This window comes from Pseudoalteromonas sp. APC 3358, assembly GCF_030408075.1.
Classification (GTDB): Bacteria; Pseudomonadota; Gammaproteobacteria; order Enterobacterales; family Alteromonadaceae; genus Pseudoalteromonas; species Pseudoalteromonas arctica.
This window is the reverse complement of sequence record NZ_JASDCE010000011.1, coordinates 57672-115342: the sequence shown is the minus strand read 5'-3', so window position 1 is coordinate 115342 and position 57671 is coordinate 57672. Positions and strand designations below refer to the sequence as shown.

51 protein-coding genes (2 of these 51 cut by a window edge) are annotated in these 57671 nt (G+C 38.5%); 38 read left to right on the top strand and 13 right to left on the bottom strand.

The genetic code is table 11. The features are described 5' to 3' along the window. Positions 1 to 674, top strand: partial view of a methyl-accepting chemotaxis protein gene (locus QL995_RS16435; protein WP_007582034.1) — the final stretch only. It extends 1207 nt beyond the left edge of the window; the window shows 674 of its 1881 coding nt (coding positions 1208–1881); its start codon lies off the left edge, out of view; the stop codon is at positions 672 to 674. 86 nt (positions 675 to 760) lie between these two features. Here QL995_RS16435 and QL995_RS16430 read toward each other — a convergent pair whose 3' ends face one another. The 5 genes from QL995_RS16430 to priA form a co-directional block, all read right to left on the bottom strand. Continuing rightward, positions 761 to 1135 (bottom strand): gamma-butyrobetaine hydroxylase-like domain-containing protein, encoded by a 375-nt coding sequence (locus tag QL995_RS16430; RefSeq protein WP_010553804.1) that lies wholly within the window; start codon positions 1133 to 1135, stop codon positions 761 to 763. 62 nt (positions 1136 to 1197) lie between these two features. After that, positions 1198 to 2526 carry an HslU--HslV peptidase ATPase subunit gene (gene hslU, locus QL995_RS16425; protein WP_007582032.1) on the bottom strand — a complete coding sequence of 443 codons (1329 nt, stop codon included), beginning with the start codon at positions 2524 to 2526 and terminating at the stop codon, positions 1198 to 1200. Between the two features lie 11 nt (positions 2527 to 2537). After that, a complete protein-coding gene (gene hslV, locus QL995_RS16420) occupies positions 2538 to 3056 on the bottom strand; it encodes an ATP-dependent protease subunit HslV (protein ID WP_002958366.1) in 519 nt (172 codons plus the stop codon). 79 nt (positions 3057 to 3135) lie between these two features. Continuing rightward, positions 3136 to 3663 carry an SPOR domain-containing protein gene (locus tag QL995_RS16415; RefSeq protein ID WP_007582031.1) on the bottom strand — a complete coding sequence of 176 codons (528 nt, stop codon included), beginning with the start codon at positions 3661 to 3663 and terminating at the stop codon, positions 3136 to 3138. Between the two features lie 20 nt (positions 3664 to 3683). Further along, positions 3684 to 5870: a primosomal protein N' gene (priA, locus tag QL995_RS16410; RefSeq protein ID WP_024594431.1), complete on the bottom strand. Its 2187-nt coding sequence runs from the start codon at positions 5868 to 5870 to the stop codon at positions 3684 to 3686. 230 nt (positions 5871 to 6100) lie between these two features. On the opposite strand from priA, the gene rpmE reads away from it, so the two are divergent. Both rpmE and QL995_RS16400 read left to right on the top strand, forming a co-directional pair. After that, positions 6101 to 6316 (top strand): 50S ribosomal protein L31, encoded by a 216-nt coding sequence (gene rpmE / locus QL995_RS16405; RefSeq protein WP_007582029.1) that lies wholly within the window; start codon positions 6101 to 6103, stop codon positions 6314 to 6316. Between the two features lie 688 nt (positions 6317 to 7004). Next, complete coding sequence (locus QL995_RS16400; protein ID WP_007582028.1) at positions 7005 to 8246, top strand: malic enzyme-like NAD(P)-binding protein; 1242 nt, start codon at positions 7005 to 7007, stop codon at positions 8244 to 8246. Positions 8247 to 8328: 82 nt separating this feature from the next. Here QL995_RS16400 and metJ read toward each other — a convergent pair whose 3' ends face one another. Beyond that, complete coding sequence (gene metJ, locus QL995_RS16395; protein ID WP_007586263.1) at positions 8329 to 8649, bottom strand: met regulon transcriptional regulator MetJ; 321 nt, start codon at positions 8647 to 8649, stop codon at positions 8329 to 8331. A gap of 289 nt (positions 8650 to 8938) precedes the next feature. Between metJ and metB the strand changes: the two genes are divergently transcribed. Both metB and metL read left to right on the top strand, forming a co-directional pair. Continuing rightward, the gene (gene metB, locus QL995_RS16390) at positions 8939 to 10186 is read left to right on the top strand and encodes a cystathionine gamma-synthase (protein ID WP_121954134.1); all 1248 of its coding nucleotides are present in this window, start codon (positions 8939 to 8941) and stop codon (positions 10184 to 10186) included. Positions 10187 to 10191: 5 nt separating this feature from the next. Further along, positions 10192 to 12537 carry a bifunctional aspartate kinase/homoserine dehydrogenase II gene (metL, locus tag QL995_RS16385; RefSeq protein WP_290294628.1) on the top strand — a complete coding sequence of 782 codons (2346 nt, stop codon included), beginning with the start codon at positions 10192 to 10194 and terminating at the stop codon, positions 12535 to 12537. 64 nt (positions 12538 to 12601) lie between these two features. On the opposite strand, the gene QL995_RS16380 is transcribed toward metL, so the two are convergent. Further along, entirely contained in the window at positions 12602 to 15094 is a 2493-nt protein-coding gene (locus tag QL995_RS16380; RefSeq protein WP_290294626.1) for a PBP1A family penicillin-binding protein, read from the bottom strand. Positions 15095 to 15224: 130 nt separating this feature from the next. Here QL995_RS16380 and QL995_RS16375 point away from each other — a divergent pair, with 130 nt between their 5' ends. The 9 genes from QL995_RS16375 (at position 15225) to QL995_RS16335 (ending at position 24143) form a co-directional block, all read left to right on the top strand. Next, positions 15225 to 16304: a pilus assembly protein PilM gene (locus QL995_RS16375; RefSeq protein WP_024589891.1), complete on the top strand. Its 1080-nt coding sequence runs from the start codon at positions 15225 to 15227 to the stop codon at positions 16302 to 16304. Beyond that, positions 16292 to 16864, top strand: coding sequence for a PilN domain-containing protein (locus QL995_RS16370; RefSeq protein WP_007586268.1), 573 nt, complete (start codon positions 16292 to 16294; stop codon positions 16862 to 16864). Before QL995_RS16375 ends, QL995_RS16370 begins: the two co-directional genes overlap by 13 nt. Further along, positions 16854 to 17459, top strand: coding sequence for a type 4a pilus biogenesis protein PilO (locus QL995_RS16365; RefSeq protein WP_007586270.1), 606 nt, complete (start codon positions 16854 to 16856; stop codon positions 17457 to 17459). Before QL995_RS16370 ends, QL995_RS16365 begins: the two co-directional genes overlap by 11 nt. Further along, the gene (locus QL995_RS16360; protein ID WP_007586272.1) at positions 17456 to 17995 is read left to right on the top strand and encodes a pilus assembly protein PilP; all 540 of its coding nucleotides are present in this window, start codon (positions 17456 to 17458) and stop codon (positions 17993 to 17995) included. The genes QL995_RS16365 and QL995_RS16360 overlap by 4 nt, the downstream gene beginning before the upstream one ends. Continuing rightward, positions 17982 to 20087, top strand: coding sequence for a type IV pilus secretin PilQ family protein (locus QL995_RS16355; protein ID WP_007586274.1), 2106 nt, complete (start codon positions 17982 to 17984; stop codon positions 20085 to 20087). The genes QL995_RS16360 and QL995_RS16355 overlap by 14 nt, the downstream gene beginning before the upstream one ends. Before the next feature lie 184 nt (positions 20088 to 20271). After that, the gene (aroK, locus tag QL995_RS16350) at positions 20272 to 20790 is read left to right on the top strand and encodes a shikimate kinase AroK (protein WP_004589350.1); all 519 of its coding nucleotides are present in this window, start codon (positions 20272 to 20274) and stop codon (positions 20788 to 20790) included. A 27-nt stretch (positions 20791 to 20817) separates the two neighbouring features. After that, the gene (aroB, locus tag QL995_RS16345) at positions 20818 to 21888 is read left to right on the top strand and encodes a 3-dehydroquinate synthase (protein WP_290294623.1); all 1071 of its coding nucleotides are present in this window, start codon (positions 20818 to 20820) and stop codon (positions 21886 to 21888) included. Next, complete coding sequence (locus tag QL995_RS16340; RefSeq protein ID WP_290294622.1) at positions 21889 to 23232, top strand: AAA family ATPase; 1344 nt, start codon at positions 21889 to 21891, stop codon at positions 23230 to 23232. A 53-nt stretch (positions 23233 to 23285) separates the two neighbouring features. Then, positions 23286 to 24143 (top strand): Dam family site-specific DNA-(adenine-N6)-methyltransferase, encoded by an 858-nt coding sequence (locus QL995_RS16335; RefSeq protein ID WP_007586285.1) that lies wholly within the window; start codon positions 23286 to 23288, stop codon positions 24141 to 24143. Here QL995_RS16335 and QL995_RS16330 read toward each other — a convergent pair. Together QL995_RS16330 and QL995_RS16325 are read right to left on the bottom strand one after the other, a co-directional pair. Then, positions 24100 to 24285, bottom strand: a complete 186-nt coding sequence (locus tag QL995_RS16330; RefSeq protein ID WP_007586286.1) for a DUF2970 domain-containing protein — start codon at positions 24283 to 24285, stop codon at positions 24100 to 24102. The genes QL995_RS16335 and QL995_RS16330 overlap by 44 nt on opposite strands. Positions 24286 to 24288: 3 nt before the next feature. Next, entirely contained in the window at positions 24289 to 24591 is a 303-nt protein-coding gene (locus tag QL995_RS16325; RefSeq protein WP_007586287.1) for a hypothetical protein, read from the bottom strand. A 161-nt stretch (positions 24592 to 24752) separates the two neighbouring features. On the opposite strand from QL995_RS16325, the gene rpe reads away from it, so the two are divergent. From rpe to trpS, 3 genes are read left to right on the top strand one after another with little or no spacing between them, the layout of a single operon-like run. Next, entirely contained in the window at positions 24753 to 25436 is a 684-nt protein-coding gene (gene rpe / locus QL995_RS16320; protein ID WP_007586288.1) for a ribulose-phosphate 3-epimerase, read from the top strand. Next, entirely contained in the window at positions 25436 to 26101 is a 666-nt protein-coding gene (locus tag QL995_RS16315; RefSeq protein ID WP_007586289.1) for a phosphoglycolate phosphatase, read from the top strand. The genes rpe and QL995_RS16315 overlap by 1 nt, the downstream gene beginning before the upstream one ends. A 32-nt stretch (positions 26102 to 26133) precedes the next feature. After that, a complete protein-coding gene (gene trpS, locus QL995_RS16310) occupies positions 26134 to 27138 on the top strand; it encodes a tryptophan--tRNA ligase (RefSeq protein ID WP_024589884.1) in 1005 nt (334 codons plus the stop codon). 115 nt (positions 27139 to 27253) lie between these two features. Here the strand turns inward: trpS and QL995_RS16305 are convergent, their stop codons facing one another. Beyond that, positions 27254 to 28174: a TraB/GumN family protein gene (locus tag QL995_RS16305; RefSeq protein ID WP_007586291.1), complete on the bottom strand. Its 921-nt coding sequence runs from the start codon at positions 28172 to 28174 to the stop codon at positions 27254 to 27256. A 36-nt stretch (positions 28175 to 28210) separates the two neighbouring features. After that, a complete protein-coding gene (locus QL995_RS16300) occupies positions 28211 to 28576 on the bottom strand; it encodes a hypothetical protein (protein ID WP_197236581.1) in 366 nt (121 codons plus the stop codon). Positions 28577 to 28857: 281 nt separating this feature from the next. Between QL995_RS16300 and QL995_RS16295 the strand changes: the two genes are divergently transcribed. Further along, entirely contained in the window at positions 28858 to 31002 is a 2145-nt protein-coding gene (locus QL995_RS16295) for a winged helix family transcriptional regulator (protein WP_197236580.1), read from the top strand. 433 nt (positions 31003 to 31435) lie between these two features. Here the strand turns inward: QL995_RS16295 and uvrA are convergent, their stop codons facing one another. Then, complete coding sequence (gene uvrA / locus QL995_RS16290) at positions 31436 to 34261, bottom strand: excinuclease ABC subunit UvrA (RefSeq protein ID WP_024589880.1); 2826 nt, start codon at positions 34259 to 34261, stop codon at positions 31436 to 31438. A gap of 162 nt (positions 34262 to 34423) precedes the next feature. Here uvrA and QL995_RS16285 point away from each other — a divergent pair, with 162 nt between their 5' ends. The 4 genes from QL995_RS16285 (at position 34424) to QL995_RS16270 (ending at position 41639) form a co-directional block, all read left to right on the top strand. Beyond that, positions 34424 to 35791, top strand: a complete 1368-nt coding sequence (locus tag QL995_RS16285) for an MFS transporter (protein ID WP_290294621.1) — start codon at positions 34424 to 34426, stop codon at positions 35789 to 35791. 20 nt (positions 35792 to 35811) lie between these two features. Next, positions 35812 to 36534 (top strand): single-stranded DNA-binding protein, encoded by a 723-nt coding sequence (ssb, locus tag QL995_RS16280; RefSeq protein WP_007586300.1) that lies wholly within the window; start codon positions 35812 to 35814, stop codon positions 36532 to 36534. A 242-nt stretch (positions 36535 to 36776) separates the two neighbouring features. Further along, the gene (locus QL995_RS16275) at positions 36777 to 39506 is read left to right on the top strand and encodes a response regulator (RefSeq protein WP_290294620.1); all 2730 of its coding nucleotides are present in this window, start codon (positions 36777 to 36779) and stop codon (positions 39504 to 39506) included. Between the two features lie 450 nt (positions 39507 to 39956). Beyond that, positions 39957 to 41639 carry an EAL domain-containing protein gene (locus tag QL995_RS16270; RefSeq protein WP_290294619.1) on the top strand — a complete coding sequence of 561 codons (1683 nt, stop codon included), beginning with the start codon at positions 39957 to 39959 and terminating at the stop codon, positions 41637 to 41639. Here the strand turns inward: QL995_RS16270 and QL995_RS16265 are convergent. Continuing rightward, complete coding sequence (locus tag QL995_RS16265) at positions 41636 to 42544, bottom strand: pyridoxal-phosphate dependent enzyme (RefSeq protein ID WP_290294618.1); 909 nt, start codon at positions 42542 to 42544, stop codon at positions 41636 to 41638. The two genes, QL995_RS16270 and QL995_RS16265, sit on opposite strands and share 4 nt — an antisense overlap. Positions 42545 to 42620: 76 nt before the next feature. On the opposite strand from QL995_RS16265, the gene QL995_RS16260 reads away from it, so the two are divergent. The 16 genes in view from QL995_RS16260 to QL995_RS16185 are tightly spaced (at most 32 nt apart) and all read left to right on the top strand, a layout consistent with a single transcriptional unit that may run on beyond the window. Then, entirely contained in the window at positions 42621 to 43544 is a 924-nt protein-coding gene (locus QL995_RS16260; RefSeq protein WP_007586312.1) for a hypothetical protein, read from the top strand. Next, positions 43541 to 44140, top strand: a complete 600-nt coding sequence (locus QL995_RS16255; protein ID WP_225305713.1) for a PilN domain-containing protein — start codon at positions 43541 to 43543, stop codon at positions 44138 to 44140. Before QL995_RS16260 ends, QL995_RS16255 begins: the two co-directional genes overlap by 4 nt. Next, positions 44137 to 44832 (top strand): hypothetical protein, encoded by a 696-nt coding sequence (locus QL995_RS16250; RefSeq protein ID WP_010553778.1) that lies wholly within the window; start codon positions 44137 to 44139, stop codon positions 44830 to 44832. The genes QL995_RS16255 and QL995_RS16250 overlap by 4 nt, the downstream gene beginning before the upstream one ends. Then, positions 44810 to 45133, top strand: coding sequence for a hypothetical protein (locus tag QL995_RS16245; protein ID WP_007586318.1), 324 nt, complete (start codon positions 44810 to 44812; stop codon positions 45131 to 45133). The genes QL995_RS16250 and QL995_RS16245 overlap by 23 nt, the downstream gene beginning before the upstream one ends. Then, positions 45117 to 46766, top strand: coding sequence for a pilus (MSHA type) biogenesis protein MshL (mshL, locus tag QL995_RS16240; RefSeq protein ID WP_290294617.1), 1650 nt, complete (start codon positions 45117 to 45119; stop codon positions 46764 to 46766). The genes QL995_RS16245 and mshL overlap by 17 nt, the downstream gene beginning before the upstream one ends. 2 nt (positions 46767 to 46768) lie before the next feature. After that, entirely contained in the window at positions 46769 to 47671 is a 903-nt protein-coding gene (locus QL995_RS16235; RefSeq protein ID WP_007586321.1) for an AAA family ATPase, read from the top strand. Next, positions 47668 to 48810 carry a tetratricopeptide repeat protein gene (locus QL995_RS16230; RefSeq protein ID WP_169061027.1) on the top strand — a complete coding sequence of 381 codons (1143 nt, stop codon included), beginning with the start codon at positions 47668 to 47670 and terminating at the stop codon, positions 48808 to 48810. The genes QL995_RS16235 and QL995_RS16230 overlap by 4 nt, the downstream gene beginning before the upstream one ends. Beyond that, a complete protein-coding gene (locus QL995_RS16225) occupies positions 48807 to 50534 on the top strand; it encodes a GspE/PulE family protein (RefSeq protein WP_024594461.1) in 1728 nt (575 codons plus the stop codon). Before QL995_RS16230 ends, QL995_RS16225 begins: the two co-directional genes overlap by 4 nt. Then, entirely contained in the window at positions 50521 to 51741 is a 1221-nt protein-coding gene (locus QL995_RS16220) for a type II secretion system F family protein (protein WP_290294616.1), read from the top strand. Before QL995_RS16225 ends, QL995_RS16220 begins: the two co-directional genes overlap by 14 nt. A 1-nt stretch (position 51742) precedes the next feature. Continuing rightward, positions 51743 to 52327: a prepilin-type N-terminal cleavage/methylation domain-containing protein gene (locus QL995_RS16215; RefSeq protein ID WP_290294615.1), complete on the top strand. Its 585-nt coding sequence runs from the start codon at positions 51743 to 51745 to the stop codon at positions 52325 to 52327. 22 nt (positions 52328 to 52349) lie between these two features. Next, a complete protein-coding gene (locus QL995_RS16210; protein WP_290294614.1) occupies positions 52350 to 52877 on the top strand; it encodes a prepilin-type N-terminal cleavage/methylation domain-containing protein in 528 nt (175 codons plus the stop codon). Positions 52878 to 52909: 32 nt separating this feature from the next. Then, positions 52910 to 53377 (top strand): type II secretion system protein, encoded by a 468-nt coding sequence (locus tag QL995_RS16205; protein WP_231614074.1) that lies wholly within the window; start codon positions 52910 to 52912, stop codon positions 53375 to 53377. Continuing rightward, positions 53364 to 53915, top strand: a complete 552-nt coding sequence (locus QL995_RS16200) for a type II secretion system protein (protein ID WP_290294613.1) — start codon at positions 53364 to 53366, stop codon at positions 53913 to 53915. Before QL995_RS16205 ends, QL995_RS16200 begins: the two co-directional genes overlap by 14 nt. Next, complete coding sequence (locus QL995_RS16195; RefSeq protein WP_290294612.1) at positions 53915 to 54754, top strand: type II secretion system protein; 840 nt, start codon at positions 53915 to 53917, stop codon at positions 54752 to 54754. Before QL995_RS16200 ends, QL995_RS16195 begins: the two co-directional genes overlap by 1 nt. Further along, complete coding sequence (locus QL995_RS16190) at positions 54744 to 55235, top strand: agglutinin biogenesis protein MshP (protein WP_290294611.1); 492 nt, start codon at positions 54744 to 54746, stop codon at positions 55233 to 55235. Before QL995_RS16195 ends, QL995_RS16190 begins: the two co-directional genes overlap by 11 nt. After that, positions 55232 to 57671: the 5' portion of an H-type lectin domain-containing protein gene (locus QL995_RS16185; protein WP_290294610.1), read on the top strand. The gene runs 1301 nt beyond the window's last position; the window shows 2440 of its 3741 coding nt (coding positions 1–2440); the start codon lies at positions 55232 to 55234; the stop codon falls past the right edge of the window. Before QL995_RS16190 ends, QL995_RS16185 begins: the two co-directional genes overlap by 4 nt.

Sequence of the window (57671 nt, the reverse complement as noted above, 5' to 3'; positions counted from 1 at the left end):
ACACTGAAGCGGCTGCTAAAAAAGCAGAGTCAACAAACTTAAGTGCTCAACAAGGGCGCAGTGAAGTTGACTCTACCGTTAAGCACATTAGAGCCCTATCTGATTCGTTAGGGAATGCATCAAATGTAGTATCGCAACTTGAAAAAGATGGCGAAACAATTGGTTCAGTGCTTGATGTAATTCGGGGGATTGCAGATCAAACAAATTTACTCGCACTTAATGCGGCAATAGAAGCGGCACGTGCTGGTGAGTATGGTCGTGGTTTTGCTGTTGTTGCAGATGAGGTTCGTTCATTAGCGAAGCGTACTCAAGAGTCCACGAGTGAGATTGAAGGTATTATAAGTACCTTACAGCAGCGTACTCAAGAAGTGGTGAGTATTATGCACAAATGTCGTTCTCAAGGCGATGAAAGTGCCTCGCAAGCAATTAAAGCAGGTGAGTTATTAGGCGCAATTACTGAAGATGTACAAACAATAATGGAAATGAGCTCTCAAATAGCGGTTGCTATTGACGAGCAAAGCCAAGTGGCATCAGAGGTTAATAAAAATGTAGTAAGAATTCGCGACATTGCGCAAGATGCAACTGAACATGCTGCTAAAAACGCCCAAACTAGCGAAGAAGTATCTGAGCAAGCTAGAGTGTTATTTAGCGCTATTGATAAGTTTAAAGTGTAACTAACCTGAACTCTGGATAGTAAATATCTTAACCAGGGTTTAGGTTAACTAATCTAAAAATACCCACCTAAAGTTACCAATAAGGTTTAAGGAATAAACTTTATTGGTACACTGTTTTTGTTTTGTTCGTGCTCGGCTACGCGTGCCGAATATTCATCGCTCAACGTTTGTTGCTGCGCTTGTAGTTTTTCAAAGTAACTCCAACTGAACAGTCCACTATTGTGACCATCATCGAAATCTAAACGCAGTGCATAATGCCCGACAGGTACTATGTTTTTTATACCTACAGATTGTTTATTAAGTACTAGCTTCATTGGACCAGAGCCATGGCCTTGCACTTCAGCAGAGGGAGAGTGAACGCGTAAAAATTCACAGCTAAAGACTGCTTGGCTATCGTCGTCAAAATAAACATCTAAATTTTTACTCACGCTGTGGTAATGCACTTTTGTAACGTGTTTCATTTTATATATCCCATTAAAAAGCCCCCAATCTGGAGGCTTTTAGTATAACGTTTATATTCGTTTTATAGAATGAAGCGGCTTAAGTCTTCATCTTCAACAAGTGCGCCTAGATGTTTTTCAACGTAAGCAGCGTCAATAACAAGTGATGAACCTGCTTTTTCAGAAGCATCGTATGAAATTTCTTCCATCAATCTTTCCATCACAGTATGCAAGCGACGAGCACCGATGTTTTCGGTTTTTTCGTTAACTTGCCACGCAGCCTTAGCAATACGCTCAATAGCATCATCACTAAACTCAATCGTTACTTGCTCAGTTTTAAGGAGCTCTCGTTGTTGCTCAGTAAGCGATGCATGTGGCTCTGTCAGGATACGTTTAAAGTCATCTGCAGTTAGTGGCTCAAGTTCTACTCGAATCGGTAAGCGACCTTGTAGCTCAGGTATCATGTCTGATGGTTTAGACATTTGGAACGCACCTGAGGCAATAAACAACATATGGTCAGTTTTAACCATACCGTGTTTTGTGTTTACTGTTGAGCCTTCAATTAGCGGTAGTAAGTCGCGCTGAACACCTTCTCGGCTCACATCAGGGCCTGAAGAATCACCACGTTTACAAATTTTGTCTATTTCATCAATAAACACAATACCGTTTTGCTCTACTGCAAAAATAGCTTGTTCTTTTAGCTCTTCAGGGTTTACTAATTTAGCGGCTTCTTCTTCCGTTAATAGTTTGAAGGCCTCTTTAATTTTCAACTTACGTTTAGTGCGTTTATCGCCGCCCATGTTTTGAAACATGCTTTGTAACTGGTTGGTCATATCTTCCATACCAGGAGGCGCCATAATTTCTACGTTTGATTGAGCTTGCGCTAGTTCAATCTCGATTTCTTTATCATCTAATTGACCTTCACGTAATTTTTTACGAAATGTTTGGCGAGTAGATGAAGTATCGTCGCGTTGGCTTTCGCCATATTGATCTTTAACCGGTGGTAAAAGTGCATCTAAAATACGCTCTTCTGCTGCTTCTTCGGCGCGATGTTTAAACTTTTTAGTTTGCTGTTCGCGAGTCATTTTAATTGAAACATCAACGAGGTCACGTATGATCGTATCTACTTCTTTACCAACATAACCAACTTCAGTAAATTTAGTCGCTTCTACTTTAATGAATGGTGCGTTAGCAAGTTTTGCTAAACGACGGGCAATTTCTGTTTTACCTACACCTGTTGGACCAATCATTAATATATTTTTTGGTGTTACTTCACTGCGTAAATCTTCATTTAATTGCATGCGGCGCCAGCGATTACGAAGCGCAATAGCGACCGCTTTTTTAGCTTTAGCCTGACCTATAATGTGCTGATCTAGCTCGTGAACAATTTCTCTTGGGGTCATATCAGACATAATAGTTCCTATTATAATTCTTCGATTGTTTGGAAGTTATTAGTAAATACGCAGATGTTGCCTGCAATAGTTAAGCTTTTCTCTACTATTTCACGAGCGCTTAAATCTGTATTTTCTAAAAGGGCGGTTGCAGCTGATTGCGCAAAGTTACCACCACTACCAATTGCAATTAAATCGTTTTCTGGCTGAACTACATCGCCATTACCGGTAATAATTAAAGAGGCTGTTTCGTCTGCTACGGCGAGCAGCGCTTCGAGTTTTCGAAGGGCACGGTCGCTTCGCCAATCTTTAGCCATTTCTACTGCGGCTTTAGTTAGGTTACCTTGATGCATTTCTAATTTGCTTTCAAAACGTTCGAAAAGAGTGAAGGCATCAGCAGTACCGCCGGCAAAACCAGCGATTACTTTGCCATTATAAAGACGTCGAACTTTGCGGGCGTTGCCCTTCATTACGGTGTTACCAAGTGAAACTTGGCCATCGCCGCCAATTACAACTTTGTCGCCGCGGCGAACACTTACAATAGTAGTCATGTTATTCCTCATCATCGAGCTGCAGAGGCAACTCGTAAAAAACGATTATGATGAGGTTATATGGGTGAATGGTTTATTTTCAAGTCCAGCCCCAAATTCCGCAGCCGACTATTTTTACACGTTTAAGTTTGTTTTTATCGCTTTCGGCTTGGCGTTTGGTTTTATAAGGGCCTAAACGTACTTTATACCAAGTACCATTGCTGCCTTCAGCCTGTTTTATCTCAGAAATGAGCCCTGCAAATGCAATTTTAGCTTTTAACGATTCAGCTTGTGCATGAGTCCTGAACGAACCGCATTGCATAACATAAGGACCTTTTTGCTCAAGTTCTTTTACTTCAACTTGAATCTCGTGGTTTCTAATTTCTTTAATAAATTCCGGTGTACGTGGAATAACAACTTCTACTTTTGCGGGTGCAGTTGGGTTAGCTTGTTTTTCGACAAGTTTTGGATCGGCATTACTTTTTATAAACCATAGTGTGTAGGCAAAACCACCTACAAGTAAGATGGCTATAACGGCTAAAAGAATAGGAAATGGTTTTTTAGCGGGTGCGTTTTTTTTACTGTTTCTGCCTGCAGGCTTTTTATTAATATAATCGTGCTGTGCCATGGTGTTATTTTGGCCTTAACCTAAATCATGTCTATAGGGTCTACGTCTAAGCTCCAGCGTACTTTTTGTGCAAGTTTACTGGTACTTAAATAATCAACCATTTGCGCAAGGTACTGATGTAATATGCGACGATCTTGCGCTTGAATATGCAATTGAAAACGATACATACCTGCGACTCTTTCAAGTGGGGCAGGGATCGGACCGAGCAATTGTATACCAGATACCCCATTCACAGGAACCAAATCCGTCAAAAAATCGACGACTAGTTTAATACTATGTCCTTGTGCACGCACAATGGCCATATTTGTAATGGGCGGTAAGTCAGCATCATCGCGCTCACTAAGAGCAAAACGGGCAAAGTCTTGGTAACCATTATTAACTAAGTCTTGCAAAAGAGGGTGTTCTGGAAAGTGTGTTTGTAATAACACTTGACCAGGTTCTCCTGAACGTCCAGCACGCCCCGCTACTTGGGTGACTAATTGCGCTAAATGCTCTGTCGCTCTGAAGTCGCATGAGTATAAGCCGCTATCTACATCTAAAATTATAACAAGGCTCACATCTGCAAAGTGATGGCCTTTGGCAAGCATTTGTGTGCCCACTAAAATGCGTGCGCCCCCTAGGTTTATTTCATCAAGTGCTTTTTCAAGGCTACCTTTACGGCGAGTTGAATCGCGGTCTATACGAGTAACAGGTGTATCAGGGAATTCGGTCGATAAAAACTCTTCAATTTGCTCTGTGCCTTTACCGTTAGGAAATATTTGCGTACTTCCACAGTCAGGGCATTGGTGAGGGACAGGGTACTGGTCGCCACAGTGATGACAGATCATTTGCCCAATCGCTTTATGAAATGTAGCGCTGGTACTGCATCGTTTACACTCGCTCAACCAACCGCACTCATGGCAAATAAGGGTGGGTGAGAAACCTCGGCGATTTAAAAATACCATAACCTGTTTACCGCGATTTAAGTGCTGACGCATAGTAGCAAGGCTTGCATGTGCAATACCTGCTTGGTCGGGCTGACCTTTCATATCGAGTAACTTAAACTGGTTGTCAGTCGCTGTTTGTGCACGCTCGGTTAAACTTAATAGCTGGTATTTGTTATTAATTGCTTTGTGTAGTGTTTCAAGCGCGGGTGTGGCGCTGCCTAATATAAGCGGGATTTTATGCTGAAAAGCTCTGTAAGCGGCTAAATCACGAGCATGGTAACGAAGGGTATCTTGTTGTTTAAATGACGAGTCGTGTTCTTCATCAACAACAATCATACCGAGTTTTAAAAATGGTAGAAAAATACTCGAACGCGTGCCAATAACTATCGCGCAACTGCCTTTTTCGCAAAAACGCCATGTTTGTAAACGTTCGTTGTCAGTAAGTGCTGAGTGCCAAAGCATAATGGGTGTATCAGGAAAGCGGCGGCGGAAACGGTTTACGGTTTGTGGTGTTAGGCCGATTTCGGGCACGAGTACGAGGGCTTGCTCGCCACGTTTGAGTACTTCTTCTAGGCACTGTAAATACACTTCGGTTTTACCGCTGCCCGTTACGCCTTCTAATAAGAAGCTGCTAAAGCCAGTACTTTGATTTATAGCTGTGCAAGCAACCGCTTGTTCTTTATTTAGTACTGGTTTACTACCGACGGTTGGAGCAACACTTTGCCATTGGTTATCGTGCTCAATAGTTTGTGTTATGAGTTCTTTATCTATTAAGCTATCTATTGTTTTTTTACTAAAGCCCAGTGCTTTTAACTCAGTTAATGATGACTTACCTGATTGCGATAACTGCTTTAATAGGTTGAGCTGTGTTTTAGCTTTTAACGACGGTACTTTTGCACCTTTTTCTGTCAGGGCAACCATATTAATACTGGTTTTATCAGGCGATTCACCTTGGCGAAGTGCACCAGGTAGCGCTATATGAATAGTTTCGCCTAATGGGTAGCAATAATAGCGGGCAGTAAAGCTAAGGAGTTCTAAATGCTGGGCACTTAAAATAGGGGCGTCGTCTATTACCTCTATAATATTTTTAATTTTATTTAAAGGGACGTCGGTACTGCTTTTAATACCCAAAACAACCGCTACTTTTTTTTGATTACCAAAAGGTACCAAAACCCGCATGCCAGGTAGTAAAGGAGTTGATAAGCCACTGAGCTGTTCTTCTATTTTATAATCAAAGGTGCGTGGAAGTGGGACTTTAATAGCAACTTCAACAAAACTCATAACAACTCAACCCGTAAAATTAATGCTGTAATGTACTAAAAATAACGCTAAAAACCTACTAGCAATAGCGCTTGAGACAGAGATTGTTCACTTTTTTGGCAAAAATATAAATAAATACTTGTGTGGGGGGAGGTTGTTGGATAAAATCCGCCACCAACAAATTTGTTTTAACGACGTATGGTGCCAAACTCCGGGTTTGGAGAGCGATGCGGCCTTAACTAGAGGTTCCTATGAAAGAAGGTATTCACCCTAAGTACGAAGTAATTTCTGCAACATGTTCATGTGGAAATAAATTCGAAACTAGCTCAACTCTTTGTAAAGACATTCACTTAGACGTATGTTCTGCGTGTCACCCGTTTTACACTGGTAAGCAAAAAGTTTTAGACACTGGCGGACGTGTTGATCGCTTCAACAAGCGCTTCGGTGCACTTGCCAGCAAGAAGTAATTATTGCTGTTTAGTTAAAAAAAGCACCTTAGGGTGCTTTTTTTGTGCCTAAAATTTGTTATTTATTATCTTAAACTAACCTACATAAATCTTTGAGCAATTTAACGAATTAAATTGCACTATAACATCGTTAAAAATTTTTTATTTAGAACAACTAGATACAAAAATTTTTGCCTAGTTCTAGCGTAATTTTCTTAACGTTAAATAGACCCCATATATAAGCAGATTGGTATTATTTCGTTGATTTTAACTATCCCCTCCTTTTGCATAACTATTTCCTATTCTTATTCTGAGTATGCATAATCCTTTACAGACAAATCGATAGATATTCTCTATATTTTAAATAGTACAATTTTTAACTAGGTTGATAAAAGCATCTAACGTGGGCTTATCTGTTTTTAAAGTAGGGTAGTAGGCTGTTATTCTAAGTTTATGCTGATACTTTAAGTATACATTTTATAAGATTTTGATAGGCATAAAAGCACCTTAAAACTTACTTTTTAGGTGAATTTTTATTTATTAAATGTTGATATAATCCTGCAAAGTTACTGAAAAACCTCTTAAAATTATAGGATATAGCATATAACAGGATAGACCTGATATTGCTTGGAATTTAAAAATAATAAGGGTATCGTACCCCAAGACTCCATCTCTCACTTTAACTTAAATTGCAGGATACCATCGCGTTATGTCTGACTTTCGTGAACAAGCACTACATTACCACTCACATCCCGTACCAGGTAAAATTAGCATTGAGCTTACAAAACCAGCTGAAACGGCTCATGATCTTGCACTTGCGTATAGCCCAGGTGTTGCCGAACCTGTACGTGAAATAGCTGCAGATCCTGCAAATGCTTATAAATATACTGGTAAAGGTAACATGGTTGCGGTTATTACTAATGGTACTGCAATTCTAGGCCTTGGTAATTTAGGTCCTTTAGCGTCTAAGCCTGTAATGGAAGGTAAAGCGTTATTGTTTAAACGTTTTGCAGGGCTTGATTCTATCGATATTGAAGTTAAGCACAAAACAACAGAAGACTTTATTAATACGGTTGCCAACATTGCCGACACATTCGGTGGTATTAACCTTGAAGATATTAAAGCACCAGAGTGTTTTGAAATAGAAAAAGCATTAATAGAGCGTTGTAGTATTCCTGTTTTTCATGACGATCAACACGGTACTGCCATTGTAACGGCTGCTGGTATGTTAAATGCGCTAGAAGTACAAGGTAAGTCAATTGAAGATGCAATTATTGTATGTTTAGGTGCAGGCGCTGCCGCTGTTGCGTGTATGGAGCTGTTAATTAAGTGTGGTGCACTGCGTGAACACATTTATATGCTTGACCGCAAAGGTGTTATTCATACCCGCCGCGATGACTTAAATGAATATAAACAGCTTTTTGCTAACAATACCGATAAGCGTACATTGCAAGATGTAATTGCAGATGCGGATGTATTTGTGGGTGTTTCTGGCCCTAACTTATTAGCGGCTGAAGATTTAAAGCTAATGGCTGCAAAACCAGTTGTGTTTGCATGTTCAAACCCAGATCCTGAGATTGATCCTGCACTTGCGCACGGCGCACGCAACGATTTAATCATGGCAACAGGGCGCTCTGATTACCCTAACCAAGTTAATAATGTTTTATGTTTCCCGTTTATTTTCCGTGGTGCGCTTGATGTACGTGCAAGCGCTATTAACGATGAAATGAAAATTGCTGCAGTAGATGCTATTCGAAGTATTGCCAAAGAGCCAGTACCTGCAGAAGTTTTAAAAGCCGCTGGAGTAGATAAACTAGAATTTGGTGCGCAGTATATTATTCCAAAACCAATGGATCCACGTTTACTGCCGCGTATAGCAAGAGCTGTTGCACTTGCTGCTATTGAGTCAGGTGTTGCACAAATTGAGCTACCTGAAAACTATATGCAGTAAATCTATACAGTAGAGCTATGCAATAAAATTTAGACATAAAAAAACCTCAGTAATTACTGAGGTTTTTTTGTCTTTGTAATATTTATTCTTCGTTTAAAACGGGTACTTCTAGACCCATTTCTTGCATTATTTTTTTAACTTCTTCTGGTACTTTTTCGGCGTTATCTTTACGTAAGTCATCGTCATTTGGTAAAGGTTGGCCAGTAAAAGCATGCAAAAATGCCTCACATAGCAATTCACTATTTGTAGCATGGCGAAGGTTATTGATTTGACGACGTGTACGTTCGTCAGTTAATACCTTTAATACATTTAGCGGGATCGAAACGGTGATCTTTTTAACTTGCTCTGATTTTTTACCGTGTTCTGCGTATGGGTGAATATACTCACCATTCCATTTAGCCATAAGATGTATCGTTGCCTCAGATTATTAATTTCTCACACGGTATAAAAAGCGTGTAAATATGCGTGAAATTCTATCGATTTAAAAAAGATAGTCAAATAATAGATACCGATCTATCTTAATAAGCCTATTGTAGGTGTAAAGATAAGCACACTTTTGTGAGCTAAAATGTGTTATTCGCAGAGGCCCCTTCTACTTTTAGCCATCTAGAGCTTTAAAATACTTTGACTTATCAAAACGGATAACTTACTCTTTTAGACGTCTAAACATCCAAATTAATCAGGTGACGAATATGAGCGAAAAAAACAAAGCGACCATTGCTGTACGTAACGGCGTTGATGCTGATAAACATCATGGTGCGGTGGTACCGCCAATTTATTTATCGACTACTTATTCGTTTGCCGACTTTGATACTAAGCGTGAGTATGATTATGGTCGTAGCGGTAATCCTAATCGTGATATTTTAGCTGAGACGCTTGCTAAGCTTGAAGGTGGCGCTCGTGGCATAATTACAGCTACAGGCATGGCTGCCGTGCATTTAGCTACTCAGCTACTTAATAGTGACGATACGTTAGTAATTCCACATGATTGTTATGGTGGCAGCTATCGTTTATTTACATCTTTACAAAAACGCGGACTACTAAAGCTCGAAATATTAGATTTAACAAAAGAAGAAAGTCTTCAACAAATTTTAGTAATTAAACCTAAGCTTATTTGGATAGAAACCCCAAGTAACCCAGTACTTCGTTTAACAGATATTAAAGCGGTTACCGATGTGGCTAAGCAATGCGGTGCATTGGTGGCTGCAGATAACACGTTTTTGTCACCTGCTTTACAAAATCCTCTTAAGTTTGGTGTAGATATTGTGGTGCATTCAACCACTAAATACATTAACGGACACTCAGATGTAGTAGGCGGCGCTGTTATTGCCGCAACACAAGAGTTAGGCGATGAGCTTGCTTGGTGGGCTAATAACATTGGTATTACGGGTGCGCCTTTTGATAGCTATTTAACGCTTCGTGGTTTACGTACTTTAAATGTGCGCCTAAGGCAGCATCAAGAAAATGCACTGGCAATAGCTAAGTATCTTGAAAGCTCTGAATATGTAAGCCAAGTTTACTACCCAGGTCTTGAGTCACATCCTCAACATGAGCTGGCTAAAGCACAGCAACTTGGTTTTGGTGGCATGGTGAGTTTTGATATTAAAGGCGATATAAACGACGCTGCGGCATTTTTAACTAGCCTTAAAACGTTTAGTTTAGCTGAGTCACTAGGTGGCGTAGAGAGCTTAATTTGTCACCCTGCAACTATGACGCACGCAGGTATGGAGGCAACAGCACGTTTAGAAGCGGGTGTGGGCGATACGCTTATTCGTATTTCGGTAGGTATTGAAGATATACACGATTTAGTCGCTGATTTTGAACGAGTGTTTGAACTTGTAAAACCAGGGCAAAATAAAAATGTTGGCCGTGTAGGCAAAGGAGCAGGCACTCCTGGTGGTAACGTTAAATTAAGTGCAGCCCGTCCGGCGCTTTGGTGATTAATATGGTCAATTGTGTACATAAATTTGGTGGTTCAAGCTTAAGCTCAAGTGAGCGCTATCAAAGCGTAGCTAAAATAATTATTGGGCATACTCAGACGGGCGACTGTGTTGTGGTATCGGCTGCGGGTAAGACAACCGATACGCTAGTATTACTTTGGCAAAGCTATCAAAAACAAGATACTCAAGCAGTCGCTGATATTTTACTGCAGTTAAATAACCATCAAAGTGATTTAATAGAGCAGCTATTAGAAGCCGATTTAAAACGAAGTGCACTTAAAACACTAAGTATCGAACTTAGCTATATTGCAGAACTTGCTCAAGCTGAGCAGCTAAAAGAGGCTGCATTGCTTGCACATGGCGAACTGTGGTCAGCACGTTTACTCGCTACTTATTTACAGCAGCTAAATATTGAGGCATGCGCTCAAGATGCACGTACTCTTTTTACCTTAAATGATGGCGAATTAATGCATGCGCAAAATGCGCAGCAATGTGGGCAGTTAATTTTGCCTAATAAAATAAATGTTGTTACTGGGTTTATTGCCGCAGATATCAAAGGCGAGACAGTAACGCTTGGCCGAAATGGCAGTGACTACAGTGCAACACTACTTGCAAATTATTGCAATGCTAAGCAAGTATGTATTTGGACTGATACACAGGGAGTGTATAGCACTGATCCTCGCAAGGTAAAAAAAGCGATTAAATACGGCAAAATTTGCCGTGGGCAAGCTAATTTATTAGCTCGTTTGGGTAACCCTGTATTACATGCAAAAACACTATCGCCACTTAAAAACACAGATATTAAGCTAGCTGTTCGCAGTAGTTTTGACGTACAAGCAAGTCCAACAGATATAGTCAAAGAAGGTTCAGCGAAGAAAAAGCGTTTTATAACCACGTTGCAAAATGTTGACCTATTAATGGTTGAAGGATTAAGTGAAGGTGAAGTTGCAAGTGTTAGTCAGCTTATTCAGCATAGCCTTCATCACTTTAACCATAATGGTGAAGTGTATTTAGTAGTACCTGCAGCACAAACTTATCTGGTTATTAATTATTTTGCGGGTAGGGCAAATATTAGCGAGTCAAATTTAAACGGTTGTGCAATTGTAGCGCCTGAGCAAGACGTTAATACATTAAGCTTACAAGCATTAGATTTATTAAAACTCCACAGCATAAAACCTCGTTTTGTCCATCAAGATACTGGCTATGCTTTATTGCTTACCGATCAATTTATAGATAGTGATATACAAAGTGACTTACACGATAAGCTAATTAATAAAGGCCAAGAAATCGCAATTATAGTTGCGGGGCTTGGTAACGTTGGCGACGTTTTCATTAAACAGTTATCGGCACAATTTGAGCGTTTATCGGATGACTTTAGTATTAAATTAGTCGGTCTAATTCGCTCTAAAAAAATGCTGTTTAATGCAAGTGGTATTAATACACAGCAATGGAAAACTCAATGGCAGCATGAGGCAAATAGCTATCAATCTGCAGATTTACTGAATGCTATAAATGAGCTCGATTACGAGCATAAAATTGTAATTGATATTACCGCAAGTGAACAATTTAGCTTGTTATATCCAGACTTTGTAGATAGAAACTGTCATTTAATTAGTGCTAATAAATACGCTGGAACAGCACCGACTACTTGGTATAAAGCACTTCGTAGTAATATTACAGAACGTAATTTACATTGGCGATATAACACCAGTGTAGGCGCTGGCTTACCTATTAACTTTGCTTTGGCTGATTTGCAAAATAGTGGCGATAAAATAACACGTATAGAAGGTGTTTTCTCAGGCACGCTTTCGTGGTTATGCAGTAAATATGATGGAACAAGGCCATTTTCTGAGTTGCTACTGGAAGCTCAGAAAATGGGATTCACAGAGCCAGACCCTCGCGAAGATTTATCTGGGCGAGATATGCAGCGTAAGCTACTTATTTTAGCTCGAGAGCTAGGTGTTGAGCTTGAACTTGACGATATTAGCTTATCGGCATTGATGCCAGATGAACTTGCGCTGGGAAGTTGGGATGACTTTTTAAATAAAAAAGCACAGCTAGACGCGTTCATCGAAGAGCATGCAGTGACAGCAAAGTCTAAAAATTTAGTACTTAGATATACGGGCTTGTTAGAAATCACACAAGGTGAAGTAATTGCTAAAGTGGGAATCGCGTATGTGCCTAATGGCGATGCGTTAGCAAACCTTACACCAGGCGATAATATTTTTGTAATTAATAGCAAATGGTATAGCGATAACGCATTAGTGATTCAGGGGCCAGGAGCGGGTAGGGAAGTGACCGCTGCGGGTGTACACTCTGATTTATATTGGCTTGTTCAAAACTTAAAATAAACATTTGGTTTAAACAAAAACGGCAGCTTAAATAAGCTGCCGTTTTTGTATTACATACATATTATTAAAATAGCTCTTCTTCTGTTTTAGTGTCTTCTTCAAATATATCGTTAGGCTGAGATAGCACATACTTTGTAGGTGCGGTGCCTTTTTCAAAATATTCAAATCGACTTGTGTAGTCATTTTTATGGCTAAGTAAGCCTGTAGCTAAATCAATACGAATAGAAACAAGTCCCTCAGGCGGCTCAATTGGGGCTTCAGGCTTGCCTTCAAGTGCCGCTTTCATAAATTCAACCCATGCTGGCTGCGCGGTTTTAGCGCCAGATTCCGCACCTGATATTTGGCTGCTATCTAGGTTGTTATTGTACGTAGAGCGACCAAGAGCATTGCCCGGGTTATCAAAGCCAACCCAAACTGAGGTCATCACATTACTATTAAAACCGCTAAACCAAGTATCTACTGAGTCATTAGTTGTGCCTGTTTTACCCGAAATATCGCGACGATCTAGCGCTTGTGCTCGCCAACCGGTTCCACTCCAACCTGTTTTATGAGCCCAGCTACCACCCCCCCAAATTGCACTATTCATAGCATCAGCAATTAAAAATGCATTTTGCTTAGAAATAATTCTCGGCGCACATTTTTTCATTTGCTCCATTTCATCATCACTATTATGCATTGAGAGTGCATTATGTGTTGGCAAAGGCTCTTCGTCACAGGCAAGAGCAGGGTTTGCTTTAAACAATACATTGCCGTAAGCGTCTTGAATTTCTGAGATAAAGTAAGGTTCAATTAAATGACCGCCATTGGCAAATGTACTCATGCCTCTTGCAAGTTCAAGAGGAGTAATGGAAGCACTACCAAGGGCTAATGATTCACTGCGATTAATGTCAGCGTCTTTAAAACCAAATTTTAGTAAGTGATCAGCTGTACGTTGCAATCCAACACCACGTAGTAAGCGCACCGAAATAACGTTTTTAGACTGTGCTAAAGCACGGCGAATTCGAATAGGACCGTTGTAAACAGCAGGGCTGTTTTTAGGACGCCATGCTACGCCTTGGCTCTTATCCCATTGGTTTATAGGTGCATCATTTAATATAGACGCAAGCGTGTAACCTTTTTCAAGTGCTGCCGAATATATAAAAGGTTTTATATTAGAACCCACTTGACGCTTAGCTTGTATCGCTCGGTTGTATTGACTTTGCTCAAAGCTGTAACCCCCTACAATAGCTTTTATTCTACCGTCTTGTGGATCGAGGGATACAATAGCGCTTGATGCTTCTGGTATTTGGCTTAATAAGTAGCTGTTATCTTCGTTTTGACGTACCCATATTTGCATACCTGGCGTTAAAATATCAGTAGCTGCTTTTGGAGCAAAGCTTTGGCGGTAGCGAGTAATATACTTACGCGCCCATTTTAAACTATCCCAACTGAGAGTTGTTTGCTCACCGTTTTTAAGTAGTACTGTAGCTGTTTTATTATTAACACTGAGTACTGCTGCAACTTTTAAAGTGCCTAACTCATTTACGCTCTGTAATTTATTGAGTATTTGTTGCTCAGTTAAAGCTGGTTGTGTTTCAGGATTCCATAAAACATCAGTTGGACCTCTAAAACCATGACGCATATCGTAACTGTGTAAGTTATTTACAAGTGCGTTTTGCGCTGCTTTTTGAACCTTTGACTCTACTGAGGTAAAAATTTTAAAACCAGAGTTGTAGGCTTTATCTACCCCATAGCGCGAAACCATTTCAGCGCGCACCATTTCAGAGATATACGGTGCGTATAAGTTTATTTCTGCACCGTGAAAATAAGCTGTAATAGGTTGGCTAGTTGCTTCGTTATATTGCTCTTGTGTTATATAGTCTTCGGTCAGTAAACGGCCTAAAACTACATTTCGGCGCGCTTTTGCACGCGTTGGGTTACGAATTGGGTTTAAAGCTGAAGGTGCTTTAGGTAAACCTGCAATCATCGCCATTTGCGCAAGTGTTAAATCTTTTAGCTCTTTACCGTAATAAACTTGCGCTGCTGCACCAATACCGAAAGCACGATTACCTAATTCTATTTTATTAAGGTAAAGCTCTAAAATTTCGTCTTTTGTTAACACTCCTTCAATATGCAGCGCTATAAATATTTCTTTAACTTTACGGATATACGCTTTTTCGCGTGTTAAAAAGAAATTACGAGCAAGCTGCATAGTAATAGTACTTGCGCCTTGCTTTTTCTCGCCAGTAGATATAAGAACAACAGCCGAACGTACTATACCAATAGGGTCTATGCCTATATGATCGTAAAATCGATTATCTTCTGTCGCTAAAAATGCATTAATGAGTGTTTGAGGAATTTCATCAATAGTCACTGGAATACGACGTTTTTCACCAAATTGATTGATTAAAAGCCCATCTTTAGTGAATACTTGCATAGGAGTTTGTAATTGCACGTCTTTTAAAACTTGCACACTGGGGATATCAGGTTTAACGTAGTAATAAAGACTGATCAAAGTAATCAGACCAATTAACACACAAATGATAAAAAATTGTAAAGTTCGTTTTAATAAAATCACTTATATTTCCCTAAATGGACTCCCAATTGCGAGTTTTGACTGCTAGTATATATTGATTAAAAAATGAATAATATTTTTTCATATAAAAATTATAACTTGTTTATTATTAAAACAAAGGCCAAGTTGAAACATGCTAAGTCAACTATTTCAAAAACCGTCCCAAATGATGGTAGGAATTGATATTGGATCACACTCTATTAAGGCTGTGCTTTTACGTGAAATTGAAACTGGATTTCGACTCGAAGCACTTGCAATTGAGCCGATGCCAAAAGGCGCAATGAGTGAGCGCACAATTCAAGATATTGAAGCGATTGGTAACGTAATTACAAAATTAAGAAAAAAATTACCAAAGTCGTTAAAATCTGCAGCAGTGGCTGTTTCTGGCCAAACAGTCATTACAAAAGTGATCTTCATGGATGTATCGTTAACTGATGCTGAACTTGAGTCGCAAATTGAAATTGAAGCCGATAGTTTAATTCCATATCCTCTTGATGAAGTGAGCCTCGACTTTGAGAAGCTTTCGACGAATGAGGCCGATCCTAGTAAAATGAATGTTTTGCTTTCAGCTGCTCGTACTGAGAGTGTAGAAGCGCGAGTTGGCGCTTTAGAAGCTGCAAATTTAGAAGCTAAAATAGTTGATGTAGAAAGCTATGCATTAAGTCGTGCAATGGATGTGTATTACCAACAATTACCTAGCGACGCATTTAATAAATGTGTGGCTGTGGTTGATATTGGTGCGGTTTTAATGCTCGTGAGCGTTGTTCAAGCTGGGGAAACAATTTATACACGTGACCAAGTTTTTGGTGGCGACCAATATACAAATAGTATTGTTGCTTATTATAATAAAGGATTTGATGAAGCTGAAATTGGTAAAACATCAGGTGATTTACCGCCAAACTACACATTTGAAGTATTAGCCCCCTTTCAAACTTCGTTACTTCAACAAGTGCGACGCGCGGTGCAAATGTTTTTAACAACCAGTGGCAAAGAGCAAATCGACTATATTGTATTAACAGGTGGTACATCGATGATTAAAGGTATTGACCGATTACTCATTGAAGAACTAGGTATTCACTCTGTCGTTGCTGAGCCTTTTGAAAATATGGAAATTTCTCCAAAAGTAGATCGTAATGTAATGCAGCGTCACAAAACGCAGTTTGCAATTGCGACAGGGTTGGCATTAAGGAGCTTTTCAACATGCCACATATAAATCTACTTCCTTGGCGTGAATCGCAGCGCGAAGAATCGAAAAAGAAATTTGTAACTATACTTATTGGTGTCGTTATACTTTGTTTTGCGAGTATGTACTTATTAAGCTCTTTTTATAGTGCATTAAAAGACGGTCAAAACTTAAAGAATAACTATTTAAGCTCAGAAATTAGCATGCTAGATAAAAAAATAAGTGAAATTAGAAGTTTAGATAAAAGAAAAGAAAACTTACAACAGCGTATGAGGCTCATTGAAGAATTACAAAGCAGCCGTAATTTGGGTACGCAAATAATGGATGAAGTTGCCAAAATAGTACCGGGTGGGGTTTATTTAACAAAACTCGAGCGCAGAGGCAGCCAAATACATGTATTGGGACGTAGTGAATCTAATAACCGTTTATCAACAATGCTGCGCCAAGTACAAAGCTCATATTTACTAGAGAATCCTTCAATGCAAGGCATTGTTGCAGGCGATCAATCTTCGCGTTTACTTAGTGATTTTAATATGGAATTTTATGTAAAACCATTTGATAAAATTGGTGAGGTTAGCGATGAGCCTTGATTTTAAAGCACTGAGTGAAATTGATTGGAATGAAATAGAGCTCGATAACATTGGCGATTGGCCTATTGCAGTTAAAGCAATTTGCTGTACGTTTGTTGCCGGACTTGTATTGTTTTTTAGTTATAGCCTATTAGTTTCTGATGAAATTGATAGTTACCACAGTGCAGTTGCGAAAGAGGTCGAGTTACGCACAACTTATCGCACTAAATACGCAGTCGCGAGTAAGCTTGAGATCTACCGTCAACAAATGATTGAAATGGAAGATAAGTTTTCACAATTATTAAAACGTTTACCTACCTCTAACGAAACCCCTGGTTTACTTGATGATTTGTCGTATGTTGGCACAACAAGTGGTCTGACTTTTTTAAAAATAGGTTGGTTACCAGAAGTCGAGAAAGAATTTTATACTGAATTACCGATTAAAATAGAAGTGATAGGGACCTACCATGAATTTGGTGAGTTTGTGGGTAAAGTAGCTCAGTTACCACGAATTGTAAGCTTACATGACTTTTCTATTTTATCATCGGGCGATAAACAGTTAACATTTAGTGTTGTTGCAAAAACATATCGCTATGAAGAAGGGGTTAAAAAATGAAGCTCCTTCGCGTAGTACCTGTAGTAATGGTGTTTGTTTTGAGTGGTTGTAATGATGATACGTCTGAGCAAAAAGAATTTATTGATCAAGTAAAAGCAAGCACAACACCAAAGGTTGAATCAATTCCTGAGCTGACAAAGTTTGAAATATTTGAGTACAGTGCTGGTCAGCTACGTAGCCCGTTTGTAGCGCCTCAGCCTGAGATAATCCAAAATAAATTAACGCAAGTAAAAAACTGTTTGCACCCAGATCAAGAGCGTCGCCGCGAACCGTTAGAAAAATACCCGCTAGATAACTTAGCAATGAAAGGCACAATTGGTTCTAGTGGACAAATATGGGCATTAATAACAGCAGCTGACGCTACTTTGCATCGTGTAACGGTAGGGAATTACCTTGGTAGTTATGATGGCAAAGTAAAAACAGTAAGTAACGACTATATAGAGTTAGTGGAATTAATCCCTGATGGGTCTGGCTGTTGGAAAGAGCGCTTGACTAAATTAGAAATGTTAGAGGCGGCAACAGATGGCGCAAATTAATAATAAAAAAGGTAAAAATAGCATGCATAAGGATGTACTTTGGCTTCATCGTATTTCACAAACATTACTGGCTGCTGTTGCTTTAGTCACTGTAAATTCAGCCGTTGCAGGGCCGTTACTTTATGATGTTCGTTATAATCCATTACTTAAAGGCGAAACTGAGTTACAGCTTGTTTTTGATGAAGAGTTAACGCTTGAGCCAAAAGTTCAGGTGTTTAATAGCCCAGCCCGAATCGAAATGTTTTTTGATACCGCAGAGTTAGAGGTTGGTTTAAATGATGTTGAAGTTAATCAAGCTGGAATTAGCAGTGTTACTAATGTTTTAACTAACAGTGGTTTAAAGGTAACGGTAAACTTAGATAGATTAAAAATTTATGAAACTGAAGTTCATAACAACTTAGTATCAATACGCGTGTCTGATAATCCTCTTACAGAATCTGAAAATGAAGATGTAGCGATGGACTCAGGTGATGTAAGTGGAAATTACATCAACCGTATCCAATCAATTGACTTTAGACGTGGTGAAAAGGGCGAAGCGAAAGTACTCGTATTTTTACAAGACACTCAAGCTGCAATTGAAGTCCATGAAAGTGGCGGTAAAATTTACGCTGACTTTCATCACACCGATATTCTAGATGACCTACTTTATGAATTAGATGTATTAGATTTTGGTACTGTTGTAAGTAATATCGAGACTTTTAAAGAAGACGGATTAAGTCGTGTCGTTATTGAGCCAAACGCTCAGTTTACATTTACGTACCAGCAAATAGATAATATTTTAACGCTGACGGTAGAAAAAGATGAAACGCAAAACGCCTATTTAGATGGTGGCGTTGAGTATCAAGGTCGCCCTATGACCTTAAATTTTCAAGATATCTCTGTGCGAGCAGCACTACAGATTATTGCGGGTTATAACGATTTTAACTTAGTAACCAGTGATTCAGTGACAGGTAATATAACACTGCGCTTAGATGGCGTACCGTGGGATCAAGCGCTTGACGTAGTATTGCGTATTAAAGGGCTAGACAAACGCATGGATGGTTCTATTTTAATGGTAGCGCCTGCAGAGGAGCTTGCGGCACGTGAAGCTAAAGATTTAAAAGCTAAACAGCAAGTTGAAGACTTAGAACCACTCTATAGTGAATACATTCGATTAAACTATGCTAAAGCCGAAAATTTTGCTGACTTATTAAAAACAGATAGGAACAGTATTATAACTGCCCGCGGTAGTGTATCGGTTGATCAGCGTACAAATACTTTATTGGTAAAAGATACTGTAAAGAGTATAGAAAACATTCGCCGGATGATAGAAACACTCGATATTCCGGTACAGCAGGTTGTAATCGAATCTCGAATGGTAACTGTGCGCGATAACGTTACTGAAGACTTAGGCGTACGCTGGGGCTTTAGTGATCAAGGCAGTAGTGTTGGTATTTCTGGCTCCCTTGAAGGCGCTGAAGGTATTTATAATGCGACATCAACTTCAAATGCGCCAAGTATTTCAGATCGATTAAATGTAAATTTACCAATTTCTAATCCTGCGGCCAGTATTGGTTTGCACATAGCAAAATTGGCTAACGGTACATTAATTGATTTAGAGCTAAGTGCTCTTGAAGAAGAGAATAAAGGCGAAATTATTGCTAGCCCGCGTATCATAGCGGCTAATCAGCAAAAAGCGCGAATAGAGCAAGGTACTGAAATCCCTTACACTGAGTCAGCTTCAAGTGGTGCTACTACTGTAAGCTTTAAAAAAGCGGTACTAAGCTTAGAAGTGACACCTCATATCACACCTGATAATAAAGTAATTCTAGACTTAATTATTACTCAAGATACTCGTGGTGATACTGTACAAACGGGAACAGGTGAAGCAGTGTCTATTGATACCCAAGAGATTCAAACTCAAGTGTTAGTTGAGAATGGACAAACCGTAGTACTCGGTGGTATTTTCCAGCAGCAGATCATTAATACTACGAGTAAAGTGCCAATTTTAGGTGACATTCCTTACGTAGGAAGACTATTTAAAACCACAAGTGAGTTTAATGAAAAGCGTGAATTACTTATTTTTGTGACACCAAAAATACAAATTGATTAAAATACAGTGGTTTTATGTTAACCAATGGGTGATTATTTAGATTAATTGCTCGTTATATGGCTTTTTATGCTAATTGACTTGAAATACCCCCGCAATTACTGAGATAATCCCCTCCTTAATTTTGGGGCCAGGTCGTTAGGCGGGGTTTTATTTCAAATTTTAGAGTTTGTTTGTACTAAAAGATATGGCTGAGAAACGTAATATATTTCTAGTTGGCCCCATGGGGGCTGGCAAAAGCACGATTGGTCGTCACATCGCTGACCAATTACACCTTGAATTTGTTGATTCTGATCAAGAAATCGAACGCCGCACAGGTGCAGATATTGCATGGGTATTCGATCTTGAAGGTGAAGAAGGCTTTAGACTTCGAGAAGAGTCTGTTATTGGCGATTTAACCGAGATGCAAGGTATTGTACTTGCTACCGGTGGTGGTTCAGTAATGAGCAAAGAAGTTCGAAACAAGCTTTCGGCTCGAGGTATCGTTGTATACCTAGAGACACCTATAGAGAAGCAAGTTGCACGCACGCAACGCGACAAGCGTCGCCCATTACTGCAAACTGAAGAAGCACCTCGTAACGTACTAGAGCGCTTAGCAGAAGAACGCGAGCCACTATACAAAGAAGTTGCTGATTTTGTTGTACGTACCGATGAGCAAAGCGCTAAAGTTGTTGCTAACCAAATCATCGAGAAATTAGATTTTTAAAAACCAATAATAAAGGAATAGCCAAGCATGCTTAAATTAACTGTTAATTTGGACGAGCGAAGTTATCCTATTTATATTGGGCAATCTGCACTTCAAGATAATGGCCGCCTGGTTCACCACATTGGTGATTGTCGGCCTATCATCATTACTAATGACACAATAGCGCCTTTATATTTGCAAAGGTTACTTGATTCATTAGCTGATCTAAATCCGCTATCTTTTATTATTCCTGACGGTGAGCAATATAAATCACTGGAATGGTTTGAAAAAATATCAGCATTTTTACTACAAAATAACTGTGGCCGAGATACGTGTTTAATTGCGTTAGGTGGCGGTGTTGTAGGTGACCTAACTGGTTTTGTAGCGGCTTGTTATCAGCGCGGCGTACCGTTTATTCAAATACCAACGACAGTGCTTTCACAGGTTGATGCATCGGTAGGTGGAAAAACGGCAGTAAATCATCCGTTAGGTAAAAATATGATAGGGGCATTTTATCAGCCTCAAGCGGTTTTTATTGATACGCAAACATTACACACTCTACCTGCACGAGAGTTTGCAGCAGGTATGGCTGAGGTAATTAAGTATGGTCTGATTTACGATACCGAATTATTTGCCTATTTAGAGCGAAATGTGACTAATTTACAGCAACTAGATGAAGCATGCTTACAGCATATCATTTTTAGATGTTGTGAAATAAAAGCGCTTATAGTTGCTCAAGATGAAAAAGAACATGGCTTACGGGCTTTGTTAAACTTAGGCCATACATTTGCCCATGCAATTGAGGCACAGATGGGTTATGGCGTTTGGTTACACGGCGAAGCTGTTGCAACAGGAATGGTATTAGCAGCTAAACTTGCCAAGACACGCCAAGATTTAAGCGCAGATGAAGTTGATCGAATTATTAAGCTGCTTGAGCTATATAATTTACCAACAGAAATTCCAAAGCAAATGACTAGCGAGCAGTTTTTAACGCATATGCGTAAAGACAAAAAGAATAAAAAAGGCACTATCCGCTTTATTCTACCTACCCAATTTGGCCAGTGTGCATTAGTTGATAATGTATCTGATGATCAAGTTAGAGACTTAATCGAGCAGTAAATGCAGTCACAAATTTTACCAAGCCGTGCGGCTTTGGTGGATAGAATCGCACTGCAATTTGAGTACGGGCAAAATTTAATTGTTTTACTTGGCACTTCTGGGCTAGGTAAAAGTTATATGCTCGAAACCTTCATTACAGATAAATACAACGACTTTAATAAAGCCTTCGTGCAAGTAAGTGCGCAAATGACTGATGCTCAGCTAATGAGTGAGTTATTAGAGCAAAGCTTTAACTCTCCCCTGATTGATCATAACTTAAGTTTACCTGAAAACTATTACCAATTACTGCAGCAGCAACCATGCGGGCCATGTTTATGGGTACTTGATGGCGGTAGGCAATTATCTGATGAGATGTTAATTGAGCTTGAGTTACTTTCTAAAAACAGCCCAAATACGCTATATATTATAATAGCTTCACAGTCTAAACTGGCTTTAAATAACGCTGTTGAAATTTATCTGGAGCCGCTAACGCTTCGAGAAAGCAAGATGTTATTGCAGTGGTACTTTACAGACTTACCCTATGATGAAGACCCTGTATTTAGTACTTTTTTAGCTGAGGCTCACGGTAATCCCAGCTTATTGCTTGCTTGGCAACCTAGTGAGCACATAGCCGATATTATTGTTAAAGACAAAGTGTCTTGGCGATTACACTTATTGATTTTGATGTTGCTGATTATGCTTTTAATTATTGGTCTGCTTTATAAGTCGGATATGACGCAGTGGTGGCAACAGTATTATCAGCAAGAAGAAACACAAGTAGTAAATACAGCAATATCTATAGAGCAAGTAAGTGAGCCGGCTATAAAGAAAAATGACTCAATAATTAACTTAAATGAACTTGAAGTAGTTGAGCCAGATATTAAGGCAGAGCGTGTACACATTAATGATGTGCCTGCCATAATGCAAAGCCTTACCGAACCTGGCAACACAGTTAACGTATCAGACAATGATGTTGATGATAGTACTAATAATAAAAGCAGTGTATCAAGTGACGTTAAATCTGAAGCTCTAAAAGTAAATACAGCAGAGCAAACTCAGATCAGCCAAGATAATATATGGTACATGCAGCAAATAGATACAAATAGTGTTATTCAATTATTAGCCGTAACTCAGCAGGAAGTTAGCGATAATTTTATTGCTCAATTCAATCTACAGCAGCAAACTCATACTTACCAAACAAAGCGAAATAATAAAATATGGTGGGTTGTTACATTTGGCAGTTTTGAAAGTATAAACGAAGCAAAATCAGCAATGGATACTTTATCTGCTGAGGTTAGAAAAAATAAACCTTTCTATAAAAAAATTAGTAAAATAAAGCAAGAAATAGCACTCGTTGATCAGTAAAACACACTGCTTTAGTGTAAAATCGCGCAACACCAGATTGAAGTAAAGAGCCAATGCAGCAAAAGAGTAGAGCCTTCCTTAAATGGGCCGGCGGAAAATACAGCCTAGTTGAAAATATTAATGCGCGATTAAACCAAGCTAGCAAGCATGCTGATACGTTGGTTGAACCTTTTGTTGGTGCAGGCTCTGTGTTTTTAAATAGTGACTTTAAACACTATATTCTCAACGATATAAATGCAGACTTAATTAACTTATACAAAGAGCTAAAAAGCTCTCCAGATGAGCTGATTAGTGACGCTAAAAAGTTATTTGTAGATTTGAATAATCACGCAGATGCTTATTACGAATATCGTGTGCAGTTTAATCAAAGTCGTGATGTATATGAACGTTCAATATTGTTTTTATACATGAACCGCCATGGTTACAACGGACTCTGTAGGTATAATTTAAAAGGTATTTTTAATGTGCCTTTTGGTAAATATAAAAAGCCTTACTTTCCTGAAAAAGAAATGTATTTTTTTGCTGAAAAAGCACAAAAAGCAACCTTTACCTGTTTAGATTACGATGATGTTTTTAAGTTAGTGCCTAACAATGCAGTTATTTATTGCGACCCACCTTATGTACCATTAAGTAAAACCGCTTCTTTTACGTCTTACGCTAAAGGGGGGTTTAATTTAGATGATCAGGCTAATTTGGCTAATCTGGCTGAGAAGGCTGCCTTTGAAAATGATACACCAGTGCTTATCTCTAATCACGATACCGTATGGACTCGAAAAATTTATAGCCAAGCATCACTTGACCAAATTCAAGTAAAGCGCACTATTAGCCCCAAAGGTGGCTCTAGAAATAAAGTTGACGAGTTGATGGCTATGTATTTAGCACCCAAGCAACCACAGCGTAAATTGCGATAACAAAAGCAATAAATAGTACAACCGCAATTAGGATGATAGAGACAGGAGAGTGTTGTTTAAAATCGACTTGGCGTTTATTTTCAGATTGAACACCAAAAAATGCTGCTAGCACACTTTGCAACGCACTAAAAAATTGCAGCATTATTTAAAATAAAGGTTTTAAAGATGGAGTGTTTTTAGAATCATCAGAGCTAGTAAGTAGCTCTAGTAAATCGAGGTAATGAAACTGAGCACTACGGCTATCGCCAGTTAACCACGAAAACCACGATGACTCTTCTTCAGCTTTAATACACGTGATTGTAGTTAATGTGTTTTGAGCACTTACCACTTGTGTATTATGACAATTACCCACTGAGCTTAATTCTTGCTCAGAGCTTGAATCAAAGCTAAACGCCCCGATAAGCAGTAATGCCGACGCAATTAATATCCCAGTTTTAAAAGCACGCATGATGAAATCCAATAATTTGTTACTTTTTTAATCATAGCAAATATTGATTAAATATCAAACTTAAAGTTACCTGAAATAGGGGCTATTACGCCATATTACTTGGGTAACATCTTCAATTAAGTTACATTAACGCAATACACTATTTATTGATGGAGTTAATCATGTTTAACCCAGAGCAAAAATATTTAATAGCCCCTTCTATTTTGTCTGCTGATTTTGCAAAACTAGGCGAAGATGTTGATAAAGTACTCGAAGCGGGCGCTGACGTGGTTCACTTTGATGTAATGGATAATCACTATGTACCTAATCTCACAATTGGTCCTATGGTGTGTAAAGCACTCAGAGATTACGGCATTACAGCACCTATCGACGTACATTTAATGGTTAAGCCTGTAGATAGTCTTATTCCATTGTTTGCAGAGGCTGGCGCATCAATTATTACTTTTCATCCAGAAGCCAGTGAGCACGTCGATCGTACAATACAGTTAATAAAAGATCACGGCTGTAAAGCAGGCTTAGTGTTTAACCCTGCTACAAGCTTAAGTTATTTAGATCATGTTATTGATAAGCTAGATACCATTTTACTTATGTCGGTTAACCCAGGTTTTGGCGGGCAAAGCTTTATCCCTCATACGCTTGAAAAATTACGCCAAGCTAAGCAACGCATTATTGAATCGGGTCGAGATATTCGCTTAGAGGTTGATGGTGGCATTAAAGTCGATAACATTGCAGCAGCAGCACAAGCAGGCGCTGATATGTTTGTTGCAGGCTCAGCTATTTTTAACCAACCAGATTACAAAGTTGTGATTGATCAAATGCGTGAGCAGCTTGGAAGTGTTAAGTAATGAAATACGATATAGCCTTATTTGATTTAGATGGTACCTTAGTTGATAGCGTTTACGACTTGTATATTGCTATTAACCTAACCTTGAGTGACCTCGCTTTTCCTATTGTTAGCCAACGCTTGGTCGAAAGCTGGGTCGGTAATGGGGTTGAAGTCCTCGTTAAACGCGCTTTGAGTGGTGATATGCAAGTGAGTGAGCATCTAGATGAGTCACTTAGTAGTAAAGCAATATTACAGTTTTATAAGCACTATGAACAACAAGTTGGTGAGTATAGTGTTTTGTACCAACATGTAGAAACCGGGCTTGCAGCACTTCGTGGTATGTCTAAAGCACTAATCACTAATAAGTCTCGAATATTTACAGAAAAACTACTTGATAAACTGGCACTAACGAGTCATTTTGATGTGATTGTATGCGGTGACGATATGGCAAAAAAACCATCGCCAGATCCATTGTTATTTGCCTGTAAAAAACTAAAGGTTGAACCTAGTAAAGCGATAATGATAGGTGATTCTAAAAGCGATATACTTGCAGCTAAAGCCGCTAATATAGACGTAATCGCACTTAGTTACGGCTATAACCAAGGTGAAAATCTCAAGGATTATAATCCACAGTACCTATGCGATCACTTCTTAGATATAATACCTGTTCTAACGCAGCGTTAAATATTATTAATTAAGCAAAATAAAGGAAAATCATGAGTAAACCAGTAGTTTTAAGCGGCATTCAGCCAACCGGTGGTATGACAATAGGCAACTATGTTGGCGCTATTAACCAGTGGCTAAAGTTACAGGAAGACCACGAAAGTTTCTTTATGTTAGTAGACTTACACGCTATTACGGTTCGCCAAGAGCCTGAATTACTGCGCTCTCGAGTGTTGGATGGTATTGCTCTTTACGCGGCATGTGGCATTGATCCTGAAAAATCTGCGTTATTTGTACAATCACAAGTACCTGAACACGCACAGTTAGCGTGGGTATTAAATTGTTACGCGCAAATGGGTGAGCTTAATCGAATGACTCAGTTTAAAGACAAGTCATCTAAGCATGCAAATAACGTAAACGTGGGCTTATTTTCATATCCGGTATTGCAAGCTGCGGATATTTTATTATACCAAGCTGATCAAGTACCCGTTGGTGAAGATCAAAAGCAACACTTAGAGCTGACTCGCGATATAGCAACACGCTTTAATAATTTATACGGCGACGTATTTAAATTACCAGAGCCGTACATTCCTGAGTTTGGTGCACGCGTAATGAGCTTGCAAGACCCACTTAAAAAGATGTCTAAGTCTGACGAAAACCCAAATGGTTACATCATGTTATTAGATGAGCCTAAACAAATTGTGAAAAAGCTTAAAAAAGCAGTAACAGATTCAGATGAACAAGCACGTATTTATTTTGATCGCACAGAAAAGCCTGGCGTATCAAACTTGCTTACTTTATTGAGTGTTGCAACTAAGCGCTCAATAGAAGACCTAGTTCCTGAGTATGAAGATAAAATGTATGGCCATTTAAAGAAAGATACAGCAGATGCAGTTGTAAACATGATTGAGCCAATTCAAGCTCGCTTTAAAGAGATCAGAGAAGATCAAAACCTACTTAATAGCATAATGAAATCAGGTGCTGAAAAAGCAAGTGTACGTGCTGAGAAAACATTGAAATCGGTATACGATGCGCTTGGTTTTATTCCTCGCGGGTAAGTTTATTAAAATAAAAAAATGCCGCTTGTTAGCGGCATTTTTTATATAGCACATATCAACATGATAGACCCAAATAGAAACAGTAGCGATATCGCTAGTTTATCTGTTTTATCCATTATTCAGCCCCTCTTACTGTTATATCTGCCGTGCTATCAATATCAACTAGAGAAACTTTATAGCCCTTGTTTTCAAGTAAGGTAAGTAAACTATCTTGTCCTGCGAGGTGGGCAACTCCAACAAGTACAAACTCATTTTTGTCGTTGTTAAACATGGCTTCTACTTTTGGTAACCAATCATTATTTCTATCTGTAATGATTTGTTTATAGCTATTCGGATCATTTTGCTGCATATCTTCAAGTGCCACTTTATTCAGTGTGTCTGTATCACCTTTGCGCCAGGCAGCTAAAAGTCCTTTAAACATATCGCCATAGTTGTGAAGCTCGGCTAAGTTACGTTTAATGAAATCGTTCTCGTTGCCTTGACCCATTGTTTTAAAAAACTCTAACTGAAATTCCATTGTTTCTAAGTAATCTTTTGTTTTGTTATCTTCAGTCGCTTTTTTAGTAAAGTAAGCATCAACCCCTTCACCCATTAAATTTTGCTTTTGAAGCTCCATCGACATTAAAACAATACTAACCATAGCAGGGCGAAAACCATCTAACTTAGCTAGGTTAGCGCCAAACTCGCTAAGCTTATTTTCAAGTAAAGCCTTAATCTCGGGTTCTAGCTTTTGACTTAACGTTTCGTTATTTGTATACGATAGCGCACCTAACATTTGCATTTGTGCATTGGTGTCGGCTGGGTCAGGTAACGGTGCTTCTAAAATAATTGTATCTGCTTGTTCATAAGCATGGTTAAACTCAGCGGGTAGTGGCATTTCAGCTTTAGGTAGTATGTGAACTGTACCGCCAATAAATAGTGAGTCATTGCCATTACTTACTTGCCATACAGAGCTTTGAGCCTGTGCTGTATTTGCTAAAAGGCTGCAACTAAGTAATACGCTGGCAGATACTAATTTTTTTGTGAATTTTTTCATGATAATTCCTTAATATAACTTTTAATTTTATTGTTTTTAGTTCGATAACACATTGCTGAAATATGTAGTGATTGACGATGTTACCTTTGAAAGATTTTTATCAATTTGCGAGTTTATTTTGCTCATTGAAGAGTCAAGCTCAGCTGATATTTTTTCATCTATTGAAGAAAGTAACGTTTGCTTATCAACATTACTTTTTAAAGACTCAGAAGCGTCTATTTTGTTTGTTTTTTGTAGTTTTTGATTAACAGGGCTAATTGCCTTTATGCTTTCACCAATCATGCATTTCTCAAAATTATTTTGAACGGTGTTTTGTTTAGTGTCAGCTGCAATAACTGAAGTAGTATTAAAAGCAGTTGCTAGTAGTAAAGCCGGTAGTACTTTTTTCATTGTGCTGTTCATAATTAAACCTTTTGTATTTTTTGCTGCAGCCAATTTAGAATCACAAATGATTTTTACTAAGCTGCTTGTTGATGACGGTTTAAAGAATATCGCTGAATTTATTAAGAGTCGCTTATCTAGTTATGAGCAATTAATAGATAAGGTTTTAAAGCTAAATAATTGTTTAAATTTAGTGTGTTAGCTTTAAACCTTATAATGCTAATATAAGGTTTAAAATGCTTTTTCTATAAAATAAAGTGTAGATGTGATACGGTTTATAAAAATAAAAATACGTAAAGACTATGAATTATCAAATCGGACCTTGGCAATTTATTAGTAATCGCTGTGTGATTACTTCAAACCATTTAGAAAGGGAATTAGATCCACTTTTAGTAAAGTTATTACTCCACTTTATAGATAAGCCTCAACAAATCGTTTCCCGCCAAGAGCTTATTGAGAGTGTGTGGCAACAAAGCTTTGTTGACGATAATGCGATTAACCGTGCAATCTCAGAGTTAAGAAAGCAGCTTGCCCACCCAATTGAAAAAGCGCCGCTTTTAAAAACGCATTACCGTAAAGGATATAGCCTAACAGTAATACCTGAGCGTTTAACGCAAGCAAACGTTTTGAAAGAGCCTGCAAACATTTTGTCTGACTCACCGGGTATTTCTGCCAAAAATGAAGAGATAGCTACTGCAACTACTTCTCAACCAGTTCAAAGAACGAATAGTAAAAAGTTTTTGATTTATTCTTTATTCGCCATTATTTGCCTGTGCTTTTTAGTATGGTTTGGGTTGTTTTTTATTAATGCACCTTCTAGCGAAAAGATTAAACAGATCACGGTTAATAAGGTAGCAAGCACGTGGAATATAGGCAGTGAGGTTCATCCTGAGATGTCCTCAGATAAACAATATTTAGCTTATACAAATGTTGAACCTGAAAATGACGTAATGCATGCATTTGTAAAACGACTATCTGATCAAAGGGAAGTTGAAATTACCTATCCTGGCTTTCAAGTATCCATTTTATCGTGGCAGTTAAATCAGCACTCTGTGTTGTTACAAGCGACTAACTTAAAGCAGCAAAAGTGTGAAATGGTTCTCGTTGATTTAAGCCAGTTTCCTGTTATAGGAAAGGCTACATTAATTAAAAAGTGTGACCTTAGATACACAGGTTATGCGCAAGTAGACGAAAGTGGTGAGCATATTTATTACACCGAATATAAAAATGAGCATGAGGGTTCAGGTTTATATAAATATGATTTAGAACTTAAAAAAGAATTCATAGTGATCCCACCACCAGGCGTCATGTATGGCGTAATCATGCCTCGTTTATCTCATTCTGGTAGTAAAATAGCATATGTACTTAGTCAAAAGGGTAAGCCTTTTTCTGTATTTAGCTACAACTTTGAGACCCATGAAACCAAGCGGTTATTTAAAGCAAAGAAAAGCATAATTAGCTTCGCGTTTGACTGGCTTGCAGACGATAAAGGCGTGATTGTTTTTGAAGGCTCTGAACTTTCAACCATTGTGGTTGAGGAAAATAATATTATTAAACGCACATTAACGGTTACCCCAGCAATTTCACCTTATTATATTGCAGTTCACTCTGATAACAGCCTATTTTACTCGGAAAATATGACACAGGCATACTCGCTTATTAAAGCTACAGACCCTTTTGGTGATAATCCTGAGTATGAAGCACTTTATAAAAGTGATAAAGACGAGTACAACATTGCTGAAATAATTAATAAGGAAGGGACAGCACATGTTTTTGTATCAGAGCGTTCTGGCAGCAGTCAATTGTGGCTCTCTCAAAATGGTCTTACAAAGCAACTTAGCTTTTTTAATTACGATGATGGCTCATCAACTTTTGTATTAGGAGGACTAAGAGCTTCTCCTAATAAGCAACGCATGATATTCATGAAAAATAAAGGTTTTTCACTTTATGACGTAAACGCTCAAAAATTTTATCCATTTGAAGAATTTAATAAGCATAAAATAGTAAGCTATATTTGGTCAAAAAATAACGACAGCATTATTTATGTTAAGCGACTTGGTTCAAAAAATATATTGGCAGAATTTAATTTAGTAACACGTGATACACGTGTAATAGAAGGTATAAAAGCTAATAAACTCATTTCAGATAGTAAAGGTAACGGGTACGTAACCAATGATAATCAGTTAATTCGCCTTTCAGATAGGCAAAGCTGGGAATTACCTAAAAACGCCAAAAAGTCAGTTGCGTATGGAGTTAGCAAAGACTATTTCTATTATTCAGATTCTATTTCTAGAGTCGCTAGACTAAATTTACACGATCAAACTATACAAGATATACACGTGGACTTTCGACCTATTGGTTTTGAAGTGAGTTCAGATAACGAAATTTTATTCACGGGTGCTAAATATAAAGACATGCAAATAATACAGATAAGTTGGAATGACTAGGGCGTGTCTATCTTTCTAGATTAAGCTTGTAGCAGTGTGTTGTTTTTCTTTAATAGCATTTTCGATTGTTATACCAATTCGCTTAATTAAGTGATCTATTTTGAGGATGGAAAAACGTGTTGGTAGCTAGGCAAAAAATTCGCTATTTAGTTGTTCTCGGCAATTGCTCCTGCATTGCTCTACCTTCTACCTTCTACCTTCTACCTTCTACCTTCTGCATCCATGCAGTCGTAAATGAGAATTTTTTAACACAGGTAGCGACACGTTTAGCCCCGCAAAATGATTAAGTATTATTGCGGATTGGTATTATGTTGATAAAAGAAAAGTTAGAGCAAAAAAATAGCGAGAAGTGAATCTTCTCGCCATTTTTAATCAAGTGTAATCTCGACAGTTAAATAACCTTAATACCGATTGATTTGTAACAACCGAACCTCTATTTATTTAATAGAGGTTTTAAGTAATGCCCAGTATGTGAACGCTCACATTCGGCTACTTCTTCTGGTGTACCGGCAATGAGTATTTCACCACCGCCAGCTCCGCCTTCAGGTCCTAAATCGATAACCCAATCTGCTGTTTTAATTACATCGAGGTTGTGCTCAATAACAACAATTGTATTGCCGTGATCGCGCAGACGATGAAGTACAACAAGCAGCTGTTCAATGTCAGCAAAGTGTAAGCCTGTTGTTGGCTCATCTAATATGTAGAGCGTTTTACCAGTATCACGCTTTGATAGCTCGCGTGCTAATTTTACACGTTGCGCCTCACCACCAGAGAGAGTGGTAGCGGCTTGACCTAAACGCACGTACGACAAACCAACGTCCATCAGCGTTTTAAGCTTACGCGCAATAGCCGGTATTTTATCAAAGTAATCATGAGCGTCTTCAACAGTCATCTCAAGCACTTGGTGTATGTTTTTACCTTTGTATTGTACTTCGAGGGTTTCGCGGTTATAGCGTTTACTCTTACATACATCACACGGTACATACACATCAGGTAAAAAGTGCATTTCAACTTTAATTAAGCCGTCACCTTGGCAAGCTTCACAGCGTCCGCCTTTAACGTTAAAGCTAAAGCGACCTACTTTGTAGCCACGTGAGCGCGCTTCTTGTGTACCTGCAAATAACTCACGAATGCCGGTAAATATACCTGTGTAGGTTGCCGGGTTTGAACGCGGAGTACGACCAATCGGACTTTGATCAATATCGATCACTTTATCAAAATGATCTAAACCACTAATTGATTTATATGGTGCCGCTTCGGCAGTTGTTGCGCCATTTAGCTCTGTATGAGCAAGTTTAAACAAAGTGTCGTTTATTAACGTTGATTTACCCGAGCCCGATACACCTGTCACACAGGTCATTAAACCAAATGGGATTTTTAAATCCACATTTTTAAGATTATTACCTGTTGCGCCAAATAGCTCTAGCCATTTGTCGTTTGTTGGGTGACGTTCTTTTGGTATTTCTATTCTACGTACGCCTGATAAAAACTGGCCCGTAACAGACTCTTTGCTTGCTAAAATATCGTCGCGTGTTCCTTGAGCAATAATATGCCCACCATGAACACCCGCGCCTGGGCCAATATCAATAATATGGTCAGCGGCACGAATAGCATCTTCATCGTGCTCTACCACAATAACGGTGTTACCTAAGTCGCGTAAATGTACCAATGTTTGTAATAAACGGTCGTTATCGCGTTGATGCAGCCCAATAGATGGCTCATCTAGTACGTACATTACACCTACAAGGCCTGCACCAATTTGGCTCGCTAAGCGAATACGCTGAGCTTCACCACCTGAGAGTGTGTCGGCGCTGCGCTCAAGTGATAAGTAATTTAGGCCAACGTTAATTAAAAACGATAAACGGTCGCGAATTTCTTTTAGTATTTTTTCAGCTATTTGGCCTTTTTGTCCGGTTAGCGTTAACCCTTCAAAAAACTCCATAGCTTCACCAATACTCATGCACGTGATTGCAGGTAAGTTGGTTTTTCCAATAAATACATTTCGAGATTCTTCGCGTAAACGCGAGCCATTACAGCTAGGACATGCTTGGCTTGTTTGGTATTTAGCAAGCTCTTCGCGTACTGAGTTTGACTCAGTTTCGCGGTAGCGGCGATTCATGTTGTTTAACACGCCTTCAAACTCATGATTGCGCGTAATTAAATCGCCACGGTCGTTACGGTAATTAAACGCAATTTTAGTGCTACCAGAGCCATCTAAAATAATTTTTTTCGAGTCGCTGTCTAAATCTTGATAAGGCACATCTAAATCAAAACTATAATGCTCAGCAACGGCTTGTAGCATTTGATAGTAATAAAAGCTGCGTTTATCCCAGCCTTTAATTGCACCGCCAGCAAGGCTTAACTCTGGGTTATGCACTACGCGATTAGGATCAAAATATTGACGTATACCTAAACCATCACAGGTTTGGCATGCACCAGCAGGGTTATTAAACGAAAACAAACGCGGTTCTAGCTCAGTCATTGCATAGCCACAAGTCGGGCAGGCAAAGTTTGCTGAGAATAGAATTTCTTCAGCGCTGCTATCATCCATGTATGCTACATGTGCAACGCCATTAGACATTTCAAGTGCGGTTTCAAATGACTCTGCTAAGCGTTGTTGTAAGCCATCTTTTACTTTAAATCTGTCTACAACAACTTCTATTGTATGTTTTTTATGAAGCTCAAGTGTTGGTGGATCAGACAAGTCACATACTTCACCGTCTATACGGGCGCGAATATAACCTTGGCTAGATAGCTGTTCTAATAACTTAACATGCTCACCTTTACGCTCTTTTACTATTGGCGCAAGCAGCATTAACTTACTGCCCTCAGGCAGTGCCAAAACAGTATCTACCATTTGACTAACGGTTTGCGCAGCAAGTGGTAAATCATGTGTAGGGCATCGTGGTTCGCCAACGCGGGCAAACATAAGTCGTAAGTAATCGTAAATTTCGGTAATAGTACCCACAGTTGATCGTGGGTTATGAGACGTTGATTTTTGCTCAATAGAAATTGCAGGAGAGAGGCCTTCGATGTGATCTACATCTGGCTTTTCCATAAGCGATAAAAATTGTCTTGCATACGCAGAGAGTGATTCAACATACCGGCGTTGTCCTTCTGCATAAAGTGTATCAAATGCAAGTGATGACTTCCCCGAACCAGATAGACCAGTAATAACTATTAATTTATCACGTGGGATGGTTAGGCTGATGTCTTTTAAATTATGCGTACGGGCGCCTCGGACTTCAATGTTTTCCATGCTATCTCGTTTATTACCAAAATTATTTACTCAGTATCGCATAATACGAAGCAATATTAATCCTTGATCAATGAAAAATCCTTACTTATAGGCGATTAATTATTGCCAAGCTTATGGTAGAATCCCAACCTCAATTTTTCATAGAGTAAGATCACGCAGATAATGACCGCATCTTCACTTAATTCACGAGAAAAACGCGCCGCAGTATCGCTGGCGAGTGTGTTTGCATTTAGAATGCTCGGCTTGTTTATGCTGATGCCTGTATTGGCTATTTATGGACAATCGCTTGAAGGTTTTTCGCCTATTTGGATTGGTTTTGCCATTGGTGCGTATGGTTTAACGCAAGCCGTATTGCAAATACCTATGGGTCGATTATCCGATAAAATTGGTCGTAAAAAGGTTATTGTTGGTGGTTTAGTCGTATTTGCTATTGGCTCTGTAGTTGCTGCATTAGCTGACTCTATTCAAATGGTTACCGTAGGCCGCGCTCTACAAGGTATGGGCGCAATAGCCAGTGCACTACTCGCGTTTGCTTCAGATTTAAGCCGAGATGAGCAACGACCAAAGGTAATGGCCGTTATTGGTATGAGCATAGGAATGAGCTTTGCCTTTGCTATGCTACTTGGGCCAATTGTTGCAGCTTCGTGGGGTATTGCGGGTGTATTTTGGTTGACTGCTATTTTAGCTGTTTTTGGTATATTTATAGTGACTATGCTAGTGCCAAATACGGTAAATAAAGCGCCCAAAGGCGATACATTAGCAAGCTTTAGCGACATTAAAAAACTAATTAAGCACCCTCAGTTAGCACGATTAAATGCAGGTGTATTGCTATTACACTTAACGCTAACCACAATATTTGTCGTACTGCCGAGTCAATTAATTAAAGATGGCTTAGTTGCCGACCATCACTGGTATTTATATATTCCAGTGCTATTTTTAGCATTTTTATTAATGGTACCAATAATGATTGTGGCCATTAAAAAAGAGAAAGAAAAACAAGCATTTATTGGCTCAGTAGCCTTGTTAACTATTAGTATGCTAGCAATGTCGGTATGGGTTAATAGTGTAGTAGGCATTGCTGTGTGTATGCTGCTTTATTTTGTGGCGTTTAACTTTTTAGAAGCCACTATGCCTGCGCTTGTATCGCGAATAGCACCTGCAAGCCAAAAAGGTTCAGCAATGGGTGGCTACTCATCTAGTCAGTTTTTAGGCGCCTTTTTAGGCGGTATGTTAGGTGGTTATGTAGCACAAACTACAACGACGCAAGCTGTGTTTGCGGCAGCGGCACTTGTTGGGTTAATATGGCTTATTATTGCGTGGAAAATGCAAGTCCCACCCAAAAGTAAAGTTATTAGTTTAATGACCAAATTAGATTCTGAAGAGCATGCTCAAACACTTGCTTCTCAGTTAGTTGCTTTACCAGGCGTAATAGAAGCAACTGTGGTTCGCGATGAAAGTCGCAGCTATTTAAAGATTAATGATAAAGAATTTGACCTAGACCAAGCGCGTAAAGTAGCTGGTTTAATCTAACATTTATAGGAGATGGTTCCATGGCACGCGGTGTGAACAAAGTAATTTTGGTTGGTAATTTAGGGCAAGATCCTGAAGTTCGTTATATGCCTAACGGCAATGGTGTAGCAAATATTACCTTAGCAACTTCGGATAGCTATAAAGATAAAAACACTGGCCAAATGGTTGATAAAACTGAGTGGCATCGTGTTGTGTTCTTTGGCAAATTAGCTGAAATTGTTGGTGAATATTGTCGTAAAGGTTCACAAATTTATGTTGAAGGTAAACTTCAAACACGTAAGTGGACCGATCAACAAGGCCAAGAAAAATACACTACAGAAATAGTTGTAGATGGCTTTACTGGTCAAATGCAAATGTTAGGCGCACGTGGTGGCGATCAGCAAAGTGGTGGTTACCAAGGTAATCAGCCGCAAGGTGGACAACAAGGTGGTGGTTACCAAGGTAATCAGCCGCAAGGTGGTCAACAAAGCGGTGGTTACGGTCAAAATAACCAAGGCCAAGCCGCACAGCAAAGTGGCTATAATCCGCAGCAACAAGCCGCACCAGCAGCACAACCAAAACCGGCTCCAGCACCACAGCAGCAAAGTAATCAATATCAGCCGCAAGGTGGTTATGCACCACAGCAAAAAAGTGCACCACAACAGCAAGGTGGTTTCGCTCCTAAACCACAAAGTGCTCCGCAAGGTGGCGCATCAAACCCAATGGAACCAACCATTGATTTTGACGACGATATCCCGTTCTGACCTAAGACAAAATACAAAATGTTGAAAAAGTATTTTAAAGCCGCTTAATAGCGGCTTTTTTATACGAGTTGTGTAGTGAGGGCAACCCAGAACTATCAATGAATATCGTCATTAAGCAATAAAATGAAATAGTATTAGTAAACATGTTAAATTATGGTGGTATTTACATTTTATTTAATTGATATATATATCGTTAACACTTACCATTAAAAGACTTTTACCTTGATTACACAATGAGAAACATGAAAACTAATATCTTATTTTTATTTCTTGTTTTTCAATTTGTGAGTCCAATTTCAAACGCTCAACCTTCTTCAAATGTTACTCATGTTTTATTTATAAATTCAACAAACCAAGATATGCCTTGGCACAAAAGTGTTGATTCTGGACTGCGTAAAAAACTTATAGAACGTTCTTTTAGTTATGAACTCTTCGTTGAAAATATGGATGTAAACCGATTCGATGAAGCAAATCAAAAACAGTTAATGAAGGACTACCTCAAACAAAAATATAAAAATAAGCACATCGATATCATTGTTACTCAGTCTCCTTCTGCTGAAGTACTTTTATCGCAATTAGATGACTTTTTTATAAATGCTCCAAGAATATATTTGGAACCAGGCGCTCAATTTAGTTTGCCTAAAAATACTAACGGAGCAGTAATCCAAGCTAAATTAGATTACGCGCAAGCAACAGCAAGCGCTGTTAATTTAATGAAGCCTAAAAAATTAATCGTTATATTAGATACAAAAAACGATATTGGGATGAGCTTTTATCGAGGGCTCTTTTCGGTTATTAACCGTGACTTTTCGTATTTAGGCGTAGAGAAGTGGTTTGATCTTTCAATGCCAGAGCTGCTAACTAAAGTAAAAAATGCGCCAGATGATTCAATTATATTGTTTACTCCCATTTTCAGGCATTACGATAATAAATCCCTTAGCCCTTATCAGCTCGTAGAGCAATTAGCTAAAGCAAGTTCTGCGCCCGTTTTTAGTTATTGGGAGGTACTATTAGGCTCAGGTGTTGTTGGTGGGTATGTGTTGTCGGGTGAAAAAATAGGCGAACGCATTGCTGATTCGATAATTTTATACAATGAAAACAAAAGCTTAAGTGAGATCAGTGGTGAAGGGCTAAGTGTTTACGCTTATGACTGGCGTCAATTAAACAAGTTCGATATAGCTCCACAAAGCTTGCCAGAAAAGTCGATCATATCTTATTACGAGCCAACCTATTTTGAGCAAAATAAAACATTAATTTACAGCGCTACTGCGATTATTTCTATTCTTAGCAGCTTTTTAGTTTTCGTATTGTTTTTAAATCAACGCCGCATTCAACTTTTAAAAGAGCTTGATGAAGAAAAGCAAAGATTAGAGTCTCGCGTTGATCAGCGTACTGAAGAACTGTTGCAAGCCAAAGAAGAGGCCGAAAAGCTGACATCCGCTAAGTCTGAATTTTTAGCAAATATGAGTCATGAAATTAGAACCCCTATGAGTGGGATTATTGGCTTAACCAACATTTTGCTCGAAAAAGGTTTGCCCGGGGAATATGAGCATTATTTAAATAAAATTAAATATTCTTCAGATCAACTCCTTGTAGTTATTAACGATATTTTAGACTTTTCAAAAATTGAGTCTGGAAATATTAACCTTGAGGAATTTCCTTTTTCTGTAAATTCGGTTGTTGACTACATCAAAGCAACTTTTGATGAGCTAGCTCAAAGCAAAGGGATCACATTTGATATTGTCATTGGTAAAGAGGTTAAGCTCGATTTAATAGGTGATGTAGTTCGAATAAACCAAGTACTGCTAAATTTATGCTCTAACGCAATTAAATTTACTACACAGGGCTTTGTATCGGTATTAATAGAATCAAAAAGATCGTTAGCTGATCCTAAGAGCGTTTGTTTGTATTTCATTGTTAAGGATTCCGGTATTGGGATTGCCGAGCAAAGCCTTACCGATTTATTTGAATCTTTTACTCAAGCTGACAGCTCTACAACCAGGAAATTTGGCGGCACAGGTTTAGGTTTAACTATAAGTAAGCGTTTATGCCAATCGATGGGTGGGGATATAACGGTAAAAAGTACTCAAGGTGTAGGTAGTGAATTTATAGCTTCGATTAAGGTGAAATTGAATAACCAAGCGTTGATTGATAACACTCCCGACCTAACATTTACTGATTCGTTTGAGGTATTAATTATAGATGATAATGAAGATGATCTTAAGGTAATTGAAAATCAGCTAACGGCTATGGGGCTGGTATGTACGGCCTGTCAATCTGCTAAACAAGCTGTTGATATTATTGAACACAATAAAGAGAAATTTAAAGTTATTATTGTCGACTGGGCTATGCCATCAATGAGTAGCGAAACTTTTTTAATACGCATTTTCAATATTAATCCTCAACTTTATAACAACACGATTGTGCTTATAATGAGTGACGAAAGTTTACTTAATAATGCAGCCAAAAAAGTAAGTATAAAAACTATTTTGCAGAAACCTGTATACACGAGTGTTTTGTATGAGGCGATTGAAAGTAAAGTAGTAGGCCCTCTTAATGAAGTGCCTATAGTAAACACCGTAAGTGAAGCGTCGCTGACAGGTATAAAAATATTGGTTGTGGAAGATAACTCGATCAACAGGCTTATCGTTACAAACATACTAGAGAAGGCTAATGCTCAAATTTACTTGGTTGACAATGGATTAGAATGTATTCAAGCCGTGAAATCACAATCGTACGATATTATTTTGATGGATATTCATATGCCTATTATGGACGGGGTTGAGGCGAGTAAAATTATTCGTAGCGATAGTGACAAAGCAATCGCAAATATTCCAATAATTGCTTTAACAGCTAATGTTATGAAAGATGATATTACACGATACTTATCCATTGGCATGAACGCCCATGTTGCAAAGCCTATTAAAGCGCAAAATCTACGCGAAACTATAATCCGCTGTTTAAATAAATAGCTGAGCCATTAAAGTGATTTAATAATTATCCATATTAAGTACCTATCGTAATGTCTCCCGTTGCTTGAGCCTATTTTGGATAACTTAAAAAGACAATTCATAAAATAGAATCTGGCCACCGGTTGCTATATGAAGTCTCATACATTCTTTTCCCCATATGTTTATTTCAGCAAAGGTTGAATTATCAATGTCAGAAGTTAGTGAGTTAGGCACCATAAACAAAGCACATCGCTTCGCTGTACACACTACAAACAAAACGCGCTTAAGCTTGAGGATTCAATTTAATCTATTTATAAAATAAAGGGCATAGTTGTTTGTTTTTGTAAGTTCTCGTTTATCTGAGTGTTTTTTGTTTAGCGCTATTAATAAACGTTTAAACTTAGTTTACAGCCTTGTACTTCTATAGATATTGAACAACACTTTAGTTAATAATTTAACGGGTGGCAGGCTATGCAACAGAGTAAACTCTGGCTTTTCAAGTACTTCAAAGGTATCTCTTTTGTCTTATTTTTAATGATGCTTATTAGTTTTAATTTCGTTTTAAATGATGCATTACATCAAAAAGTTCATGCTTCTGGGCAGCAGTTCGTTAAACACGTTTACGAGCTGAATTTATCTCCTTCTATAAACAATGAAGTGTTAGCCGCATTAGCTAAAAGTGAAGGTTTTGTGTTGGAGGTGCAAAAGCCTGCAGAGCATTTTAGGCATTTAGTGAATATAGAGCGCGAAGTTTTTTCTTACAAAACATTAAGTTTGAGCCTCTATCACTATCCTGCTTGGGTAACACAAAGTTACTTATTTATATTGCTAAACTTGATCATATTAGGCGCCGCTGGCTGGTCTTATCGCTGGTGGGGGTTATTGAATGTAAGCCGTAAAATTACGCCCAAAAATACAATGATACAACCTACTAAAATTATTAAACAAAAACAAAATAAAATACGATTAATTAAACAAGTAAAAAAATGCGAATTAAGTTCTTTGTATGGGGTTAATAGAGCATCACATAGCTTATTTTTACTCATTGAATGTGACTTTGATAAGAAAACCGATAAAGAAGCTATTTTTAAAGTGTTAATCACTAGAAAATTGACTGAATTTAAAGATGTGTCGGTAAAAATACTAAATTCCAGTTACTTAGCCGTCACCTTGCCACATATACCTACTCCCGAGTTAGACAGCTACGTTGAAAAGCTCCATCAGAGCGTGTTTTTACTATGCCAAAATTATCAAAAAAGTATGACTCATAAAAACATTAAAATAGGTGCGTGCGACTATCGATTAGGCGCAGATAAAATTGCGGTTTATCAGTTAGCAAAATCAGCACTTATGCTATCGCAAAACAGCTCAGTACAGCACTTTCACCGCTTAGCGTTAAATTACTGCCAAGAAAAACCACTTTCTAGTAAGCAAGTTATCGAAAATATTAAAAAGAACAAATTTATATTATTCTTCCAGCCTTTATTTGAGCTCTCTAGCGGGGAAATTTTAGAACATGAAGCTCTTATCAGGGTTAGGCATAGCCAACTTGGTTTACTAGCTGCTCGTTATTTTATTAATCAGGTTTATAGTAATCAAGACGCTTTAATATTAGATAAAGCAGTAATAACACAAGTTAAAAAGCTAATGCTGAGTGAATCTTCGGCCTTAACAGTTAGTGTAAATCTACACCCTAAAAATTGGTTTAATAATGTATTTTGGGAATGGTTACCTAGTCAAATAGCAGAGCTTAAATTAAGTGCTAAATTACAATTTGAAATAAGTGAGGCTGAGTTTTTTACTCATAGAGAATCGATAACTAATGCACTAAATATAATTAAAAAAAGCCGTTCACAAGTTGTGATTGATAATGTAAAAAGTAGTGAGAAAATAGCGGTATTAGCTGATTATAACCAAGTATGCGGGCTTAAATTATCATACGAACTAATTCATTTATTAAATGAAAAAACTCAAAATCAAAGGCAAATAAAAAAGATAGTCGAAGCCGCTAACCTCTTAAATTTACCTGTGTATGCCGTTGGTGTAGAGACTCAAAAAGAGTTGTTTACGCTTGCCAAATTGGGAGTGGTAGGAGCTCAAGGGTTTTACTTTTCAGAGCCACTCCAAGAGTTTACGCAAGCGGTATTTAATTAAATTAACCCTCTATATTTAAGTCCATTTAGCCCCTGAAGCCCGCCAGTGTGAACCGCAATAATTTTACTCCCAGATGGGAAATAATCTTGTTCAATAAGTTGCCACAATGCATACATCATTTTTCCGCTATAAATAGGTTCAAGTGGCAGATTATAGGTGCGGCTCATATCTTGGCAGAACTGCCATAACTCAGGAGAAAACTTACCATAGCCACCACCATGAAACTCGCTGAGTAACTGCCAGTTAGTTTGATTATTAGCTTTAGCGCTCAGCTTTTTTATTTCTTCATTTAAATAATTAGCTTGTTTTAATACTGCTACACCAATCACTTGTGTTGTTGAAGCACTGCCTTCTATTAATCCAGCAAGCGTGCCACCACTACCGGTAGGGCACACTAAGTAGTTATGCTCAGGTAAGCTTTGCACTAACTCTTTACACCCTAATAAGGCGTGCTCGTTTGTACCACCTTCAGGAATGATATAGGCATTTGGAAAGCGCTCTTGCAGAGCATTAAGGTAATCGGTGTCGTGGCGTTTTCGATACTCTATACGATTAACTACATGTAGGTTCATACCACAATGTTTTGCAAATTGGATTGTTGGGTTGTTGTTATCCAGTTCAGGTCCGCGAATAATCGCGCGAGTTTTTATATTAAATTCTTTTCCCGCAGCTGCACAGGCGTGAATATGGTTTGAAAACGCACCACCAAAAGTCAGGAGTTCTGTTTTATTTATCTTTTGCATGTACGCTAAATTATATTTTAATTTACGCCATTTATTGCCACTTATTAGCGGATGGAGCAAATCATCACGTTTTATACCTAAATAAATGTTTCTCTTTTTTAGAAACGAGCTATCTATTTGTTGAATATAGTTATTTTCATCTATTTTGAATGTTTCATGCATTTTTTTGGTTTTCAATTTGGCAAAGTAGTTAAAATGTACGACACTTATTTCATACATAATTAACAATAGTAGCTATATGAAAGAAAAGCTGTTTTCATGGTTAAATCGTAGTTTAGATCCAAATACAGCTATTGGTGTTGCAACTTACGCAGATACTGTTAACGCAGTATGTTTAAAAAAACAACGCGACCAATGGATGGTTCACAGTTCTCACAGTGTAAATGTGTCTGAGCAAACCGATTATACCGCTGCAATTGTTGCTTGTACAAATGAGGTTTCTACTGATATTTGTGCCGTTAATTTAGTCATACCGCACTACTTTTATCAAATAGTGCAAATGGATAAACCAAACCTTAGTGATGAAGAAATTATTCAGTCACTCCCTTGGACTACAAAAGACTTAGTTGATATAGCTTCTGAAAATATTGTGGCTGATTTTATCGATTATCCAATAACATTACCGATGCAAAGCAGCAAAATGAATGTGTTTATCACGAATAAGCTGCAACTACTTCCGTTTATAGACAGTTTTGAACAAACTAAACCTGTTTTGCGTGCAATGACCTCTGAAGAAATGGTTTTAGTTACCTTGTTTGGCTCATACAAAGAGGCGCATATGCTGATTGTGCAACATGCTAATCATGAACCTCGAATCTTAATTATTCGTGATGGGCAATTAGTATTAGCTAGACGATTAAATGGTTTTTTAGGTATTTCAGATAAAGATCAAAATCAAGAATTGGTAGAAGCGTTAGGATTAGAAATTCAGCGTTCTATGGACTTTTTTGAAAGCCAGCTCAAGCAACCACCAATTCGCAGTATTCAGTTACAGTGCGATGATTTATCTTCATTAACTCTTAGAGCCGGGCTTGCAGAGTTTTTACAAGTAAAAGTTGTAGATTTTGAGCCTAACTTAGAATTAGCGCAGCAATTAGAGCCAAATTTTTATTATGCGCTTGGGGCAGCCTATCAATTAACAGATCCTGAGTCTGTGCTATGAAAACCCGGATTAACTTTTATCAAAAAACCTTACGCGTACGGCGAGACCCAGTCCCTTTGTCTGGAATGATTACGTTGTGGTTAGGTGCGCTATTAATTATTGCAATCACGTGGGCTTTTTACAGTTATAAAACATATTCTAGTGAGCTTGATTTAGAACAAAATAGGCAATACCTCAAACAAGGAAAAGCTCAGTTAGAAGTTGTAAAACAGCAGTTAGCAGAGAAGCAAAATAAAACACTCTTTATTAATGAGCTAAAAACACTTCAGCAAGAGGTTTTGCACAAGCAGCAAATATTTAGCTATTTAGAGCAAAGTTCAGATCAGTCTGCAACCGATTACGCACAGGTAATGCACGATTTAGCTAAGTATCATGAACCTAATATTTGGCTGACCCACATTAAGTTTGTAGGGCAAAGTGTGACGCTTCAGGGTCAAACATCGCAATCAAAATTCTTACCAATTTGGTTTGATAATTTAAAACAGTCGCCATTTTTTATTGATAAAGAGTTTTCAGTTTTAGAGTTATCTACGCAAGCAGGTGTGAGTGAATTTAATGTAGCGACAGACCTTAGTGATGAGGGCGATAAACCATGAGCCAAACAACAAGTAGCCAGAATAATAAAAATAAAGGTTGGCCATTATGGGTCAAATACCAAGCTCAGTTTGCATCGCTGCAAAAACGTGAGAAGTATTCCACCTTATTTGTTGGTTTGTTTATAGTGATTTACCTCGGTCTCTGGTTCGTTATTTTTCCACAGCAAGATGAAGTTGCCAACATACGTTCAAAGCACAATACAACGCTGCAAGAGTTACAGCAGATAAATGCGCAACTCTCCATGTTAAACCAAGCACTAAACTACGACTACACTAAGGTTTTACGCGGTCAAATTGCACAAACCAGAGATGAATTAGCCGAAATAAATAATCAACTTAATAGTTTTAGCCAAGGCTTTGTAGCTGCTAAAAATGTACCTGCCGTTTTAAAAGATTTGCTCGTAGATAGTAGCGACGTAAAAGTGAGTAGCTTTAATGTAAAACCAGCACGGGCTATCGATGTAGAAAAACTAGGTGAACATGATACGCAAACATTATTTTTTGAGCATCAGATGGTAGTTACTTTGCAAGGTAGCTACTTTAGCTTACAAAAATATTTAGCCGCATTAAAAAATAATCAAGATAAGTTATTAATACAAGAGTTTAGTTATCAGGTACTAGAGTACCCTCAGGCTGAATTAACTTTACAAATTGCTACAGTGAGCGCTAATGAAAAATTTATCGCGTTATAGTATTTGTACTTTGGCTTTTTACATTATTGCGCCGAGTGCGCTTGCGCAACTTCGCGATCCGACTCAGCCAAATATGTTTGTGAGTAACAATAGCCCAGTTAAGCAAAGTACAGAACTTAAATTGCAATCTATTATTAAAAACAGTACAGCATTTAAGGCCATTATTTCAGGCCATATTTATCGAGTTGGTGATGCTGTAGATGATTTTCGGGTGCTAAGCATTAACTCAAAACAGGTTGTGTTAGCAAATGATGATAAACAAATAAAATTAGAATTATATGACTATGAAATTAAAAAATAATTTATCTCATCCGTGGCTTGTTCTTCTATTGTTACCTACATTTTTAACTGCGTGCCATAGCTTTAAACCAGGTAAAGAGGTTAAAAATCATATAGAGCAAGAGTTATCTGAAAGACCTACAGAGGCTAAAGTAATTGCGCCTCTACAAATGCCAAGCGAACTTACACAAAGCTTATTGTCATCTATAAATAATGAGCAAACTATAAGTGATGATTTATCTATAAAGCGTTTTGATGTCGCAGCAAATGATGTCGAAATAGGCGCTTTTTTTGCAGGCTTAACAGACGATACCCCTTTTAGTGTTGCTGTGCATCCTGAGGTAAATGGCACAATTAATTTAAATCTTAAAAGCGTTACGTTTAATGAAGTCATTAATGTTATTAAGCGTATGTATCCTTTAGATATTGTTAATGAAGGACGAATTGTACAAGTACTACCAGCCAAAATGCGCACAGAAACAATACCTGTAAATTATTTAATGATGCAACGCCATGGTCAGTCTACAGTGAGTGTTGTTGCTGGTGGGGTTAGTCAATTTGCACAAAGTGGCAGTGGTTCGAGTTCAGGTAATAGTAACCAGCAAAATAGTGAATTTGGCGGCGATAATCAAAGCTTAGATTTAAATGGTTCTCGAATCCAAACAATTAATAAAAACGATTTTTGGAAGGAATTAGAAGTTGCCCTTAAGTCTTTAATTGGCGCAAGCGATGGGCGCTATGTTGTTGCAAGCCCACAAGCTAGTTTGGTAACCGTAAATGCATTACCAAGCGAAATTAGTCAGCTAAAAGAGTTTTTACGTCAAAGCCAAGAAAACTTGCAACGCCAAGTTATTCTAGAAGCAAAAATAATAGAAGTAACCTTAAAAGATGAGTACCAACAAGGGGTTAACTGGGAGCGCATAGCCAGTGGTTTAGAAGGCGGTATTTCGTTTGCTACAACAGCGGGTTCTACAATTAGTAATAGCATTTCGGCTGCCATTGGCGGAGCGTCATCGCTGACAATTCAAAAAGGTGACTTTAACGGGGTTATTAATTTACTAGAAACCCAAGGTGATGTGCAAATGTTATCTAACCCTCGCGTTACGGCTACAAACAACCAAAAAGCAGTTATAAAAGTAGGGCAAGACGAATACTTTGTTACTAATGTATCAAGTACGACGGTAACTGGTACTGCTACAACTACCTCGCCTGAGATAGATTTAACGCCGTTCTTTTCTGGTATTGCCCTTGATGTAACGCCGCAGATTGATAAGTATGGCTCAGTCATTTTGCATGTTCACCCTTCAGTAACTGAGACAGAGGAGCAACTAAAGGTAATTACTTTAGACGATCAACGTTTTGAGCTACCTCTAGCGCAAAGCAATATTCGAGAGTCAGATACCGTTATTCGCGCTCAAAGTGGCGAAATAGTGGTTATTGGTGGCTTGATGCAAACGTCAACTCAGGATGAAGAATCTAAAACACCGGTGCTGGGTGATATCCCGCTATTTGGCAATTTATTCAAAAGTATTCGTAAACGCCAAGAGAAAAAAGAACTGATTATCTTAATCAAACCAACTGTTGTTATGCCCGACACTTGGAAAAAACAACAGGGTGAAAGCCGTCAGCTTTTAAAAACATGGTATGAAAACTAACTATGTATTTAAGCTTTTTTAATTTAAGTGAAATGCCTTTCACGTTAACCCCTAACACGCAATTTTTTTGTGCACTTGAACCGCACCACGAAGCGATGCAAGTGCTAACAACAGCCATTGAAATGGGTGAGGGGTTTATTAAAGTCACCGGTGAAGTTGGGACTGGTAAAACGTTGCTTTGTAGAAAGCTATTAAACCAACTTGAGCCAGATTACATTGTGGCTTATTTGCCTAACTCTTATTTAAGCCCTGAAGAGCTTAGATGGGCGATTGCAATTGAGCTGGGTATGGATGTAGATAAAGCATTGGATCAACAAGCACTAGGGCAGCTTATAAATCATCACTTACTCGACTTACAAGAAGATAATGAGCGCGTAGTGCTTTTGATAGATGAGGCGCAATGCTTGAGTTGGGAGACTCTAGAGGCGCTGAGGTTATTTACAAACTTAGAAACAGAAAGCGAAAAGTTGATTCAAGTTGTGTTATTTGGGCAACCTGAACTTGATGAAAAACTGGCAAACAATAAAGTAAGGCAGTTACGCCAACGTATTAGTTTTTCGTATAAATTACGGGCGATGACTGGCGCTGAGGTTGTTTATTATATTAATCATCGCTTACAAGTTGCAGGATTTAATAGGCCTCCTTTATTTAATAATAGTATGGGGCTTAAGATTGCCAGAGCAAGCCGTGGAATTCCTAGGTTAGTTAATATTTTATGCCACAAAGCACTATTACAAGCTTACGGTGAAGGGTTAAATACAATAACAAATCGCCATATTCAGCTTGCCATAAAAGATACCGAAGACTGCGCAAAATATCGAACCGGTCAATATTGGAGCTACAGCGCGTTAATGTTTAGTGTTTTAGCTATTGCTGCCATATGGGTATGGAGGCAGTGGTTATGAGCGTTATAAATAATATGCTTAAAAATATTGAGCAACGTGAAGCTAAACAAGTGAATATTCAAGAAGGTATAAGCGTAAAGCCAATATATGATGTAAAAAACATTGTATTTAAAGCCGCAATTTTACTTATTATGCTAAGTGTCATTTTTTTAGCATACCTGTATTTACCGACCGCCGACAAAAAAGAAACTCAACGTGAGTCTGTGCTACCACAGCAAAAAATGGTCGCGGTTTTGAGCTCTAATTTATCTGATTCTCAAGATGAAAAAAGCACTGTAGAGCCTTTAGTTGAGCAAGAAGTTGTGAAGAAGGCTGTGCAAGTTGAGCAAATAAAACCAGAAGTGAATGATTTAGCTGAATCCAAGTTGAGTGAAGCAACATTACTGGTTTCTCAACCAACGGCTGAGCCGGTTGTAATTGCCGAGGTTAAACAAAGCCCTGCACTAGCTAAAGATAATATGTTAGTGGCTAGCAAAGTTATTGTCAGCAAGCCAAAAACTACTTCAGTGACTAAAACTAAGCCACAAAATACTATGATCAAAAGCGCAGCAGAAACTAAGTCACCACAGGCTTTATTGGTCGAGCAATTAGCAGCAGCTAAACAGGCAATACAGTTTGGCTTATACAACGAAGCTATTAGTGATTTAAACATTATTTTAGCGCAATCGCCTTTACATGTTGAGGCCCGAAACTTACTGGCTGCAACTTACTTTAAACAACAAGATATAAATTCTGCGCAACAGGTTTTGCAATCAGGTATTCGCCAAAACCCTAACGTACTTGAATGGCGTGTAATGCTAAGCAAAATACTCATTATGCAACAACAGTATGAGGGAGTATTACTGCTTTTAAGTGATGAATTTGAATCCCAGGCGAATCTTGATTTTTGGGTGCTGCAAGGTACTGCTGCGCAAAGTGCGAGTAAGCACCATAAAGCACTTGAAAGCTTTAAACATCTTACACAGCTCCAGCCGAGTCAAGCCAAGTGGTGGCTTGCACTTGCAACCTCAAAAGATGCACTAGGAGAGTACCTCGATGCTAAACAGCTTTATAAGGTGGCTCTAGATTTAGGTGGGTTAAATACCGCTATGACCCAGCATGCATTACAGCGTTTAGTTGCACTAAAGGAGGCCGTATGAGACCTAGTTTAAAAATGCGCTTAGGCGACTTACTTGTCCACGAACACATGATCACCGAAGCGCAACTAAGTGAAGCATTAAACGTTCAAGCTGCAACGGGCCGTAAATTAGGTTCGACACTTATTACACTTGAGTTTATTAGTGAGCCACAGTTATTACGCTTTTTAGCGCAGCAATTACAGGTACCTTTTTTAGATATATCACAGCGAAAAATATCACACGATGTGTCTAAGCTTTTATCTGAGGTATATGCGCGTCGTTACAGAGCACTAGTAATCGAAGACAATGGTGACTCTGTTTTGGTTGGGATGAGCGATCCTGCTGATTTAAGGGGCCTTGATCAACTTGCGACTATGCTTGCTCCTAAACGAATAGATTTAGCTGTTGTACAAGAAAGCCAAATCATGGCTGCATTTGACAACGTATATCGTCGTACAGATGAAATTACCAACTTTGCAGCACAACTCCATGAAGAATATCAAGACGTAGAAGAGTTTGATTTAAACTCTTTAGGTGATGAGACATCCGATGCAACCGTTGTAAAGTTACTGCAATCAATATTTGAGGATGCTGTGCAAGTTCGCGCATCTGATATTCACATTGAGCCAGATGAAGGTTTGCTTCGCATTCGTCAACGTGTAGATGGAATATTACAAGAGCACACTCTTAACCAAGTAAAAATAGCATCGGCACTAGTGCTACGTTTAAAGCTTATGTCGGGATTAGATATATCTGAAAAACGCCTCCCTCAAGATGGCCGGTTTAATATAAAAGTGCGCAGCCATAGTATTGATGTGCGCCTATCTACCATGCCGGTTCAGCATGGTGAATCAGTTGTAATGCGTTTGCTTGATCAATCTGCAGGATTATTATCGTTAGATGAAACAGGCATGCCGGCACACATATTAAAACGTGTGCGCAGCATTATAAAACGTCCACATGGCATGGTTTTAGTTACTGGGCCAACAGGCTCGGGTAAAACAACCACACTTTATGGTGCATTAAGTGAGTTAAACCAACAAGAAAGTAAAATTATTACCGTAGAGGATCCGGTTGAGTATCGTATTGGACGTATTAACCAGGTACAAATAAATAATAAAATAGGGCTAAGTTTTGCCAGTATTTTACGGACCGCTCTAAGGCAAGATCCTGACATCATAATGGTTGGCGAAATGCGTGACCAAGAAACCGTAGATATTGGATTAAGGGCCGCTTTAACAGGCCACCTAGTACTATCAACGTTACATACCAATGATGCAATTACCAGCGCTATGCGCTTAATTGATATGGGCGCACCGGCTTACTTAGTGGCAAGTTCACTGCGAGCGATTATTGCTCAGCGATTAGTAAGGCGAGTATGTAATGACTGTAGAGTACCGTACTTGCCAGATCGCCAAGAAATAAGTTGGTTAAAATATTTAGGCGAAGAGATTACAGATGCTCAATTTTCTAAAGGGCAAGGTTGCACAGCATGTAATCACACTGGTTATAAAGGACGTGTAGGTATTTTTGAGTTGCTCGAAATGGATGATGCAATGATGGATGCATTGCGCGCTAACGACACACAAGGTTTTGCGAAAGCCGCTAAAAATAGCGCAAACTTTTCGCCACTCTCAGCAATGGCATTAAATTACGCTAAGAAAGGTATTACCTCTTTAGATGAAGTATTTAAAGTGGCTGAATATATCCCAGAAATAGTAGGGGATATTGATGCAACTATATAGCTATAAAGCGAAAGACAGCAAAGGTGTTTTGGTAAAAGGCCAATTAGAAGCGAGTAACCAAGCTGGCGTAGCTGATAGTTTAATGAAGCGTCAATTTATACCAATATCAATTTCTTTAGTTGAAACAAAAAATAATATTAAAATTTTTGATAATTTATTTGTCGAAAAAATAACGCTAGACGACATGATTATGTTTTCTAGACAAATGTATTCGCTACTAAAAGCGGGTATTCCAATTATACGAGCAATGATTGGATTGGCAGATACAACACAAAATAAAGAATTTAAAAATGTATTGATGGAAGTTACCAGGCAACTTGAGCAAGGCCGCGACTTATCCAATGCAATGGCAATTCATAACGAGGTATTTAGCCGCTTAACTGTGTCAATGGTAATGGTTGGTGAAGGTTCTGGCCGATTAGAAGATGCATTTTATCAACTCGCTATTTACTTTGAAAAAGAACAGGAAACTCGTAAGCGTATCAAAGCAGCTATGCGCTACCCTACTTTTGTTATTTTGGCTCTTGTAGCAGCTATGGTCATTTTAAATATTTTTGTAATTCCTACCTTTGCGAGCATGTTTGCCAAATTTGATGCCGAATTGCCGTTAATGACACGAATATTAATTGGCACCAGTAGCTTTTTTGTTAACTATTGGTGGTTGCTATTAGTTGTGGGGATTGGAGCGGTATTTGCGTGGAAGCGTTATTTAAATACAGAACCAGGACGCTTCAAGTGGGATCAATATAAATTAAAAATCCCCTTTATTGGCGATATTTTAAAACGTACGTTGCTTGCACGTTATAGTCAAAGTTTAGCTATGGTATTACGGTCTGGTGTACCTATGACCACGGGATTATCGCTAACAGCGCATGCTGTAGATAATAGCTATATGGAAAAAGCGATTATTACTATGCGCCAAGATATAGAAAAAGGCGATAGCTTACTTAGAGCCTCAAAAAGTTCTGAGCTGTTTTCTCAGCTTGTATTACAGATGGTCGCCGTAGGTGAAGAAACCGGTCGGGTTGATGAGTTACTTCAAGAAGCAGCTGATTATTATGAGCGTGAAGTTGATTATGACTTACGAAGCTTAACTGCAAAAATAGAACCTATTTTAACTGTGTTTGTTGCCATTATGGTGCTGATTTTAGCATTGGGTATTTTTATGCCTATGTGGAACATGATGTCGGCAATTAAAGGGAATTAAGGTGAACACAACAATAGCTTACTCAAAAGGTTTCTCATTATTTGAGTTAGTTATTGTTGTTATTTTACTGGCAGTAATTTTGAGTTTTGCTATACCTCAATATATAGGTATTAAAAATCAAGCGCATAATGCAAGCGTAGATGCTATTGCGGGTAGTTTTTCATCGGCTGTTGGCATGGTTAGAGGTCAATGGGAGTTAGAAGGGAGACCAAATAGTAAGTCAAATATAACATTCGTTAATTATGGAGGAGTGATAGTTGCTGTTGATGGATCGTTAGGTACACCAACGGGTGATGGAACAGAAAAAAAAGATACTCGCGCAGAGTCTATAAATGCTTATAAATGCCGCCAAGTATTAAATATAATTTTACAAGATGCACCAAGCAGTACCTTAAGTAGTGAAATATCGATAATAAAAAGTGTAAGTTTTTTAGTTAGGTACAATGCAGAAAGTACGCAATGCGTCTATTATTTAACTCATACCATTGATATTAAAAGTATACCTACCAATACGAGTGAAATATCAGGTTTAACAGGTTTTTCATACTTTGCTAAAACAGGCAAAGTAAAAATATTTAAAAACTAAGTAATTAAAAAGAGGCTTATTTATGAAAACGCAATCGTTAAAAAGTTTACCAATGAATAAACAAGCAGGTTTTACACTTGTTGAATTGATCATCGTAATTGTTATTTTGGGCATTTTAGCTGTTACTGCAGCACCTCGTTTTTTAAACTTGCAAGGTGATGCAAATGCTTCAACACTCGAAGGCTTACAAGGCTCTATTCGCAGCGGTATGAATATCGTAAACGGCAAGTCTATTATTGCTAGTGATCACAAGGAAGAAACGGCTACAGTTACAGTGGATACTGGGACTGTTAATACTGTGTATGGTTACCCAAAGGCAACTCAAGATGATTTTGAAGCTTTCCTAGATGTAAAATTTGCAGCAGATAATTCTGCTGATTTTAATTTAGTTGTAGTTGGTACAAAAGTGATTATTTTCCCAAATAGCTATGAGCAGGCTGATGACTGTCGCATTGAATACACACAAGCTACAGCAGCAGTTACAACAACAGCGCCAATTAAAACAGTTGTAACAGCGCCTGAAGTCACTTTAGTTACAGACGGCTGTTAATTATAGAAATGATAAGCAGTAGTAGGCAACGATTGCGTGGCTTCACACTCATTGAGTTAATTATTACTCTAGTGATATTGGGAATACTGTCGGTAACGGCAGTTCCCAAATTTCTGGGCAGCTCAACAGAAGATGCATACTCATATCGAGACCGTACATTAAATGCACTTAGAACAGTGCAGCTACGTGCAATGCAAAATACAGCGACAACAAGTTGCCATACTCTTTATATTACCTCCACACTTATTGCTCCCCCCACACCCGATACATGTACCGGTGGAGCCGATGCTAATAACACCGATCATTTAGTGGTACAAATAAACACGCAAAGAAGTGATATAGCATTTAGTGCTTTAGATAGTAACGCGAATATATTTACCCAAATTAGTTTTGATCCTTTAGGTAAATCAAATCAAACCTGCACTTCGCAGTGTCGAATAGATGTTGGATTAGCTGGCGTATGCATAAGTGGTGAAGGGCTTATATATGCGTGCCCTTAAAGTAAAAGGTTTTACTCTAATAGAGCTTATTATTGGCATAGTCATGTTTGCTATTGCATTAAGCATTATTACCGCTTTAATTGCCCCGCAAGCAAAAAAAAGTGCAGAGCCAATTATTGCTTTAAGAGCCTCTGAATTTGGTCAATCACTAATGAACGAAATTCAAAGTAAATCGTTTGATGAGCACAGCGATAGAAGTGCACCTTTTAGGCGTTGTGGCGAAACAACCTTGGGTGCTGAGCCTTGTACCGCAGAGGGCGATTTAGGCGTCGATAGCTTAGGGGCAGGCCTAGAAACCCGAACCAGTTATAACGATGTAGATGACTATATTGCACTGTCTAACCAGCCTATTACTAATAGCTTAGGTGAGGTGTTAAGTGAGTACAGCGACTTTAATTTAGTTATTAAAGTTGAGTACGATAGCGACTTTAACGAATTGACCATTAACGATGGCACAACCTTTAAGCGTATTACTATTGAAGTAACATCACCCTTAGACGAAGTTTACGGATTTAGTGCATATAAAGGGAATTACTAATGCAAGCAGCTAAATACCAAAATGCATTTACCCTTATAGAACTATTACTTGTCATGGTTATTATTGGTATTTTAGCCGTAAGTGCATTTTCATTTATTGGTGCTGGGGTCAGTATTTACTCACAAGGGGTTGAACGCCAAGAAGCAGTAGCCCAGGCCCGTTTTTTAATAACGCGACTTAGTAAAGAATTGCGCCACGCTACGCCAAATTCATTAAGGCTTTCTTGTGATAATAATACTAGCGGGGCCTGTAGTGCTCAGCAGTGTTTAGAATTTACGCCGTTTTTATCGGCCACTCACTATACAAATTACCTACCTACCGTAGCGCCTTTTAATGTTAGCGCTGTTGATTTTGAACTTAATAACTTAACGCAGCCGCAAGCTGGAAATTGGGCAACGATATACCCATTAAGCAGTGCTGATATATACGATGAGAATAATAATAAGCGTTTGCAAGTATCAGCATTTAATAGTTCAGCGAGCGAAATTGATGAGTGGCAATTTAGCAAAGCATTTACCCAAGAGTCGCCGAGTAAACGCCTTTATTTACTTTCAGAACCTGTAAGTTTTTGCGTTGAAGGGCAGTATTTATATAGATATACCAATTACGGTTTTACTGTTAATCAATTAGATGCCGTGAGCTTACAAATAAGCAGTGGTGTTAAACGTGATTTATTAGGTATTTACATTGCCAATAATTTAGCGAGCGATTTATTTTTTACTCTTGATGCGCTCTCCCTACAAAGAAACGCTGTGCTTAATGTGAATGCGCAAATGCAATTTAACGATACTGAAGTAATGAACTTTAACCATGAGGTACATATTCCTAATGTACCTTAAAAAAAATCCTCACGGAAAAGCCTTACCCAGTAAACAAAAAGGGAACTTAATAATTGTTTCTTTGGTAATTATTGTTGCTTTATTAGCACTAGGATTAGCATTAGTTAAAGTGCTTTCTGGTGCATCTCAACAAAATACGATTGAGTATTATGGGGCTCGCGCTTTTATGGCAGCACAAAGCGGCCTAGAAAGTGGTTTAACGCAACTATTTCCAATAAATAGCTCAGTTCAAAGTTGTGCATCAGTTACTACTGATTTAACCTACCAAACTACATATTTAGCCAACTGTAAGGTCGAAGTGAATTGTAGCGAATATATAGGCTTACCTGATAGCAGTACAACCAACGGGCTTGTGAATATATATTACTTACAAAGCAGTGCAACGTGCGCCGCAATTGATTGCCCTGCAGGGAGTAGCTGCAGAAAAGATTATTGGCAAACACAAAGAACGCTCAGTGTGGAGGCTAAAACTTTACCATGATGAAAAATGCGTTGGTCATTATATTTTTTAGCTGCGTGTTACTTTGTAATTACGCAAATGCAGTGCCTCCAAAAATCGAGGGCCGTTATATAGAACTGCAAGATACATATACATCGCCTGTTTGGACAAAAGTTAATTTTCAACAGCAATATATAACGCCTCCTGCTGTTTTTATGCTCTCAACAAACCAAGGCGGAAACCCTGCAATAATAAGAATACGTAATATAACCACAACTAGCTTTGAGGCCTTACCGCTTGAACCTTCAGGAGAGGATGGTGGACATATTAGTATGGGGGCGCACTATTTAGCTGTTGAGTATGGTGTGCATCAATTTCCAGACGGCACAATTATGGAAGTAGGTAATACTGATCTATTGCTCGAATTACAGTATGGCTCTAAGTCTGGTTTTGCTCCACTAACACCTAAAGGCTATAAGCCTTTAACATTTGCTGAACCGTTTACTCAAAGGCCAAACTTTTTTCATTCGTTACAAACACTCAATAGCATAGACAGCAATCCACCAACGCAAGCATTAATACCATTTTTAACAGTTGCAGTTGAAAGTAATTCTCTATCTGCCAGCGGCGTTAATATTGCTTTAGAAGCATCTGAAACAGCACTTGGGCTTATAAAAACCGAAACTGTTGCTTATATGGCCGTAGAGCCAGGAAGTAACCGCACATTTTCTGACGATAATGGCGTTGAGGTATCGTGGGAAACTTTTTTCACAGGCTTTGAAGTTGACGGTTGGAGCAATGGCTGTAATTACTTTAGTTTTACTAATAATTTTAGTGTGGCTCCGTTAGTTGTAGCAAGTAAAAACTCACGCCAAGAAGATGATGGCGGGTGGCTACGCAGCTGTAACCTAAGGACCGACAGGTTAGGGCTAGTTGTTGACGAAGATCGTGATGGCGATAACGAGCGTCGTCACGTAAACGAGGAAGCATCAATACTCGCCATGACCAGTACCTTTGTATTTAATGGTGATATTTTAGATTGTGATACGTTATTCCCGGGCGCTATTTCTACTTATAACAATGGTGAAGTGCAGCTGGTGCAGGGAGTAGAAATAACCGATGGTAATGCGCAGTTTGTCACCACCACAAGTTTAATTTCTACAGCGCTGACGAGCCCTCCTTTGTGTAATGGTCAGGCGTGTGTTGCTGGTGGTTATAACTCTTTAGAACCGAATCAAGCGGCGCAGGTGCCAACGGTTACAAATGATGGTAGCTCAACAGGACCCGTACCTACTTCTTTAGCTGGCGACTATTATTACGATGAGTTGCAGTTAAGTATGCTGGAAACAGAGTACAGAGTAACAGCGCCTACACGTATTTTTTTAAAAGATACAACCTCACTTCTATCAACTTCATTTTTGAATATAGGTAAAACCAATATAGTAGTAGAAACTGGCGCGTACTTGGCTATTTATGTGGATGGTGCGGTTGCTATTGCAGCCGATGCAAATATTGCGGGCTATATTGTTGCAACTGGAGAGGTAAGAATCGCTCAAAATGTAACGTATCAGGGATCAATTACATCGGCTACTCAAATTATTACCGAAGGGAGCTCAACGTTTGACGCTCTACCAGTACCCGAAAGTATCCCTGGTTTTTGTGGTATTTATACACCAGAAACACTGGATCATTATCGTTTAACAATAAGCGATAACAAAGGTCTGACGTGTGAAGCTAAAGAAATGACACTAACAGCCTGCGCTAATGATGCCTGCGACTTATTATTTGCGGAACCCTCTAGTTTAAACCTTTCTCCAGATAATAGTGGTCAGCAAAGTTGGGTTACGGGGGAGAATATTAATTTTACAGGATCAGCGGTTGTCGAATTTGCTAAACGCACCACAGGCAGTGTTACATTTGGATATAACACTGCTGATCCTTCTGCACCTCTTCGTTGTTATATCGGTGGTAATAATGTTGGTTTGAGTGGCTGTAAAGTTACGTTTTCTGATGCTGGATTTGTTTTTAATAATGATACAGATGGAAATACTACAATTCCTACTCAGTTATCAGCAAAGCCTTCAAATACTGGATTTAATGCAAAAGTGCTATCTATTCAAGCGGTAAAAACAAATACCACTACGGGCGTATGCGAAGCTGCATTTCCCGCTGGTGGCGATGTAAGCTTAGATTTATCGTATACATGCAGTGCTGGTGCAAGTTGCTCTGATACGGTTTCACTTAGTAACAACAATAATACCTTTGCGGTCGAGCAAGCCTCTAAATCATTCATACTTAACTTTGATAGTGAGTCTAAAGCCCCGATTGTTATAAATTACCCCGATGCAGGAAAGTTGAGTTTAAATGTAAATACCAATTTAATTTTAGACCCACTAACTAATTTATCAGTAAATTTAACGGGTAGTTCAAATGAATATGTCGTAAAACCATTTGGATTAGCCATGGAGGTAGCAAGTG

What these genes read in the sequence shown, in the direction of transcription:
- trpS (WP_024589884.1), top strand. Translation starts at nt 26,134, where the DNA reads ATGAGTAAACCAGTAGTTTTAAGCGGCATTCAGCCAACCGGTGGTATG.
- QL995_RS16260 (WP_007586312.1), top strand. Translation starts at nt 42,621, where the DNA reads ATGAAAGAAAAGCTGTTTTCATGGTTAAATCGTAGTTTAGATCCAAAT.
- QL995_RS16190 (WP_290294611.1), top strand. Translation starts at nt 54,744, where the DNA reads ATGTACCTTAAAAAAAATCCTCACGGAAAAGCCTTACCCAGTAAACAA.
- QL995_RS16195 (WP_290294612.1), top strand. Translation starts at nt 53,915, where the DNA reads ATGCAAGCAGCTAAATACCAAAATGCATTTACCCTTATAGAACTATTA.
- QL995_RS16365 (WP_007586270.1), top strand. Translation starts at nt 16,854, where the DNA reads ATGAGCCTTGATTTTAAAGCACTGAGTGAAATTGATTGGAATGAAATA.
- metB (WP_121954134.1), top strand. Translation starts at nt 8,939, where the DNA reads ATGAGCGAAAAAAACAAAGCGACCATTGCTGTACGTAACGGCGTTGAT.
- QL995_RS16430 (WP_010553804.1), bottom strand. Translation starts at nt 1,135, where the DNA reads ATGAAACACGTTACAAAAGTGCATTACCACAGCGTGAGTAAAAATTTA.
- QL995_RS16295 (WP_197236580.1), top strand. Translation starts at nt 28,858, where the DNA reads ATGAATTATCAAATCGGACCTTGGCAATTTATTAGTAATCGCTGTGTG.
- QL995_RS16415 (WP_007582031.1), bottom strand. Translation starts at nt 3,663, where the DNA reads ATGGCACAGCACGATTATATTAATAAAAAGCCTGCAGGCAGAAACAGT.
- hslV (WP_002958366.1), bottom strand. Translation starts at nt 3,056, where the DNA reads ATGACTACTATTGTAAGTGTTCGCCGCGGCGACAAAGTTGTAATTGGC.
- QL995_RS16200 (WP_290294613.1), top strand. Translation starts at nt 53,364, where the DNA reads ATGCGTGCCCTTAAAGTAAAAGGTTTTACTCTAATAGAGCTTATTATT.
- mshL (WP_290294617.1), top strand. Translation starts at nt 45,117, where the DNA reads ATGAAATTAAAAAATAATTTATCTCATCCGTGGCTTGTTCTTCTATTG.
- QL995_RS16220 (WP_290294616.1), top strand. Translation starts at nt 50,521, where the DNA reads ATGCAACTATATAGCTATAAAGCGAAAGACAGCAAAGGTGTTTTGGTA.
- metL (WP_290294628.1), top strand. Translation starts at nt 10,192, where the DNA reads ATGGTCAATTGTGTACATAAATTTGGTGGTTCAAGCTTAAGCTCAAGT.
- priA (WP_024594431.1), bottom strand. Translation starts at nt 5,870, where the DNA reads ATGAGTTTTGTTGAAGTTGCTATTAAAGTCCCACTTCCACGCACCTTT.
- QL995_RS16255 (WP_225305713.1), top strand. Translation starts at nt 43,541, where the DNA reads ATGAAAACCCGGATTAACTTTTATCAAAAAACCTTACGCGTACGGCGA.
- hslU (WP_007582032.1), bottom strand. Translation starts at nt 2,526, where the DNA reads ATGTCTGATATGACCCCAAGAGAAATTGTTCACGAGCTAGATCAGCAC.
- QL995_RS16325 (WP_007586287.1), bottom strand. Translation starts at nt 24,591, where the DNA reads ATGCGTGCTTTTAAAACTGGGATATTAATTGCGTCGGCATTACTGCTT.
- QL995_RS16330 (WP_007586286.1), bottom strand. Translation starts at nt 24,285, where the DNA reads ATGCTGCAATTTTTTAGTGCGTTGCAAAGTGTGCTAGCAGCATTTTTT.
- QL995_RS16210 (WP_290294614.1), top strand. Translation starts at nt 52,350, where the DNA reads ATGAAAACGCAATCGTTAAAAAGTTTACCAATGAATAAACAAGCAGGT.
- QL995_RS16245 (WP_007586318.1), top strand. Translation starts at nt 44,810, where the DNA reads ATGAAAAATTTATCGCGTTATAGTATTTGTACTTTGGCTTTTTACATT.
- QL995_RS16340 (WP_290294622.1), top strand. Translation starts at nt 21,889, where the DNA reads ATGCAGTCACAAATTTTACCAAGCCGTGCGGCTTTGGTGGATAGAATC.
- QL995_RS16285 (WP_290294621.1), top strand. Translation starts at nt 34,424, where the DNA reads ATGACCGCATCTTCACTTAATTCACGAGAAAAACGCGCCGCAGTATCG.
- QL995_RS16375 (WP_024589891.1), top strand. Translation starts at nt 15,225, where the DNA reads ATGCTAAGTCAACTATTTCAAAAACCGTCCCAAATGATGGTAGGAATT.
- QL995_RS16370 (WP_007586268.1), top strand. Translation starts at nt 16,292, where the DNA reads ATGCCACATATAAATCTACTTCCTTGGCGTGAATCGCAGCGCGAAGAA.
- QL995_RS16335 (WP_007586285.1), top strand. Translation starts at nt 23,286, where the DNA reads ATGCAGCAAAAGAGTAGAGCCTTCCTTAAATGGGCCGGCGGAAAATAC.
- QL995_RS16315 (WP_007586289.1), top strand. Translation starts at nt 25,436, where the DNA reads ATGAAATACGATATAGCCTTATTTGATTTAGATGGTACCTTAGTTGAT.
- rpmE (WP_007582029.1), top strand. Translation starts at nt 6,101, where the DNA reads ATGAAAGAAGGTATTCACCCTAAGTACGAAGTAATTTCTGCAACATGT.
- QL995_RS16265 (WP_290294618.1), bottom strand. Translation starts at nt 42,544, where the DNA reads ATGCATGAAACATTCAAAATAGATGAAAATAACTATATTCAACAAATA.
- rpe (WP_007586288.1), top strand. Translation starts at nt 24,753, where the DNA reads ATGTTTAACCCAGAGCAAAAATATTTAATAGCCCCTTCTATTTTGTCT.
- ssb (WP_007586300.1), top strand. Translation starts at nt 35,812, where the DNA reads ATGGCACGCGGTGTGAACAAAGTAATTTTGGTTGGTAATTTAGGGCAA.
- QL995_RS16355 (WP_007586274.1), top strand. Translation starts at nt 17,982, where the DNA reads ATGGCGCAAATTAATAATAAAAAAGGTAAAAATAGCATGCATAAGGAT.
- metJ (WP_007586263.1), bottom strand. Translation starts at nt 8,649, where the DNA reads ATGGCTAAATGGAATGGTGAGTATATTCACCCATACGCAGAACACGGT.
- QL995_RS16360 (WP_007586272.1), top strand. Translation starts at nt 17,456, where the DNA reads ATGAAGCTCCTTCGCGTAGTACCTGTAGTAATGGTGTTTGTTTTGAGT.
- QL995_RS16225 (WP_024594461.1), top strand. Translation starts at nt 48,807, where the DNA reads ATGAGACCTAGTTTAAAAATGCGCTTAGGCGACTTACTTGTCCACGAA.
- QL995_RS16400 (WP_007582028.1), top strand. Translation starts at nt 7,005, where the DNA reads ATGTCTGACTTTCGTGAACAAGCACTACATTACCACTCACATCCCGTA.
- QL995_RS16275 (WP_290294620.1), top strand. Translation starts at nt 36,777, where the DNA reads ATGAAAACTAATATCTTATTTTTATTTCTTGTTTTTCAATTTGTGAGT.
- QL995_RS16250 (WP_010553778.1), top strand. Translation starts at nt 44,137, where the DNA reads ATGAGCCAAACAACAAGTAGCCAGAATAATAAAAATAAAGGTTGGCCA.
- QL995_RS16270 (WP_290294619.1), top strand. Translation starts at nt 39,957, where the DNA reads ATGCAACAGAGTAAACTCTGGCTTTTCAAGTACTTCAAAGGTATCTCT.
- aroK (WP_004589350.1), top strand. Translation starts at nt 20,272, where the DNA reads ATGGCTGAGAAACGTAATATATTTCTAGTTGGCCCCATGGGGGCTGGC.
- QL995_RS16305 (WP_007586291.1), bottom strand. Translation starts at nt 28,174, where the DNA reads ATGAAAAAATTCACAAAAAAATTAGTATCTGCCAGCGTATTACTTAGT.
- uvrA (WP_024589880.1), bottom strand. Translation starts at nt 34,261, where the DNA reads ATGGAAAACATTGAAGTCCGAGGCGCCCGTACGCATAATTTAAAAGAC.
- QL995_RS16300 (WP_197236581.1), bottom strand. Translation starts at nt 28,576, where the DNA reads ATGAACAGCACAATGAAAAAAGTACTACCGGCTTTACTACTAGCAACT.
- aroB (WP_290294623.1), top strand. Translation starts at nt 20,818, where the DNA reads ATGCTTAAATTAACTGTTAATTTGGACGAGCGAAGTTATCCTATTTAT.
- QL995_RS16230 (WP_169061027.1), top strand. Translation starts at nt 47,668, where the DNA reads ATGAGCGTTATAAATAATATGCTTAAAAATATTGAGCAACGTGAAGCT.
- QL995_RS16235 (WP_007586321.1), top strand. Translation starts at nt 46,769, where the DNA reads ATGTATTTAAGCTTTTTTAATTTAAGTGAAATGCCTTTCACGTTAACC.